This window comes from Bacillus sp. XT-4, from assembly GCF_050864245.1.
Taxonomy (GTDB): Bacteria; Bacillota; Bacilli; order Bacillales; family Bacillaceae; genus Bacillus; species Bacillus altitudinis.
In genome coordinates, this window is the sequence record NZ_JBPAFI010000002.1 from 573,925 (window position 1) to 629,539 (window position 55,615).

Annotated in this window: 68 protein-coding genes, 1 tRNA gene and 2 riboswitches (1 of these 71 cut by a window edge); of the genes, 23 read left to right on the forward strand and 46 right to left on the reverse strand. The window is 39.0% G+C overall.

Annotated features, from left to right (window positions below):
- The 7 genes from ACRRMM_RS08185 to ACRRMM_RS08215 form a co-directional block, all read right to left on the reverse strand.
- On the reverse strand, positions 1-543 hold a 543-nt coding region (locus ACRRMM_RS08185), incomplete at its 3' end, for a CatA-like O-acetyltransferase (RefSeq protein WP_432450822.1).
- 303 nt (positions 544-846) lie between these two features.
- Positions 847-1,449 (reverse strand): YczE/YyaS/YitT family protein, encoded by a 603-nt coding sequence (locus tag ACRRMM_RS08190; protein ID WP_057079668.1) that lies wholly within the window; start codon positions 1,447-1,449, stop codon positions 847-849.
- Positions 1,442-1,894 carry a GNAT family N-acetyltransferase gene (locus ACRRMM_RS08195; RefSeq protein WP_113747587.1) on the reverse strand — a complete coding sequence of 151 codons (453 nt, stop codon included), beginning with the start codon at positions 1,892-1,894 and terminating at the stop codon, positions 1,442-1,444. The genes ACRRMM_RS08190 and ACRRMM_RS08195 overlap by 8 nt, the downstream gene beginning before the upstream one ends.
- Before the next feature lie 469 nt (positions 1,895-2,363).
- A complete protein-coding gene (locus ACRRMM_RS08200) occupies positions 2,364-2,564 on the reverse strand; it encodes a RapH phosphatase inhibitor (RefSeq protein ID WP_428828897.1) in 201 nt (66 codons plus the stop codon).
- Complete coding sequence (locus ACRRMM_RS08205; RefSeq protein ID WP_008348370.1) at positions 2,554-3,672, reverse strand: tetratricopeptide repeat protein; 1,119 nt, start codon at positions 3,670-3,672, stop codon at positions 2,554-2,556. The genes ACRRMM_RS08200 and ACRRMM_RS08205 overlap by 11 nt, the downstream gene beginning before the upstream one ends.
- Positions 3,673-4,163: 491 nt before the next feature.
- Positions 4,164-4,994 carry a sialate O-acetylesterase gene (locus tag ACRRMM_RS08210; RefSeq protein ID WP_035392377.1) on the reverse strand — a complete coding sequence of 277 codons (831 nt, stop codon included), beginning with the start codon at positions 4,992-4,994 and terminating at the stop codon, positions 4,164-4,166.
- Between the two features lie 115 nt (positions 4,995-5,109).
- Complete coding sequence (locus tag ACRRMM_RS08215; protein ID WP_428828896.1) at positions 5,110-6,024, reverse strand: LysR family transcriptional regulator; 915 nt, start codon at positions 6,022-6,024, stop codon at positions 5,110-5,112.
- A 288-nt stretch (positions 6,025-6,312) separates the two neighbouring features.
- Between ACRRMM_RS08215 and ACRRMM_RS08220 the strand changes: the two genes are divergently transcribed.
- The 5 genes from ACRRMM_RS08220 (at position 6,313) to ACRRMM_RS08240 (ending at position 11,355) form a co-directional block, all read left to right on the forward strand.
- The gene (locus ACRRMM_RS08220) at positions 6,313-7,110 is read left to right on the forward strand and encodes a dihydrodipicolinate synthase family protein (RefSeq protein WP_017359637.1); all 798 of its coding nucleotides are present in this window, start codon (positions 6,313-6,315) and stop codon (positions 7,108-7,110) included.
- A gap of 87 nt (positions 7,111-7,197) precedes the next feature.
- Positions 7,198-8,421, forward strand: a complete 1,224-nt coding sequence (locus ACRRMM_RS08225) for a CynX/NimT family MFS transporter (RefSeq protein ID WP_125589029.1) — start codon at positions 7,198-7,200, stop codon at positions 8,419-8,421.
- Between the two features lie 523 nt (positions 8,422-8,944).
- Complete coding sequence (locus ACRRMM_RS08230; RefSeq protein ID WP_148780223.1) at positions 8,945-9,151, forward strand: hypothetical protein; 207 nt, start codon at positions 8,945-8,947, stop codon at positions 9,149-9,151.
- Positions 9,152-9,931: 780 nt separating this feature from the next.
- A complete protein-coding gene (locus tag ACRRMM_RS08235) occupies positions 9,932-10,378 on the forward strand; it encodes a MarR family winged helix-turn-helix transcriptional regulator (RefSeq protein ID WP_008348375.1) in 447 nt (148 codons plus the stop codon).
- A gap of 32 nt (positions 10,379-10,410) precedes the next feature.
- The gene (locus ACRRMM_RS08240) at positions 10,411-11,355 is read left to right on the forward strand and encodes an acetyl-CoA carboxylase carboxyltransferase subunit alpha (RefSeq protein WP_428828895.1); all 945 of its coding nucleotides are present in this window, start codon (positions 10,411-10,413) and stop codon (positions 11,353-11,355) included.
- A 107-nt stretch (positions 11,356-11,462) separates the two neighbouring features.
- On the opposite strand, the gene hemB is transcribed toward ACRRMM_RS08240, so the two are convergent.
- The 4 genes from hemB to ACRRMM_RS08260 all read right to left on the reverse strand — a co-directional run bounded on the left by hemB (position 11,463) and on the right by ACRRMM_RS08260 (position 14,307).
- A complete protein-coding gene (gene hemB / locus ACRRMM_RS08245; RefSeq protein WP_017359643.1) occupies positions 11,463-12,458 on the reverse strand; it encodes a porphobilinogen synthase in 996 nt (331 codons plus the stop codon).
- A 512-nt stretch (positions 12,459-12,970) separates the two neighbouring features.
- Entirely contained in the window at positions 12,971-13,195 is a 225-nt protein-coding gene (locus tag ACRRMM_RS08250; protein WP_428828894.1) for a hypothetical protein, read from the reverse strand.
- Positions 13,196-13,320: 125 nt separating this feature from the next.
- Positions 13,321-13,542, reverse strand: coding sequence for a hypothetical protein (locus ACRRMM_RS08255; RefSeq protein WP_428828893.1), 222 nt, complete (start codon positions 13,540-13,542; stop codon positions 13,321-13,323).
- A gap of 240 nt (positions 13,543-13,782) precedes the next feature.
- Positions 13,783-14,307 carry a hypothetical protein gene (locus ACRRMM_RS08260; RefSeq protein ID WP_428828892.1) on the reverse strand — a complete coding sequence of 175 codons (525 nt, stop codon included), beginning with the start codon at positions 14,305-14,307 and terminating at the stop codon, positions 13,783-13,785.
- A gap of 253 nt (positions 14,308-14,560) precedes the next feature.
- Here ACRRMM_RS08260 and ACRRMM_RS08265 point away from each other — a divergent pair, with 253 nt between their 5' ends.
- Both ACRRMM_RS08265 and ACRRMM_RS08270 read left to right on the forward strand, forming a co-directional pair.
- Complete coding sequence (locus ACRRMM_RS08265) at positions 14,561-14,827, forward strand: hypothetical protein (RefSeq protein WP_428828891.1); 267 nt, start codon at positions 14,561-14,563, stop codon at positions 14,825-14,827.
- Between the two features lie 146 nt (positions 14,828-14,973).
- Entirely contained in the window at positions 14,974-15,135 is a 162-nt protein-coding gene (locus ACRRMM_RS08270) for a hypothetical protein (RefSeq protein WP_428828890.1), read from the forward strand.
- A 42-nt stretch (positions 15,136-15,177) separates the two neighbouring features.
- On the opposite strand, the gene ACRRMM_RS08275 is transcribed toward ACRRMM_RS08270, so the two are convergent.
- The 7 genes from ACRRMM_RS08275 to ACRRMM_RS08305 form a co-directional block, all read right to left on the reverse strand.
- On the reverse strand, positions 15,178-15,510 hold the full coding sequence (locus ACRRMM_RS08275; protein ID WP_428828889.1) for a hypothetical protein: 333 nt from the start codon (positions 15,508-15,510) through the stop codon (positions 15,178-15,180).
- A 178-nt stretch (positions 15,511-15,688) separates the two neighbouring features.
- Entirely contained in the window at positions 15,689-16,051 is a 363-nt protein-coding gene (locus ACRRMM_RS08280) for a hypothetical protein (protein WP_428828888.1), read from the reverse strand.
- 674 nt (positions 16,052-16,725) lie between these two features.
- Positions 16,726-16,956 (reverse strand): hypothetical protein, encoded by a 231-nt coding sequence (locus ACRRMM_RS08285; protein WP_428828887.1) that lies wholly within the window; start codon positions 16,954-16,956, stop codon positions 16,726-16,728.
- A 32-nt stretch (positions 16,957-16,988) separates the two neighbouring features.
- On the reverse strand, positions 16,989-17,576 hold the full coding sequence (locus ACRRMM_RS08290; protein WP_428828886.1) for a hypothetical protein: 588 nt from the start codon (positions 17,574-17,576) through the stop codon (positions 16,989-16,991).
- Between the two features lie 525 nt (positions 17,577-18,101).
- Positions 18,102-18,174, reverse strand: a tRNA-Val gene (locus ACRRMM_RS08295).
- A 128-nt stretch (positions 18,175-18,302) separates the two neighbouring features.
- A complete protein-coding gene (metC, locus tag ACRRMM_RS08300; protein ID WP_428828885.1) occupies positions 18,303-19,481 on the reverse strand; it encodes a cystathionine beta-lyase in 1,179 nt (392 codons plus the stop codon).
- The gene (locus ACRRMM_RS08305; protein ID WP_428828884.1) at positions 19,478-20,596 is read right to left on the reverse strand and encodes a methionine biosynthesis PLP-dependent protein; all 1,119 of its coding nucleotides are present in this window, start codon (positions 20,594-20,596) and stop codon (positions 19,478-19,480) included. The genes metC and ACRRMM_RS08305 overlap by 4 nt, the downstream gene beginning before the upstream one ends.
- Before the next feature lie 79 nt (positions 20,597-20,675).
- A riboswitch (SAM riboswitch) is annotated at positions 20,676-20,797 on the reverse strand.
- A gap of 220 nt (positions 20,798-21,017) precedes the next feature.
- On the opposite strand from ACRRMM_RS08305, the gene ACRRMM_RS08310 reads away from it, so the two are divergent.
- Genes ACRRMM_RS08310 through ACRRMM_RS08320 form a run of 3 tightly spaced genes read left to right on the forward strand, consistent with a single transcriptional unit; the run spans position 21,018 to position 22,767 of the window.
- A complete protein-coding gene (locus ACRRMM_RS08310) occupies positions 21,018-21,758 on the forward strand; it encodes an esterase family protein (protein WP_035700344.1) in 741 nt (246 codons plus the stop codon).
- A gap of 52 nt (positions 21,759-21,810) precedes the next feature.
- Complete coding sequence (locus tag ACRRMM_RS08315; protein ID WP_024720139.1) at positions 21,811-22,326, forward strand: YjcG family protein; 516 nt, start codon at positions 21,811-21,813, stop codon at positions 22,324-22,326.
- Positions 22,327-22,332: 6 nt separating this feature from the next.
- Positions 22,333-22,767, forward strand: a complete 435-nt coding sequence (locus ACRRMM_RS08320) for a GNAT family N-acetyltransferase (RefSeq protein WP_047945552.1) — start codon at positions 22,333-22,335, stop codon at positions 22,765-22,767.
- A gap of 83 nt (positions 22,768-22,850) precedes the next feature.
- On the opposite strand, the gene ACRRMM_RS08325 is transcribed toward ACRRMM_RS08320, so the two are convergent.
- Positions 22,851-23,108, reverse strand: coding sequence for a hypothetical protein (locus tag ACRRMM_RS08325; protein WP_008348414.1), 258 nt, complete (start codon positions 23,106-23,108; stop codon positions 22,851-22,853).
- A gap of 126 nt (positions 23,109-23,234) precedes the next feature.
- On the opposite strand from ACRRMM_RS08325, the gene ACRRMM_RS08330 reads away from it, so the two are divergent.
- Positions 23,235-25,544 (forward strand): ATP-dependent helicase, encoded by a 2,310-nt coding sequence (locus ACRRMM_RS08330; protein WP_428828883.1) that lies wholly within the window; start codon positions 23,235-23,237, stop codon positions 25,542-25,544.
- Between the two features lie 16 nt (positions 25,545-25,560).
- Here the strand turns inward: ACRRMM_RS08330 and ACRRMM_RS08335 are convergent, their stop codons facing one another.
- The 5 genes from ACRRMM_RS08335 to ACRRMM_RS08355 all read right to left on the reverse strand — a co-directional run bounded on the left by ACRRMM_RS08335 (position 25,561) and on the right by ACRRMM_RS08355 (position 27,021).
- Complete coding sequence (locus tag ACRRMM_RS08335) at positions 25,561-25,818, reverse strand: stage VI sporulation protein F (protein WP_008348417.1); 258 nt, start codon at positions 25,816-25,818, stop codon at positions 25,561-25,563.
- A gap of 136 nt (positions 25,819-25,954) precedes the next feature.
- The gene (locus ACRRMM_RS08340) at positions 25,955-26,080 is read right to left on the reverse strand and encodes a YjcZ family sporulation protein (RefSeq protein WP_047945550.1); all 126 of its coding nucleotides are present in this window, start codon (positions 26,078-26,080) and stop codon (positions 25,955-25,957) included.
- Positions 26,081-26,164: 84 nt separating this feature from the next.
- Positions 26,165-26,386, reverse strand: a complete 222-nt coding sequence (locus ACRRMM_RS08345) for a hypothetical protein (RefSeq protein WP_008348420.1) — start codon at positions 26,384-26,386, stop codon at positions 26,165-26,167.
- 84 nt (positions 26,387-26,470) lie between these two features.
- Positions 26,471-26,599, reverse strand: a complete 129-nt coding sequence (locus ACRRMM_RS08350; protein WP_008348422.1) for a hypothetical protein — start codon at positions 26,597-26,599, stop codon at positions 26,471-26,473.
- 71 nt (positions 26,600-26,670) lie between these two features.
- On the reverse strand, positions 26,671-27,021 hold the full coding sequence (locus ACRRMM_RS08355; RefSeq protein WP_045035236.1) for a DUF1360 domain-containing protein: 351 nt from the start codon (positions 27,019-27,021) through the stop codon (positions 26,671-26,673).
- A gap of 177 nt (positions 27,022-27,198) precedes the next feature.
- On the opposite strand from ACRRMM_RS08355, the gene ACRRMM_RS08360 reads away from it, so the two are divergent.
- The 5 genes from ACRRMM_RS08360 to ACRRMM_RS08380 all read left to right on the forward strand — a co-directional run bounded on the left by ACRRMM_RS08360 (position 27,199) and on the right by ACRRMM_RS08380 (position 29,834).
- The gene (locus tag ACRRMM_RS08360) at positions 27,199-27,585 is read left to right on the forward strand and encodes a spore coat protein (RefSeq protein WP_007498962.1); all 387 of its coding nucleotides are present in this window, start codon (positions 27,199-27,201) and stop codon (positions 27,583-27,585) included.
- Positions 27,586-27,629: 44 nt separating this feature from the next.
- Entirely contained in the window at positions 27,630-27,965 is a 336-nt protein-coding gene (locus ACRRMM_RS08365) for a hypothetical protein (protein ID WP_008355377.1), read from the forward strand.
- Between the two features lie 88 nt (positions 27,966-28,053).
- Positions 28,054-28,539, forward strand: coding sequence for a spore coat protein (locus ACRRMM_RS08370; protein ID WP_008348431.1), 486 nt, complete (start codon positions 28,054-28,056; stop codon positions 28,537-28,539).
- Positions 28,540-28,686: 147 nt separating this feature from the next.
- Complete coding sequence (locus ACRRMM_RS08375; RefSeq protein WP_008348432.1) at positions 28,687-29,178, forward strand: CotY/CotZ family spore coat protein; 492 nt, start codon at positions 28,687-28,689, stop codon at positions 29,176-29,178.
- Positions 29,179-29,390: 212 nt separating this feature from the next.
- Complete coding sequence (locus ACRRMM_RS08380) at positions 29,391-29,834, forward strand: CotY/CotZ family spore coat protein (RefSeq protein WP_008348434.1); 444 nt, start codon at positions 29,391-29,393, stop codon at positions 29,832-29,834.
- Between the two features lie 37 nt (positions 29,835-29,871).
- Here ACRRMM_RS08380 and ACRRMM_RS08385 read toward each other — a convergent pair whose 3' ends face one another.
- The 10 genes from ACRRMM_RS08385 to ACRRMM_RS08430 all read right to left on the reverse strand — a co-directional run bounded on the left by ACRRMM_RS08385 (position 29,872) and on the right by ACRRMM_RS08430 (position 38,780).
- A complete protein-coding gene (locus ACRRMM_RS08385; RefSeq protein ID WP_368774990.1) occupies positions 29,872-30,447 on the reverse strand; it encodes a CotO family spore coat protein in 576 nt (191 codons plus the stop codon).
- Positions 30,448-30,560: 113 nt separating this feature from the next.
- On the reverse strand, positions 30,561-31,337 hold the full coding sequence (fabI, locus tag ACRRMM_RS08390) for an enoyl-ACP reductase FabI (RefSeq protein WP_003211867.1): 777 nt from the start codon (positions 31,335-31,337) through the stop codon (positions 30,561-30,563).
- Positions 31,338-31,486: 149 nt separating this feature from the next.
- Entirely contained in the window at positions 31,487-32,293 is an 807-nt protein-coding gene (gene thiD / locus ACRRMM_RS08395; RefSeq protein ID WP_025207163.1) for a bifunctional hydroxymethylpyrimidine kinase/phosphomethylpyrimidine kinase, read from the reverse strand.
- 17 nt (positions 32,294-32,310) lie between these two features.
- Positions 32,311-33,324 carry a thiazole biosynthesis adenylyltransferase ThiF gene (locus ACRRMM_RS08400; RefSeq protein ID WP_428828882.1) on the reverse strand — a complete coding sequence of 338 codons (1,014 nt, stop codon included), beginning with the start codon at positions 33,322-33,324 and terminating at the stop codon, positions 32,311-32,313.
- The gene (locus tag ACRRMM_RS08405) at positions 33,321-34,088 is read right to left on the reverse strand and encodes a thiazole synthase (protein ID WP_428828881.1); all 768 of its coding nucleotides are present in this window, start codon (positions 34,086-34,088) and stop codon (positions 33,321-33,323) included. The genes ACRRMM_RS08400 and ACRRMM_RS08405 overlap by 4 nt, the downstream gene beginning before the upstream one ends.
- 4 nt (positions 34,089-34,092) lie before the next feature.
- Positions 34,093-34,296: a sulfur carrier protein ThiS gene (gene thiS / locus ACRRMM_RS08410; RefSeq protein ID WP_024720130.1), complete on the reverse strand. Its 204-nt coding sequence runs from the start codon at positions 34,294-34,296 to the stop codon at positions 34,093-34,095.
- A complete protein-coding gene (gene thiO, locus ACRRMM_RS08415; RefSeq protein ID WP_428828880.1) occupies positions 34,293-35,405 on the reverse strand; it encodes a glycine oxidase ThiO in 1,113 nt (370 codons plus the stop codon). The genes thiS and thiO overlap by 4 nt, the downstream gene beginning before the upstream one ends.
- Positions 35,389-36,006 (reverse strand): thiazole tautomerase TenI, encoded by a 618-nt coding sequence (tenI, locus tag ACRRMM_RS08420; protein ID WP_428828879.1) that lies wholly within the window; start codon positions 36,004-36,006, stop codon positions 35,389-35,391. Before tenI ends, thiO begins: the two co-directional genes overlap by 17 nt.
- The gene (tenA, locus tag ACRRMM_RS08425; RefSeq protein WP_035392416.1) at positions 35,981-36,691 is read right to left on the reverse strand and encodes a thiaminase II; all 711 of its coding nucleotides are present in this window, start codon (positions 36,689-36,691) and stop codon (positions 35,981-35,983) included. The genes tenI and tenA overlap by 26 nt, the downstream gene beginning before the upstream one ends.
- Before the next feature lie 78 nt (positions 36,692-36,769).
- Positions 36,770-36,879, reverse strand: a riboswitch (TPP riboswitch).
- Between the two features lie 53 nt (positions 36,880-36,932).
- Positions 36,933-38,780 (reverse strand): monovalent cation:proton antiporter family protein, encoded by a 1,848-nt coding sequence (locus tag ACRRMM_RS08430; protein WP_046527497.1) that lies wholly within the window; start codon positions 38,778-38,780, stop codon positions 36,933-36,935.
- A gap of 160 nt (positions 38,781-38,940) precedes the next feature.
- Here ACRRMM_RS08430 and prpE point away from each other — a divergent pair, with 160 nt between their 5' ends.
- Positions 38,941-39,684: a bis(5'-nucleosyl)-tetraphosphatase PrpE gene (gene prpE, locus ACRRMM_RS08435; RefSeq protein WP_428828878.1), complete on the forward strand. Its 744-nt coding sequence runs from the start codon at positions 38,941-38,943 to the stop codon at positions 39,682-39,684.
- A 40-nt stretch (positions 39,685-39,724) separates the two neighbouring features.
- Here prpE and ACRRMM_RS08440 read toward each other — a convergent pair whose 3' ends face one another.
- From ACRRMM_RS08440 to ACRRMM_RS08455, 4 genes are all read right to left on the reverse strand, one after another.
- On the reverse strand, positions 39,725-40,618 hold the full coding sequence (locus ACRRMM_RS08440; RefSeq protein ID WP_428828971.1) for an RluA family pseudouridine synthase: 894 nt from the start codon (positions 40,616-40,618) through the stop codon (positions 39,725-39,727).
- 17 nt (positions 40,619-40,635) lie between these two features.
- Positions 40,636-41,436, reverse strand: a complete 801-nt coding sequence (locus ACRRMM_RS08445; RefSeq protein WP_008355343.1) for an NAD kinase — start codon at positions 41,434-41,436, stop codon at positions 40,636-40,638.
- A 65-nt stretch (positions 41,437-41,501) separates the two neighbouring features.
- Positions 41,502-42,131: a GTP pyrophosphokinase gene (locus ACRRMM_RS08450; protein WP_008348457.1), complete on the reverse strand. Its 630-nt coding sequence runs from the start codon at positions 42,129-42,131 to the stop codon at positions 41,502-41,504.
- A gap of 33 nt (positions 42,132-42,164) precedes the next feature.
- Complete coding sequence (locus tag ACRRMM_RS08455) at positions 42,165-42,530, reverse strand: hypothetical protein (protein ID WP_008348459.1); 366 nt, start codon at positions 42,528-42,530, stop codon at positions 42,165-42,167.
- 217 nt (positions 42,531-42,747) lie between these two features.
- On the opposite strand from ACRRMM_RS08455, the gene ACRRMM_RS08460 reads away from it, so the two are divergent.
- From ACRRMM_RS08460 to ACRRMM_RS08480, 5 genes are all read left to right on the forward strand, one after another.
- Positions 42,748-43,323, forward strand: a complete 576-nt coding sequence (locus ACRRMM_RS08460) for a CYTH domain-containing protein (protein ID WP_050827158.1) — start codon at positions 42,748-42,750, stop codon at positions 43,321-43,323.
- A 25-nt stretch (positions 43,324-43,348) separates the two neighbouring features.
- Positions 43,349-44,113, forward strand: coding sequence for a lytic transglycosylase domain-containing protein (locus ACRRMM_RS08465; protein WP_008348461.1), 765 nt, complete (start codon positions 43,349-43,351; stop codon positions 44,111-44,113).
- A 277-nt stretch (positions 44,114-44,390) separates the two neighbouring features.
- Positions 44,391-44,789 carry a thiol management oxidoreductase gene (locus tag ACRRMM_RS08470; protein WP_007499001.1) on the forward strand — a complete coding sequence of 133 codons (399 nt, stop codon included), beginning with the start codon at positions 44,391-44,393 and terminating at the stop codon, positions 44,787-44,789.
- The gene (locus ACRRMM_RS08475) at positions 44,786-45,697 is read left to right on the forward strand and encodes a ClpXP adapter SpxH family protein (RefSeq protein ID WP_007499002.1); all 912 of its coding nucleotides are present in this window, start codon (positions 44,786-44,788) and stop codon (positions 45,695-45,697) included. Before ACRRMM_RS08470 ends, ACRRMM_RS08475 begins: the two co-directional genes overlap by 4 nt.
- 297 nt (positions 45,698-45,994) lie before the next feature.
- Complete coding sequence (locus tag ACRRMM_RS08480; protein ID WP_035392421.1) at positions 45,995-46,168, forward strand: hypothetical protein; 174 nt, start codon at positions 45,995-45,997, stop codon at positions 46,166-46,168.
- A 231-nt stretch (positions 46,169-46,399) separates the two neighbouring features.
- On the opposite strand, the gene pepF is transcribed toward ACRRMM_RS08480, so the two are convergent.
- The 4 genes from pepF to mecA all read right to left on the reverse strand — a co-directional run bounded on the left by pepF (position 46,400) and on the right by mecA (position 52,036).
- Positions 46,400-48,226: an oligoendopeptidase F gene (gene pepF / locus ACRRMM_RS08485; protein WP_282706805.1), complete on the reverse strand. Its 1,827-nt coding sequence runs from the start codon at positions 48,224-48,226 to the stop codon at positions 46,400-46,402.
- A gap of 214 nt (positions 48,227-48,440) precedes the next feature.
- Complete coding sequence (locus tag ACRRMM_RS08490) at positions 48,441-49,601, reverse strand: competence protein CoiA (RefSeq protein WP_428828876.1); 1,161 nt, start codon at positions 49,599-49,601, stop codon at positions 48,441-48,443.
- Positions 49,602-49,764: 163 nt separating this feature from the next.
- Positions 49,765-51,285, reverse strand: coding sequence for a cardiolipin synthase (gene cls / locus ACRRMM_RS08495; protein ID WP_008348473.1), 1,521 nt, complete (start codon positions 51,283-51,285; stop codon positions 49,765-49,767).
- Positions 51,286-51,370: 85 nt separating this feature from the next.
- Complete coding sequence (gene mecA / locus ACRRMM_RS08500; RefSeq protein ID WP_008348474.1) at positions 51,371-52,036, reverse strand: adaptor protein MecA; 666 nt, start codon at positions 52,034-52,036, stop codon at positions 51,371-51,373.
- A 264-nt stretch (positions 52,037-52,300) separates the two neighbouring features.
- Here mecA and ACRRMM_RS08505 point away from each other — a divergent pair, with 264 nt between their 5' ends.
- Entirely contained in the window at positions 52,301-52,966 is a 666-nt protein-coding gene (locus tag ACRRMM_RS08505) for a TerC family protein (RefSeq protein WP_007499010.1), read from the forward strand.
- Between the two features lie 40 nt (positions 52,967-53,006).
- Here the strand turns inward: ACRRMM_RS08505 and spxA are convergent, their stop codons facing one another.
- From spxA to ACRRMM_RS08525, 4 genes are all read right to left on the reverse strand, one after another.
- Entirely contained in the window at positions 53,007-53,402 is a 396-nt protein-coding gene (spxA, locus tag ACRRMM_RS08510) for a transcriptional regulator SpxA (RefSeq protein ID WP_003211421.1), read from the reverse strand.
- Positions 53,403-53,595: 193 nt separating this feature from the next.
- Entirely contained in the window at positions 53,596-54,174 is a 579-nt protein-coding gene (locus tag ACRRMM_RS08515) for a GNAT family N-acetyltransferase (RefSeq protein ID WP_249670282.1), read from the reverse strand.
- Positions 54,175-54,312: 138 nt separating this feature from the next.
- The gene (locus ACRRMM_RS08520; RefSeq protein WP_057079700.1) at positions 54,313-54,600 is read right to left on the reverse strand and encodes a hypothetical protein; all 288 of its coding nucleotides are present in this window, start codon (positions 54,598-54,600) and stop codon (positions 54,313-54,315) included.
- Positions 54,601-54,705: 105 nt separating this feature from the next.
- Positions 54,706-55,615 carry the 3' portion of an ABC transporter ATP-binding protein gene (locus ACRRMM_RS08525; RefSeq protein WP_007499016.1) on the reverse strand. Its footprint extends 8 nt past the window's final position, so the window shows 910 of its 918 coding nt (coding positions 9-918); the start codon falls outside the window, past its right edge — the gene reads right to left on this strand; the stop codon is at positions 54,706-54,708.

Consider the following 55,615-nt stretch of genomic DNA (forward strand, 5'->3'; position numbering starts at 1 on the left):
AACTGGCAAGATGATTTTTCCTTCTTCCACCTTAAACTTGCCTATCGTAAATATTGGCAGTAAATAAGTTATATCTGTAGATACATTAAGGTTAAAAGAAGTAAAATCAATCCACGGCAGACTTGAAATATTGAACATGTTTTCTGGCATATGAGGTTTCGGAAATAGGCTGCTGCTTTTGCTATATGTTTCAATGTCGGCTACACAGCTTTTATAAAACTGAGCAAAGTTTTCATCATAAGGCGTCCAAATACTTGAAAACGCCTTTGTTTCTTTATTTAAAATCGTATAACTAGGATGGAGAATCTCCCAGTAACCAAGTTCATCGTTCACTTGATCCATCCGAAATTCCGGTATTTTTTGCACAGCTCTTGCTAACAAATAAATTTGCACAGGATATACTTTTAGCCTTTTTTCTTTTAATATTGCATACAATTTTGTGATGTCTAGATCGATCACCAGACTATATGTGCATCGGGTTACCGTCATATAATGATGAAAGTGCTCTTTTCTCGGATAATTTTCTTCTATTTGTTTAAACATTTTTTATCTCCTCCTGAATGTAATTGCTTGTATTCAGGAGGAAGCTTTATCTGTTTTTACCACCACAATCATCCTTTCAAGAGTTATGTCATGCTTCTGTCCATTCAAAATCTACCATGAGCTTTGTTTATGATAAAGCCTCCAGCAACTCTTCGTAAGTAATCTTCCCTAACGTGAACTGTTCTAGATATATATATTTCTCCCCTGCCAATATAGAATTTGTAATTATCAGCGCTATCCTCTATTCACTTCTACCTTTACTATAGAAGCTTTTTAATTGATTTATCGTACCCAGCCAAATCATCAATTTGATAATAACCGACGGTTAACAATAGGCATGAAAAAGTGAAGAATGATGCCTCCGAAACAAATAGTTAATATGGTTCCAACACCGATAGGTCCTTTACATATAAAAGCTAATATGAAGAAAAATGCATATAATATTGTTCTCGAAAATGCGATGGTTCTTTTTGAAATATCTCGAAGAATGAGTGTTAAATGATCAATTGGTGTTGATGCGAATTTTGTTTGAAGATATACGGCTGTTCCAAGACCAATGAATATCAAACCAGCTCCAAAGCAAGTCAGTTTGCTAAACCACGTGCTTGTATCAATGACATATTTGATGAGGAGTAACCACAGATCAATACCGATTCCAGTCACGAACGCTGTAATCAAACCTAAAAAAACAGGTTTTTTTCTCACTAATATAGAATTGCAAATTAAGATGATGATAGAAATCAAGACCTCCCAGCTCCCTACGGTAAGACCAAATTCTTTGGAAAGGCCAACTAAAAGGGCATCAAATGGGGAAGCACCTAGTCCTGATTGTATTGTTAATGAAATTCCTAAACTTAATACGAGTACACCTAAACCGTAATAAACATACTTTTTTTTATTAGACATGATCTCTACTTAAAGATAATTCTTTTATCATTAAAACGTGCAGAATCCCGTCTTCCATAAATTCATCTGAAGCAGTTTGAAAACCAAGTTTTTTATAAAAACCTTCTGCTTGTGTTTGTCCATGCAGCTTTATCTTTGTAATTCCTTTTTCTTGCATGATTTTTTCCAGTTCTCTGATAATCACTTTGCCTAAACCGTACTGACGATAAGGTTTTAGGATGCAAATTCGTTCCAATTTACCTGTACCATCCACAATACGCACCCGACCTGTGCCGACAGGTTCATTCTCATGGCATACTAAGACATGCTGACATTGATCCTGAAGAGTGTCAAATTGATCAAATTCTTCAGACTCAGGTACTTGCTGTTCATCAATAAAGACTGACTTTCTAATATTAAGAGCAACTTGTAAGTCATTTTCAGTTGTTATTTTTTTTATATGCATTGTTTATCAATCCTTTTCTGATATTAGTCTGAACCAGGTGAAGCATTTATATGGTCTTATACTAGTAAGAATAAAATATTTTTATTGCAATTACAACAAAAATACAAGTTTTTTAAGATAGTGGGCATTTTGCAAGAGAAAGAAATTGAGAAAGCTGGTTTTAGTAGTGAATGTCAAGGCGGAATTAATGCGGACTATTGCGCCACTTATCAGTTTGGTATCTCTTGGCGTTATACTTCTCACTTTTGGTGCCTTTGTTTTTTAGTGATTAACATTTGAAGAAAGTTCTCAGAAAAAATCCCCTAGCCATAAAAGTCAGGGGTTTTACTTTGTTCTTCCCTGAAAAAGACTGATTTAATAAGGTTCTATGATGAGCCTTTCTGATAAAAAATGTGTGTTTACTGAAAAGGTTCGTCCCCAATCTGTCCCCATAAAAAAACAGACCCTGTATGGTCTGTTTTAATTTTGCCTATACGTTTTGAGAAATTGTATTTCGATTGATCATTGTCGTGTTTCGATCGATTTTTTGTGGAATGAAAGTTGTATTTCTATTCGACTCCTCCATTGTTGTATTCCGATTTGATGTTGGTTTAATCAAGCTAGATGCTTCATATACACCTGCACCTAGAAGGATAATAGAGCTTATAACAATCATTTTTTTAACACTCATAAAGACACTCTCCTTTTTGAATATTATGTTGGGCTTGAAATGCCTTCCTGTAATATTCTGTTGCTTTCTCAAACTTTCCTCTTTTTTCATGAATCACTGCAAGGTTTTTAGTGAATTCTTCTACGAAAACAAACAACTGCTTTTCTTCAAATGCCTGTAGCATAGCTTGAATCTCTTCCTCATCATTACTTTCATATGTTGTTCTTATAGAACGTATTAATAAAATTTCGTGCGGGTTCTCTTTATGAGAGACAAGTTCCAAAGCTTTATCCACTAATTTGGATGCTTCATCATTTTCTCCTGTCTTATATAGTGCCCAACAGAGATTAACATATATGACCGATTTTACATCGTCCACACCATCTTCTGATATTTCAAGAGACTCTTGATAATATTGGATAGCCTTTGCATAATCTTGTTTTTTTTCATAATTGTTTCCTATATTTAAAAGTGCCTTGGCAATCAACCTTTTATCCGCTATTTCTTCAGCGATGGAATAGGCTTTATTCAGATGTATTAATGATTTTTCATACTGCTTAAAATCATCATAATTTCCTGCTATTACAAATAAGCATTGAACTTTTCTAATCTTGTATAACTCATACTGATCGTATATTTCAAGCGCCTTTATGATGTGATGCATAGAAACATGAGTTTGTTTCATAATATAGTAGGCTTCAGCCACCTTGAAGTGAAACTCCGCTTGCTCAATATCATCGACAACCAGTGCGAGCTGCCGCTCAGCGATCTTGTAATATTGAATGGCCTGTACATATTCTTTTATACTGAACTCATACATTCCACGAAAAAACGCGTTGTAATACTGCAGCATGCCGGACAATTTATGGTTGGAGTTTTCTATTTTATCTACTAAGTCTGCTATGGATAAAGAGCGCTGCTCTGAGGGTTTAATATAATCAAGCATAAGCTGATGACGAAAGCACATCAATTGATAGTAAATCAGTAAATCCTGGTCTTCTTCCATTCGTTCAATTTCTTGTTCTACCTCAGCTTTCAAAATCTCTGCATCTGGAACACTAAATTGACGAATCATTTTATACCATTCATTTATTTTCACACCAACATGTGAAGAAAGAACTTTCTCCATCCCCTTACTCCCCTTCTACAATATTTCCTTATATTACATTTATTATGACATACAGAAATTTACAAGGCACCGAAAAGAAACCGCAAAAAGAACCATTGTACATCAATAAACCTTTGGCACATGTCTTTATCCTCACAAAACAAAAAGGCAAACTCATTTCAGTCTGCCTTCATCTTCTAGATTTCCATGAGAATACCTTTTGTCTTCAGGTAATTTGCATTGAATCTAGCCTTTTTTCTTTTAATATTGCATACAATTTCGTGATGTCTAGATCGATCACCTAGCTATATGAGCATCAGGCTACCGTCATATAATGATGAAAGTACTCTTTTCATGGATAACTTTCGACTATTTGTTTAAACATTTTATATCTCCTCCTGAATGTGATTTACTGTATTCAGGAGGAAGCTTTATCTGTTTTTACCACCACAATCATCTTTTCAAAAGATATATCATGTTTCTGTTTATTCAAAGACTACCATGACCTTTACCTAAGTTAAAGCCTGCAGCAACTCTTCGTAAGTTATCTTGCCCAACGTGAATTTTTCTAGTGCTATATATGTATTCTCCGCTGAGGTTTTCATTCTATTATGACAGTCATTCACTAGCTCATGTTCATTTGGTAATGGTTCATGTATATGTTCTGTTTTTCGACATGCTTCATAGTATCTTATCCCAAATATTCTTTGGGACATCGCATTGATGTGAATTCCGTCCGGATTAGATATAAGGCCTTTCGCAGTAACATAATAACAATTTTCATGATGATGTGCATATTTTTGTAGTACCTCATTGATCAGTTGATATTCCACACATCCTGCGCCAAATGCTGTCTTTCCTAAGAAATCGCCCAAACCACCTATCACAAGCGGAATGTTAGGTACAGATAATTCAGTTCTCAGCTCATGAAATAATCTTCGTATTTTTTCATTGTATTCTTTGTATTTTCCATCTTGGCTGTCACTTTCTCCTTGATGCCATAATATCCCGGCCAATTCGCTATCTTCCTTTGCAAATGTAGCTTCATTTATTGCATGACGAAATAATACCCCATCTCGTGACCACTCATCAATGGAACTGCCACCTTCAGCACATGGAATAAGACCAATTTTTTCTCCCTCATGATCCTTACACCAAGTCTCCGCGAAGGAAGCCGCCAGTCCTACACCAGCTACCGGCCTATCAAAATGAATAGGTTCAGTCATCATTTGCCATCTTCCATTTCGCAGCATCATGATTCTTTCATTATAAATTGGTGGCACTTCATGCTTGAAGCCTCGCCCCGCCATATTTGATTGTCCAATTAGTAAAAATGACTTCATATCTTTCCCCCTCTAAATATTTTATCAAAAATGTATTTACCTGAACGTTATCAGTTTACCCTTGCGCTGTGATTTCTAGAATTTCAATCATCTCTTGAAATTCCCTTAAAAACGATTACTTCTTTCTCGACTCATAAACATAATTCAAACCAAAAGCAATCTCTTTTAATATATCAATGAAAATGTGAATAGCCGCTCCTAGGTGTTTGTCTTTCCTATAAACGACCCCTACACTTCTAATAAGATTAGCATTGTTTATAGGAATAATCTTTAATCGAGGTTCGTTTAGATATTCAAGATAAGGAGTTGGTAAGACCGTTATCCCTATGCCATCTACCACCATATTAATTAATGACTGCATAGTTGTTACTTCAAAAATAGGATTGGGTAGAAAACCAATATCTTTACAACTTTTGTTGATAAACTGTCTGATGTAAAATTGCTCAGGAAACAAAATTGAAGCAGTTTCTTCTAATACTTCTAACCCCAACTTTTCACTTTGTGCCAGGGGGTGTTTAACAGGTACTGCAAAAGCCATATCTTCCGTGTATAAAGAGATTGTTTCAAATTCATCCCCTTTCATTGGTAAAAACACAATCCCTAAGTCCACTCTATTTTCTATTAAGTGTTTTTGAATATCCCCAGTACGGAGACCTAGTACAGAAATTTTAACAGCTGGATATTGCTGATGAAATTTAAATAATGCCGGTGGAATAAGGTAGTTCTCTACTGTTAGCAATGTCCCAATTGAGATTGATCCTCTTTGAAGCCCATTTAATTCATTAATCGATATTTTTGCTTGTTCAATTTCGTGAAAAATATTGCGAGTATATTTTAATAGGAGTTTTCCTGATTCAGTAAGAGTCGTTTTCTTACCAATACGATCAAACAAAGTTGTTCCAATTTCATGTTCTAAAAGTTTGATTTGCTGGCTTAAAGATGGTTGAGATATTCCAACCTTTTCAGCAGCTTTTGTAAAATGCAGTTCTTGACACATTGTATAAAAATACTCTAATTGCTTTAATTCCATTCTTCCGACTCCTAAATAGAAATTTTCACAAGTACAAACTTTATGATTTTTAAATATTAACATCTAATATACATTATTATACAAATAAAACCATAGGTACAAACTATAGTTATTATATAAATAATTGAATTGTTCTATAAAAATAAGTGTCTTAGACTATTACATGAAGGCTAGACTTACATGCACAAATAATTTCTTCAAACCATGTAAAGGAGGTCAGTCGATATAACAAGAACAAGTAACATTTTTTAGAAAGTATAAAAATTTTAATGTAGGAGGTTAAAACAAGTGAAGAATTTAAATGTCGCGATTCCAACCCCCTTTCATGAAGATGAAAGTCTGTACTTGGATGGATTTAAACCAATCGTTGAGTATTTAGCTGAAAATGGTATTGATTCACTACTCGTATCTGCAACTACAGGTGAACAAAATTCAATGAGTATTGAAGAAAGGATACAAATTATTGATTTTTTTAATCAGCAGGACTTTAAACATGTTGAACTAATGTTTGGTGTATCAGCTACAACGACAAAAAATGCAATAAAATTGATTGAACATCTTGAGGATTCAGTTTTCGACTCGATTCTCATTCAATTTCCTCCTTATATCCTACCAACTCAGGAACAAGCGATGTCTTACATGAATGAATTGTTAGAGCAAACCACAAAACATGTTGTTCTTTATAATAATCCTTTGCGCACGGGGTTTGAATTAAGTGCTGACTCATTTCACACTCTTATGAATCAAAAACACTCTCATTTGGTTGGGATGAAAGAAGAGAGTGATGTTAGACGCCTAAAAAATACAACTTTACCAGATGACTTTATCATGTTCGCTGGAGGGGACGTAAACCTCACTGAAAAAATATTAAACGGATGTAACGGGCTTTCTAGTATGGTAGGAAATGTTTATCCAAAAGAGATTCAAACATTTTTTAGTGACTTAGTTGCAAATAAGCCTGTGAATCTTCAAAAAATAAATCAACTAATCGATGAGGTGACACGTGGACATGCGATTGTCAATATTAAAAACCATTACAATGCTTTAGGCATAAAGGTAGGTAGGTGTCGTTCTCCCATTCGATAATTATTAATTCATTGCAAGCAGGTTCGAATCGTTTCATCCAGCTTGCCCCAATTCGTTATAAAAGATTTGGAGGGGTCTATAGCTGCCATGAGTATTCCACAAACGGAGCAAAAGAAAAGATCGAGTATGCAGACAAATAAAAAGATATTAACTGTTGTTGGTGTTATTCTAATTGCAGCAAATCTTAGGGCCCCAATTACATCAGTCGGTCCAGTATTGTCTTCCATTCGTGATCATCTTGGTATCTCTAACACATTAGCTGGTACAATTCCTACAGCCATTTTATTCACATTCGCATTGTTTTCTCCTTTTGCCCCCAAGATCACTCGCCGTTTGAGTATGGAATTAACACTGTTTATGTCGATAGCATTATTATTAGTTGGAATTGGAATACGTTCTTTTGGTAGAGTGGACACGTTATTTTTAGGAACCGTCATAATCGGTTCTTCAATTGCGATTTGTAATGTTTTATTACCTAGCTTCATTAAACATCATTTTGCAAACAAATTAGGTTTGATGACAGGCCTATATGCTGTTTCTATGAATTTATTTGGCGCTATTGGTTCAGGGATTAGCGCCCCCATTTCTTCATCATTAGGTTTCGGATGGTCAGGTTCCCTGGGTTGCTGGGGAATCTTAACTCTTCTTACCATGATATTTTGGGTACCAAAACTAAGGAACAACCAAGAATCTTTGGATTTTTTTCGAAAAGAGAATAAGAAAAGACCTATCAGCCTTTGGCGTTCTAAGCTAGCGTGGAATGTTACATTGTTTATGGGGTCTCAGTCCTTTGTATTTTTCACAGTCATATCATGGATTCCTGAAATTCTTGAAACTAAAGGGCTAAATGCTAATGAAGGTGGATGGATGCTATCATTGATGCAACTTTCAATGCTTCCTGCTACATTTATTGTACCTATTTTAGCTGGACGTTTTAGCAAACAACAGATATTAGTATGGATTTCATTTCTCTTGCTTGTTGTTGGCTTAATGGGCATTTTATATGGCGTGTCATTCCTTATACCTCTGTGGATGATAATGATTGGGATTGGCATTGGAATGGCCTTTAGCTTAGCCATGATGTTTTTTAGTTTACGCACAAAAAATACACAAGAAGCAGCAGAATTATCTGGTATGGCACAGTCTTTAGGCTATCTATTAGCAGCGATAGGACCTATTTTATTCGGCTGGTTACATGACATTACTTATCATTGGACTGTTCCTCTGTTCATGCTAATCTTCATTTCAGTCATAATTTTAATTACTGGTGTAAATTCTGGTAAGAACGTATATGTTACTTCTGCTAAATAAATAGCAACATTCATTAAGAATTTTTATGACACATGCATCGTAAAGGTTTTGAGTTAGTAACTTCTTCCCCAATTCGTCCCTTTTCAAAAAAATAAAACAAATATCTGTTGTCAAAAAACCCTTGCTTAGCAAGGGTTTTAATGATGATTCCGGCTAAACTCGATCCTGCAACCTCTCCCCTGTCAAGGACCGTTCAACCCCTATAACAAATAACCTATTTACTTCATTTATTTACAAATGATAACATTCATTAGAGATGGAGAACCAATATGCATACATATTCATTATGAAAAAAACTTTCAAAAGGTTTAATAATATCCACGGTTTCAGGAACTTTTTTTATTCACACCTTCTGCAGAAGCAAAATTCGAAACCATTCTAATCACTCTTGAACACTATACAGGCGCTCTTAAAGTGAATGGAAGTGAAAATGTAGCATGGTGGGTTGCTAGAACCATCATGTTGTTCTTTTTTTAAAATGAACTAAAACACAATGCTGAAACAATAAGGAGGTACTTGATTAGTGACACAGGAAAATAAGGCATCAAAAAGTTTGTTAATTACTTTACCCGCCGCTATTATCGCTATTGTATTGATTTTAGGAAAAATTGATACACCTGTAACAAACATTTTATCTTATGTAGTAGCTTTTGTTGTAATTGGTTTAACTGTTTCAAGCTTAATAAAAGACTACAAAAAAAGAAAGATTGATGACTCTTCGAAGGTGTAGCTATGAAAAACACGATAATGAGCCCTTCAATAGTAGAGATAAGGTTACCAAAATACGGTTTTATGATCTTAATCACACTATGAAACTATTGTATTGTTAAATGGCTCACCTGTCGTATCTTAAATTGACCACACTGAAAAATACAGTGTGGTTTTTCATTTCACTAATGTTTTTTTGTTTTAGAAATACAAAAGCCACTCTCGACTATCTCAAGAATGGCTCTGTATCAACATCTTTTCATATGAATCCGACTGGGTTCGAACCAGCGATCTCTCCCCGTCAAGGTGAATGACCTTATCCGAAACTTCCAGATGTTCTCTTAAAAAGACTGTTTTAATAAGATTCTATGCTAAGCCTTTCTAATAAAAAAAGTGCACTCCTGAAGAAAACTGAAAGGGTTCGCACCCAATCCGTCCCCATAAAAAAACAGACCCTGCATGGTCTGTTTTCATTTTGCCTATACGTTTTGAGATGTGTTTCTAATACCTTTTGATCAGCAGCCGTAGCTTCTTCAAATCGACCTTGTTTCCCATGCTCATCTGCATATACTATATAGCATGCTTCTGCATAAGCGAAACACTGTTTCTGCTCTACATACTGAAAGACCTTGGGCAACTACTTCTCATTTATATTAATAAAATAAATTGGTTTATACCATTTTAACAAGTAGAAATATCTCATTCTTATTTTAATATTGACTTACGTTAAACTTGTGAAAAAAACACATTCATGTATAATACAATTGATGTATCATACATGAATTTTAGGAGGGTGACCTTTTTGAAAAGAGAAGATGCCTTAAAACTAAGATCAGATATTAAGAAAATGATTATAATAACTGGGGTTTTTGAATCTCAAAATTTGCCCAATGGACCATTTGAAAAACCTCTACCAACTTCTCAAATGATGGCGTTAGAGGAAATAGAGATGGAAAAATTAACTGTTTGGCAACTATCCAATAAACTTAGATTAGAGACTTCAACTGTAAGTAGATTGGTAGATAAGTTAGTAAAAAAGGGACTTGTTTATCGTGAAGTAAATGAAAAAAACAGAAGAGAACTTTTTCTGCACCTCACAGAAAAAGGTCACATTACTGTTAATCGCTTAAGAGAACAATCCCTTACATTTTATCAACGTATCCTCAATAATTTATCAGAATCAGAACAAAAAATAGTTGTGGATGGTTTTGAATTATTTATTGATTCTATTTCTAAGTCTTTTGATTAGAGTGAGGTAAATCATACCCTTTGGAGGATAAAATGAGTTTGGATTTTGAACGTCCTATTATTGAACTAAAAGAGAAATTTGATGAATTAAAGAAAATGATGAAAGAACATAATGTAGATTTATCATCAGAAATTCAAGAATTAGAAAAACGTTTAAATAAAATGCAAGATGAAATTTATTCTAATCTTACACCTTTTCAACGAGTTCAAATTGCAAGGCTACGTAACCGGCCCACGACATTGGATTATATACCTTTATTGTTTACAAACTTTTTCGAACTTCATGGTGATCGATTATATGGTGATGATCAAGCAATGATAGGTGGTATTGCAAAATTTAAAGGGATGCCCGTTACGGTTATTGGTCATCAAAGAGGGAGAAGTACAAAGGAAAATATAGAAAGAAATTTTGGAATGTCACATCCAGAAGGATATAGAAAAGCGCTAAGACTGATGAAACAAGCTGATAAATTTAATCGCCCTATTATTACATTTATTGATACAATTGGCGCCTATCCAGGCAAAGGGTCTGAAGAACGTGGAATTTCTGAAGCGATAGCTCGAAATCTATTGGAAATGGCTACACTTAAAGTGCCAATTGTTTGTATTGTAATTGGAGAGGCATCAAGTGGTGGAGCTCTTGGCATTAGTGTCGGTAACCATATCCATATGTTAGAGTATTCATGGTACTCGGTCATTTCGCCAGAAGGAGCAGCATCTATCCTATGGAAGGATGCTAAGTATGCTCCAGAAGCTGCTAAACATATGAAAATTTCAGCAAAAGATTTAAAGCATTTAGGAATTATTGATGAAATCATTCCTGAAATTAAGGGTGGAGCACAAAATGATATAAAATCACAGGCAAAATTGATTGAATCTGTGATTGAATCATCTCTAAAAAAATTGATACCATTATCCTCGGAAGTGCTTATACAACAGCGATATGAAAAGTATAGACAAATAGAGAATAATAAATGAAAATATTTAAAATCCGTATCGGATTATCTTCCATCAATACTTTTTCTTAAGGTCCTCAAATCCTCCTCATAAAAAAACAGACCACGCAGGGTCTGTTTTCATTTTGTCTATATGTTTTGAGATTCTCCATCTCTCAATCGCTGCGCCATATCTAAAGCAAAATAAGTCAAAATGCCATCGCATCCGGCGCGTTTGAACGCCATTAATGATTCTTCAATTACAACATTTGCATCAAGCCAGCCATTCTGAATAGCTGCCATCAACATTGAATATTCTCCACTAACCTGGTAGGCAAAAGTAGGAACTTTAAATTCCGATTTCACCCGATGTATGACATCTAAATAAGGCAGCCCTGGTTTTACCATGACCATGTCCGCACCTTCATTCAAATCAAGCGCTACTTCTCTAAGGGCTTCATCACTATTGGCAGAATCCATTTGATAGCTTTTTTTATCCCCAGACAGTACATTCCCCAGAGCTTGACGGAAAGGACCATAGAAGCCAGATGCATATTTTACCGCATACGATAAAATTCTTGTATTGACCAGTTCCTTTTCTTCTAAAGCACTCCGTATAGCACCTATACGCCCATCCATCATGTCGGATGGAGCTACAACATCAAACCCAGCTTCCGCAAGGATGATGGCTTGTTCGGATAATCTACTTACACTTTCATCGTTTACGACATAGCCATTACGTAGAATTCCGTCTTGCCCATGAGTGGTATAAGGATCTAATGCAACATCACCGATTAATCCCAGTTCCGGGAATGCCCTCTTAAGCTCGCGGGCTGCCCGACAGATCAAATTATCCGGATTTGTCGCCTCACTCCCATCTGCATCTTTTTTTTCTGGATCAATAACAGGAAATAGCGCAACTGCTGGAATTCCCAATTCTACTGCCTGTCCCACGTGCTCAATAAGACGATCTAGTCCGACTCGCAACTGCCCTGGCAGCGAAACAATTTCTTCCTCTCCCGGTTGTTCCCGAACAAAAACTGGCCAAATGAAGTCATCAGCCGACAACCGATTTTCGGCAACCAATCTGCGGCTCCAGTCATTGTTTCGATTTCTTCTCATCCGAGTGGACGGATAACTCTCCATTAATATCATCTCCTACTGTTTTTTACCTAGTGGTTTTATTATTGCTCAATTATATACCGACTTTAAACAAAAATCCCGATTTTCGGCTGGAATTAACTTTTTCCTGTCTATATAGTACCTTAGATTGCTGACTTAAACCTTAACAGACTTAACGATCCACTTTGCAGAACACTTTCATCGTTTTGGTCCTAAGAATACTTAGAAACAACCTGATGGATAAAAACTGAACAAATATTCATTACCCACAAAACAAAAAAACCCTTGCTAGGCAAGGGTTTCACGATGATTCCGACTGGGCTCGAACCAGCGACCTCTACCCTGTCAAGGTAGATATATAGAATCCTGTGATGATCAGCGATATCCTCTATTCACTCACAAACCTTGATACATAAGCTTTCTTTATCCTTCTGTCCCCTCTTGTGTTCCTTCGTATTTTTTAAAAACTAAAAATTTTGTTACCTTTTTTGTTACCTTTTTATGCGCCTGTTTTAAACCTACGCCTGCCTATAAATTTAAGCTTTATCACCATTAATATATTTCACTAACATAGCTGCTGCGTACATAAAGAATGCAGCGATTAAACCATTCACCATACTCCCAAAAATGACAATCAACATCTGTCCTGCATAATCTGCCCATGTCTTATCTGGAAATACAGCAATGTTCCATATACTCACCAGCATATAGAATCCAGTCACAATGATAAACGTCCAAAGAACTAACTTTGATTTGAGCATTTACTGACACCCCCCATTATCCATTTTCTTCTATGATAACATGGGTTAATAATTAATCCTCAATCAATTCATAGTCTTAGTTTCGTCTAACTCACGTTTTAAGCGCTTCTTATCTTGTTATCCTTTCAAAACGTGTATGAGCAATACACAGAATTGGTTTCTTCGTATGTTGAAAAATATTCTTGTTCCAGGTAACCTTCAAAGCCCAAAGCAGCTTTAACTATATTTTTACTCTTATTTAGCATATCTCTTTGAACATCATCATCTCTCATGGTTGAAATATCATCCATAAACATCGCATATAATTTAAATCTATTTTTCTCATATTCAAATCTAAGAACCTTCACTTTTACCCCCCCTAAATTCATTTCCTTAATTATACAGGGAATTTAGATTGAATGGAAAGAATACCGTAGTTTTAAACGACAGTATTAGGAAAAAGTGGACTTTACCCCTATAGGTTTAATCGATAGTGAATTCATATACTCCCTAAGTTCATTTTAGGCAACTTAATATCCTCATTTGACTATATTCACCCATAATTCACGGTGAGTAACTGGATATAAGTTATCTAGCTCAGAGAGAAGCTAAACAATTTCAATATCGTTCTTTCTCTCATCTCTTGCAAGGATAAGCAAGTCTTTAAAATAATTAACTGTTGCTTTGCTGAAACTGTCCATTATCACCGCCAAAGAAATCATTAGATAAATAAATACAGGAACATTGCATATCATTACAATAGTTGCAACAATGCCTAAATTAGATGTGCCAGGATCAAACTCTATTTTTCTAAGAATAACAGTTGTTGCAGCCACGATAATTGTGGATATTATTCCAATAAAGAACAACAATCTTTTTTGATCATTAACATGATTAATCCTATCCATACGAGCAATTGCGCATGATATATCTTCCGTATCTAATGATTTTAGAATCATCATCTTCTTTTTATGTTCGGGATAATCTTGACCATCTCTAGGGAAGTTTTCTGTTAAGTAAACAAGGAGTCCACGTGAACTCAACTCCACCAAATTATGCTTTAAATTTTGCTTAGTAAACTTCTGCTTTCTAAATTCCTTAATTTCTCTATTTTCCTTCAGTGTGCTTCTCATTTATAGTCACCTCATGGATAATATCGGAAACTGCGCTTATGATTGAAGTTGTTTTGAGGCTTTTTTAAAAGTCAACAAGACTTTTCCTCTAACATATAATCATCTTATTGTAGAGGATGTCGTTATTAGTAATAAATAGAAAATATTTCAATTAAATTGCACCATTCGACAAATTATGTGTAAATTAAATGTTAATATTAGGATGTCTATTGGCGGTTCAATAGATACATAAATTTGAGAGGGAGTGTCATTTATGAATTTGAAAAAAGTTATCGGGGCTATGTTTGTTGCAGGGGCTTTATTTGTTTCTGGAATTCCAGTCAATGCAGAACCAGTAAAACCAGGGGATTTAACACCTATCAGAAATAAACATAAAACAGGAGAAGAATTTAAATGGATGGGCTATGAAAATGGGGTAGGAAAAGTTCGTATTTACTTTAGAGATGACAATGGAGATTCTTATTATGATGATTTCTATTGTGTCAAAGTTATCGAGGGCACGTGTTACGTCTACAAATGAGTCTAAGCCTGCTTCTAACTAGTGGAAGCAGGTTTTTTATCGGATTTTCTCATTTGGCTGCGGACGTATCAACCATTAAACAAGATGTGAAAGAAATTAAAGCCACAGTTACCAAGTTGGAAGAAAAAGCTCAGAGGTGAAGCTATATGGCTGAAGCCGAAAAAATTCTAAAAGCTATTCATGAACTTTCAGCACAATTAAAAGAAATTGAATGCAATATTGTTGAATTCAGTGATGAAGTAAAAGATGAATTCAATCAGATAAATGAAAAATTAGATAGACAAATGACCACCTACATTCATGTGTAGGTGGTTTTTTTCACAAAAAAAGAGCCGCATAAGCAGCTCAATTTATTTCAATATGTTTTTTGTTTCTGATGCACCAACAATCCTAATATTTTTATACGCTTGGAACAATGCTTTAATTTCATCATTAGTCGGCTCTATCGTTCTAATTTCTTTAATTTTTTCTTTAGCTTCTTTAAGTGTAGGTGATGCTTTTTCCATCTTCAGTCTAGCAATATAGTCACTGAATCCATCTATCTCATCATTTCTCCAGCCTTGTCTAAGATAGACAATATCAGTATTAATCTCTTCTGGTGCAAGTTTATCGTATAGTTTAACGACTGCACTCGTCAATAAAGCTTGTTGTGTAATAATGTCATGAATATCATTTCCAGCCATTATTTATCTCTCCTTTTATGCGATCCATTTTAGTGCTTGAACTACCCAAAAAGAAATACTCTCAGATGTTGTCTCGGACAGTTTTCCAGCCCTTAACGCTCTGTAAACAGCATCTTTAACAGACTTCCAAACGAGTTTATCCCATTTTAAAAGCTCCTTCAATTCTGGTTCAACATATTTATTCCATCTGATTTCTACGGATCGAGCTGATTTCTACGGATCGAGCTGTTTTCTTATTGCTGAAGAACTCAATACCTTTAAATAGTTTTTGCTTATTGTTTAATGCTAATTTAATTGCTTCTTTTATTGCTTTTGTTTGGCCAGCCTTTGTTTGAATATCACCGTCAATCTTCTGATTTATTCCTTGGAACTCAGGCATTGTGACTAGAAGTGCTAATTCAAGATCCTGTAAATCCTGTTTTGTTTGCCCTGGATAATATTCGTTGCTAGACGATTCTTCTGCAAAAGCATTAGCCGGTAAAACACTAACTATTAAAGCTAATACTAATAATCTAATTAACCATCTTATACCAAATTTCATCACTCATCCTCCTATGTAAACACTTCACTATAAAGTATATATGGTTATTTTTTACACAGTAAACAGGAAAAAGTTATTGTTTTATGCAGGGGTACTAAGTAGTGAGTTACCATCATTTACATATAGACCCCCTCCTCTATTCTCCTTATTATTAATTTAAGAAATAGTTTTATTGTGGTCAAAACTAATAGAGGGAATTGGAAAGAAATCTTTGAGCACGCAAAGAAAAACAAAACAAAGACATTAACTTTCCCAGGAAAGCCTTACTCAATAGCGATCTTTCCTCAAGTATATGGTGATGTCGTTACAGAAGAGCAATTCTATCAAGAATTAGCAAATATAATCATAAAAGAAGCCCGTATGGAATCTAAATTTACCGAGGTTAATTAACATGAGCGAACACCACGAAAACAAGCCAAAGAAGAGAAAAGAAACAATCGAGAACTATAGGATTACTACACAGGTAACACCAGAAGTAGAAAATTCTTTAAAGAAGTTATGGCTTCAAAAGAGTTTTATGATTTCGCCTCACACCTAATGTACAAATATAAAAAATTTTAAAAATGAAAAAGAACCCCAAAATTATAGGGTTCTTTTTCTCACATTCCTGGTCTAACATCATTTAAAGATACTTTCATATTAATCCCTCCCCTACTTTCTTCAAAATACTTCTTTTATTCAGTCCAAAATGCAGACGGAGTGTTCCAAACCTGATATTGCTGATCAATATAACCAAACTGTTTCTTCCACTCGCTCTTTTCCCATGCCTTTTGATTAGTGTAAGATTTATCTTTCGGTTTTGGAAATTCTCCATCTACATGTCCATTTTCAATATGATTAAAAACAGCAACTTTGTTCCCTTTATCAGTGTATTTGTACCATAAAGTGATCATTTTCACAGGCATGCGACTCCCCCTCATTATCACACAGGTTTACCTTATATCTCGCTTGTTTCCTTCTCAGTATCTATAAATTCAAATTGTCTTACTTGATGCTCCAGTATATAGCATTCTGAAAGCCATTCAGGTACGTACCCCAAATATCGTTCACCTAATTTTATTCTCTGTAAAGCTAAGTCAATTTTCATTTTCACCCAATAATAATGTGCAAAATGTCCAATATAATCAAATTGTTCGTATGACTCTCCTTCGTGTTCTAAATATGTTATGTATTCACTTACATAACTATATCCTTTCCCAATATGAGCATTATTTCTAACCCATATTGTTTGACCCTCATTTTTTAGATAAGCAATGTTCTTTTTATCAAATCTCTTCATAGCAAGAGCACCGTCTTTTAACAATAGCTTTTTGTCATATTTCTCTAAAAAAACAAAACATCCATTCCATCCATAATTATTTTCAGGTCTTATAAAGTCAGTTTTTTTTACATAAACATCAGTTGCTTCAAGATTGGTTACCTCGTAATTTATAAATTTCAACGAATGGTAATAAACCGGTGAGTTATAAGGCTTACAATAAAATCCCTCATTGTCGAATCTAATAATTTTTACATATTCTTTCAATTTTCACTCTCCTTAAAAGAATGATTTTATAAAATTCCTATATCTTCATTAACTCTCGATGAAAACAAAAACTTTCAATTTCAATTATCTCTCAAAATCTTGGAAAAAACAAACAAAAAACAGGTATATAGAATACAGTCTATACACCTATTAGACCTTACCTTTCATTTGCTTTAATCCCTGGCAAATTGCTTGCAGTGCATTATTAGCCCCCTTTTTCATTAGCAACCATTTTATCAACGTTCATATTCACTGAATAATTGTTGGTAAAATTCTAGTCACTGACACTTCGAATACTTAAAACGATCGATTTTTTGTCCGGTAGTATTACCCTTAACGACAACACCAAGAGCATTTGAAGCCTCTTTCCAACAGAGTGCCGATCAAATTGATCACATATTAAATTGACCACACTGAAAAATACAGTGTGGCTTTTAATTTGTTAATGTTACCTTTTTGTTTTTAGAAATACAAAAGCCACTCTCGATTATCTCGAGAATGGCTCTGTATCAACGTCTTTTTATATGATTCCGACTGGGCTCGAACCAGCGACCTCTACCCTGTCAAGGTAGCGCTCTCCCAGCTGAGCTACGGAATCGAATTATGTATCAGTTCTGGGCTTTCTGTTACTGACAGTCTCTATTATATAACCATCATCGTCAGTCGTCAATGGTTTTGTTCAAAAAAGGCACAAAGCCGGTATCCATACCGGCTTTTTACTGACTTTTATGATTGATTCACAAGGACGGGCTTTAGTTGATCTAGTGCTTGTTTGAAGTCCCTTTTGAGGTCTTCTCCGTTTTCTACGCCCACACTTAATCGAAGTAAACCATCCGTGATGCCTCTTTTTTCTCTTTCTTCTTTTGGCATAGCGGCATGGGACATTTTAGCCGGATAGGAAAGAATGGATTCGACTGCTCCGAGGCTGACGGCGAATACAGGTAATGTGACGCCATCGACCAATTCTTTGACAGCCGCTTGGTTTTCTAGTTCAAATGAAAGAACAGCACCTGCACCGCTCGCCTGCTTCCGCTGAATGTCTGCCCCTGGGTGATCATCTAATCCTGGGTAATATACTTTTTTGACCGCAGGATGTTCTTTGAGGAATGAAGCTAGTTCTAATGCGGTTTGACTGGCTTTTTCTAATCTGACTTGAAGGGTCTTTAATCCTCTAAGCACAAGCCAGCAATCCTGTACGCCAAGTACCGCACCGAAGGAGTTTTGCAACGAATAAAGTTCTTCTCCTAGCTTCTCATCTTTCACCACGGCTAAGCCTGACAGTACATCACTGTGGCCGCTTAAAAATTTCGTTGCGCTGTGCAGCACAACGTCTACACCAAGGTCCAGCGGACGCTGAAGCGCAGGCGTTAAAAACGTATTATCTAAGAAAGTCAGACAGTCATGTTCTTTCGCAATCTGTACGACACCTTCAATATCCGTAATACCGAGTGTAGGATTTGACGGTGTTTCCATGTAAATGACTTTTGTATTTGATTGAATGCCTTGTTTCACTTCATTCAATTTGGTCATGTCCACAAAGGTATGCTCAATCCCAAATCTTGAAAGAACTTGGGTGATCATTCGGAAAGTCCCGCCGTACACATCTCTTGTAACAAGAACGTGATCTCCTTTTGACAATAGAAGAAAAGCGGTTGAAATGGCTGCCATACCTGACGCAAAGGCAAGCCCTCTCGTTCCTCCTTCTAGCGCTGCAATGGTATCCTCTAATGCCTGACGTGTAGGGGTGCCTGATCGGGAGTAGTCATATTGACCAAAGTCATCGAAGCTGCTTTGGTGAAACGTCGATGCATGTTGAATCGGCACACTGACTGCACCTGTTGAACGGTCTGTTTTAAACGCATTATGAACGAGTTGTGTTTCGAGTGTCCAATCGTGTGTGGTCATTTCGTGTGTACCCCCTCTTTCACATTTGATAGTGCCTGTTTCAGGTCTGCTTTTAGGTCCTCCACATGCTCAATCCCGACTGAGAAACGGAGCAATTTGTTACACACACCGTTTGCGATGCGAATCTCTTCTGGGATGTCCATATGGGTTTGCGTTGCAGGATACGTAATGAAGCTTTCGACTCCGCCAAGGCTTTCAGCAAAACAAATCGTTTTCAGCTGCCTCAAAAATGGATTGACCCAGTCCTCTTTGGCTACTCGGAATGACAGCATGCCTCCCTTTCCTGGGTAAAGCACATCTTGAATTTCCGGCTGCTGCTTTAGAAAATCAGCTAATTCCTTCGCATTTGCTTCGTGCTGACGCATTCTCAGCGCCAATGTTTTCATTCCTCTCATTAAAAGCCATGAGTCAAATGGAGATAAAACCGCCCCAATGGCGTTTTGATGCTGGAACATGTCTTCCGATAGCTTCTCTCCTTTTGTGACGACAAGTCCGGCAAGAACATCGTTATGTCCGCCTAAATATTTGGTGGCACTATGAATGACAATGTCCGCTCCGAGTGTAATCGGTTTTTGCAAGACGGGCGTATAAAAGGTGTTATCCACAATGACCAATGCACCGTGTTCTTTTGCGATTTTCGCAACCTTTTGAATATCCGCTTCCTGCATGAGTGGGTTTGTTGGCGTTTCAATAAAGACGGCTTTTGTATTTGGCGTCATTTTAGAGCGTAAACAGTCTTCATCTGAAAAATCATCATAAACAAAGCGCAGTCCGTACTTTTTCCATTCGTTTTCAAATAGACGGTATGTACCGCCATATAAATCTGATGAAACAATGAGTTCATCCCCGCTCTCAAACAGCGCCATGATCGTTTGGATGGCAGCCATTCCCGAACTGAAGGCAAAACCGGCCGTTCCTTCTTCGAGTGAAGCAATCGCATCTTCTACAAGCTGTCTTGTTGGGTTTTTCGTCCGAATATAATCAAATCCTGTTGATTCCCCAATGCCTCTATGTCTGTAAGCTGTTGAAAGATAAACGGGAGGACTGACAGTACCAGTCACCTCTTCGCTGCGGTTTCCAATTTGCGCTAACTTCGTTTCCACATGTTCTGTCATTTGACACCATCCTAAGTAAAAATCTAATTTCAAAACAGAAAAACCCCTTCTTCATAAGAAGAAGGGGTTTAATCGCTTCCTCTTATCTTCCAAGCAAAAAAGCTGCTTGCTGGATTTAGCACCTTGGTACATCACATGAAGTGATGCATACCGGTTGCTGAGGTTTCAAAGGGCCAGTCCCTCCACCTCTCACGATAAGAATGTGTTGTCTGTCTGTTCTAATTCTTAATACTGTAACGCATTAAACCTCATTTTTCAAGGGGAAATGTAACGATTAATTAAAATTTTCTGTATTTTGCAGCAGATTGGATGTCAGCCAATTTGATTGCATGTTAGCATATAGGAACAACGCTGTTTTTCGTGTTACAATGAATGGAAACGTTTCACTTATGATGAATTTGGTTAGCTGGAGGAATGGATTATGGTGAAGAAAACAGGCATCATTCAAGAAGAAACCTTACAGTCAAAAGAACTTGGGGCAGATATGACCATTTTGATTTATTTGCCAGTCAATTACTCCCCCCTTTATACATATCATGTCATCATTGCACAAGATGGTCATGATTATTTCCGTCTAGGTAAAATAGGCAGACAGGCGGAAGAATTAATGCAAAACAAAGAAATGGAACGCTCGATTATCATTGGTGTCCCATATGAAAATGTGACTGAAAGGCGAAATACGTATCATCCAGACGGACCAAAGTTCGAGGCGTATAAACGCTTTTTGGCAAATGAACTAGTTCCGTATATTGATGAACACTACCCAACGTATCAAGTTGGATCAGGTCGTACATTTATTGGTGATTCATTAGGTGCTACGATCTCACTTATGACAGCCATTGATTATCCTTCGTTATTTGGCGGACTGATTTTGCAGTCTCCTTACGTGGATGAGTCGGTTCTGCAAGCAGTCAAACAGTCATCATCCCTTGCTCACTATGCCATTATCCATCAAATCGGGTTAGAAGAAACAGCTGTGAAAACGACAGATGGGCAAGTGCTTGACTTTATTCAGCCGAACGAAGAATTAAAGATCCTTTTGGAGAAGTCAGGTGCGGATTATTTATTTGAGACATTCGAAGGCGATCATAAATGGACGTTTTGGCAGCCGCTCATTTCACCTTCGTTAAAAAGAATGCTCCCATATTCGTTAATCAACTGAATTTTGTTATAATAAAAAATAATAAATACTTTCTTAATCAGGAGGGAACATGATGAAATACGGAGTTGTTTTATTTCCATCAAAAAAATTGCAAGACATTGCGAACTCTTATCGGAAACGTTATGATCCGAACTATGCACTCATACCACCTCATTTAACATTAAGAACACCTTTTGAATTAACGGATCTAGAAGCAGCTGAGGTCGTCTCCACCTTGCGAGAGTACGCAAAAAATGCTTCTCCTATTACGTTACGTATTAAAAAATTCAGTTCATTCGCTCCTGTAAACAACGTGATTTATATGAAAGTAGAACCGAACGAAGAATTAATGACTCTCAATGAGAAGTTGTACACTGATCCGCTTGCTGGTACACCTGAATATGCATTTGTTCCGCATGTGACAGTGGCTCAAAAGTTATCAGACGATGAGCATTCAGACGTTCTAGGCACATTGAAGCTGAGAAAAATTGACCACGAGGAAACGGTTGACCGCTTCCATCTTTTATATCAATTAGAGAACGGTTCTTGGACCGTTTATGAAACATTTATCTTAGGAGAAGAGGGTTAAAGACATTTGAATACAGTCATCGTAAAAGAACAAACACAACGAGAAGATGCTTATTATGTTCGAAAAGAAGTTTTCGTAAAAGAACAAGAAGTCCCGTTAGAGATCGAAATTGATGAACTTGAGGACGAAGCCATTCACTTTGTCATTTATAATGATGACAACAAACCACAAGCTGCTGCTAGACTGCGCATAATTGAAGGTCATAAGGCAAAGCTTGAACGAATTTGTGTATTAAAAGAGGCGCGCTCTTTCGGCCTTGGCCACCAGCTTTTAGAAGCACTTGAGTCTGAAGCGATGGCAAACGGAGCGAAAGAGGCTGTCATGCATGCACAAGTCCAAGCTCTTCCTTTCTACGAAAAGAAAGGCTACAAAGCCATTTCAGAACCGTTTGAAGAAGCAGGGATTACACATGTCAAAATGACAAAAACACTATCCGTTTAACGAAAATAAAAAGCCAGGGCATCATGGATGCTCTGGCTTTTTATTGATTCCACCTCGTTCGCTCAGGAAGAAAGCGCAGTCATTTAGACGTAAGTATTGATATGAACGCCCTTACCTTCTTCCATAAACATATCTCGTACAAAGCGTTCCCGCTTTTTTTGCTGTACTTTCGTTTCCGCTTCTGTCACTAAGTCCTCTTTTTTCTCCAGCTCTCTGTATACCTTGTCATGAAAGGTGCGAGTGACCTTCGTCACTTTCGCATAGTCTTCTTTATCCTGAGGAGCAGGACGATTGATATATTGAAAATACAGATCCGGCTGAATCGGGGCTATATATCCCATCAAGAACGCCTCCTTTGCTTCTCTTCTACTCTACTATTCCCTAATTATGACTGTTTGAAACACGCCTCATTTGATATGATTAGATGTGTTTCTTTTTAACATTGATTGACTATTGGAGGACTAGCTTTGAAATGCGCACGACGACATGATCGAACGATCTCATTACATACATATTCGAGAGAACACTATCAATTCCTCCATGATGAGGGGAAAAAAGGGCATTTATCTTGCCCATATTGCGGACAACCCGTCTTTTTTAGATTAAATATACATGAAGAACCTGCCTTTATCCATAAGCAAATATCTCAGCAAGAGATTTGCGAAAAAAGAGAACAACAAGAGGAAAAGAAACCGGCTGAACGAGAGGAAGAGGCATCCTACAAAGAACTTGGCGGCTTTCGCTTTCCAACCGGCAAACAGATCATCTCACAAACAGAAGAATCGGATGACTGGCAGGAACCACGATCCATTCAATTTGGCGAAACCTTTCATTTAGAAAAGAATGAAGAAGTGCATACCATTGACCTCTTTCCACACATCACCTTTAGCGCACCGCAGCTTCAAGCAGTCACACACAAAGACGGTCCGATGCTTGTGCTAGCTGGCGCCGGCAGCGGGAAAACAAGGGTACTGACAGCAAGAGCTGCTTATCTGATGTCGCACCATCAAATCCCTGCTCACCATATCCTGCTCGTGACCTTCACCACAAAAGCAAGCAGTGAAATGAAAGAAAGACTGCGTATGCAGTACCAGCTTCATCCTTCACAGGCGAGCCAAGTTGTGACAGGCACATTCCACAGTCTATTTTATAAAATGTTGCTTCACGATGATCGGGGCAAATGGAACGGACAGCATTTGATTAAATTCGACTGGCAAAAAGAGCAGTATATTCGCAAAGCGATCATGCATGAAGGACTTGATGAAAAAGACTATCCAACCGATCAAGTGCTGCAATCAATCGGCTATTGGAAAAATGCTTTTTTACCAAACGAACTTCCTGAGCTGAAAGATGAAAAGGAAAAGCAAATGTGGACAATCTATCAGTCATACGAACAGCAAAAGCGTGAAAATCAACAATTTGACTTTGATGACATGGCGATTGCCTGTTTACACATGCTGAATAAGCAGCCTGAATTGCTCAAACAATATCAAGAACGATTCAAGTATATTTTAGTAGATGAATTTCAAGATATTAATCCCGTACAATATCAATTAATCCAGCTTTTAGCTGGAGAATCCGAGCAGCTATTTTGTGTAGGCGATGATGATCAAGCTATCTATGCATTTAGAGGAAGCAATCCTGCTTTTATTCTTGACTTCAAACAGGACTATCCTTCGGCCGAGATCGTCCATTTACATGCAAATTACCGCTCTCATCATACGATTGTCGCAAGTGCAGACGCCATTATTAAGAAGAACCAGCATCGTTACGAGAAAACGTTAAAAGCCGTACGCGTGGAGAAAATTCCGCCGACTCTTTTTTATCCATATGACGAGGAAGAGGAAGCGACCATAATCGTAGCAGATATTCAGGAGAAAATTAAAAACGGTGCAAAACCGAATGACTTTTGCGTGCTGTTTAGAACGAATACAGGAGGCCGTGCGATTTATGAACGTCTTCATCAATCGGCGATTCCGTATCAAACCGATGCTGGCGTAAAAGCCTTTTATAGCAGAAGAATTGTTCGGGTGCTGCTCGCTTTTCTTTCGCTAAGTCAGGATGCAGATGATGTCGCCGCAATGAAGCTGCTGCTGCCCGTTTTCTTTTTAAAGCAGCAAACACTGAATACCATGAAGGCACTGACCATTACGGAAGATTGTTCTATGGTAGAGGCACTTGGAAAGCTAACAGACATTCAGCCGTTTCAGCGCAAAAAACTGCAATCGATCGTTCCCCTGTTTCGAACGTTAAAATCGTTAAAGCCATCTGAAGCTGTAGCGTTTATTGAACAAAGGATGGGACTTGGTGATTATTTAAAAAAACGTGTGAATGATACGAATGTGCTTGAAAAAGGAACAGATGACGTACGAGATGTGAAAACAGTGGCGAAACGTTTTGAAACAATTGAAGCCTTCCTCGCTCATGCCGAACATATGAAATCTGCTGAAAAGGAAAAATCAGATGAACCAGGCGTTCAGCTCATGACGATCCACCGTGCGAAGGGACTAGAATTCCAAACAGTGTACATCACGAGCGTGGTTGATGGGGCGCTCCCTCATGACTTTGCACTTGATGAGCTGAGAAACGGTGATGAAGAAGCCATTGAAGAGGAGCGGCGCTTATTATACGTTGCCATGACGAGAGCAGAACTATCCCTTTATCTATCCGTTCCATCATATAGAAGAGGAAAAATGGCTCACCGCTCCCGCTTTTTGTACCCTCTTTTAAAGAAAAATCGTGAATTATTCACACAAAAACAACAGGCCCCCCTTTAAATGGAGAGCCTGTTGTTTATTTTTTGTTGTTCATCATTTTAGCGATTGTATTAAAATCAAGCTTTTCTTTTCCACTTGTGATCGATTGAACGATTTTGTCTTCCATTTCTTTAGGTACACGTTTGTTTGCAAGCTGCGCCACTTTTTTAATGACACCTCGAACGGTATTCTCATCTTTAAAGTTCGCGTTTTGCAAAGAACCTGCAAGCTTAAAGACATCATTCATATTTACACCAGTTTTATTTTCCACGCTTTTAAAGAATTTATTATCCATTCCTTTGCCTCCTCTTTGTGGAGTAATCACCTTACTATATGAAAATAGGCGAGATATGTGCCTATCCTGCTGCCTTGTTAGCAAAGAGAAAGGAAAGCAAAAGGCTTCCCTATTGCTTCCCTCACCTTCTTACTGTTTAGTTAAAGAAAGAAGCACCAACGATGATTAGAAGAATGAAAAGCACGACGACAAGAACAAAAGTTGAACCATAACCGCCGCCGTAGCCTCCGCAATAACCGCCACCGTAACCGTAACAACTCATATTTAAGCACCTCCTCTTCTCCCTTACAAAATATGAAAAATACATGAAATGGTTTGGACGATCACATAAAAAAGTGCGGAATTTTTATTTCTGCTGTTTAAAGACGTAATCTGCCTCTCCATGACGGATCATGAATGCTTCTGTTTCTTTCGCAAAAGTATCCATTTTCTCGCCAAATGCTTTTAAGTGCTCTTCAAGATCCTTCGCTTTATTCGCTAGATCCATTTCAGCTTTTTCGTGCGCTTGCTCTTTCCCATCATGGGGTTTAGTGAACAAGGAACCGATTAATTGTTCGAATGCATCCATTCTGGTCACCCCTTCTCTCTTACATATGCATCACCCAAAAAAAGGGCAACAAAAAAACCGGATAAATCCGGCTTTTGTTTTTCCCTATTGAGGTTTCTTTTTCTTCCCGCAGCCGCAGCCCGTCTTCTTGATTTTCTTCGTATATACAGATTGTTGATTTGACTGCGCTGGATACCCTTGAAGCATATGTGACGGTGTTTCAGTTGGTTTCATCGCAACCCTTCCTTTCCTATTCCATGTTAGTATATGCATTTTCTTTAAGCGTGTCTGATCAGAATGCCTGTTTATTTCACAAGCTTCGACACGACTGCTTCAATCAAGCCTGCTGCTGCGGCAATCGCTAATAGTAAATTAAGCCACATGCTGATGACAGGAAAAAATATGTATATCAGTAGTAAAGCAGCAGTGCACCATATACCCGTACACCAATAACAGCTTAACAGCTCTCCTATCCAAGATCGCAGTCCCTTCCCCTTAATGACGATATAGGTCTCGACTTCGCCTTGTTCGTTTACCTCTTCTTGCTCTTCATGAAATAGACGGCGAAAGGGGGCTGTAATCGTATCAAACACGATCAATCTCGTCAGCCTAAAGGATGCGAGGGCAAATATAGCAAATGACAAAGCGCCGCTCATGGAACCTCCACCTCCTTCATTCTTCTTTTTCCGTCCTTTCTTTATATATGCAAAAAGAAAGACCGCCATGATGAATCGGGTGTAAATAAAATTGGGTTGTACTTTTTCATGCTTTCCGATTCCACCTTGAGCCTCTGCTGCATTAAATAATGTATAGATAAGAAAGGAGTGAAAGTATTGTCTATTGAAGAAAGTGCTGATTTATTATACACACAACTGTTAAACGAATTAATCAGCAATTATGATGATTTCATCGAGATCAAGGATTCCGAAAATGTCACGATTCATAAAACAGATGTAACAGCCGCACTCTCCCTTCAAGCGACCGTAACGACAATCATTACTCTTTTAATTCAAATTCTTGTACCAGATGATGAATTGGCTGCAGACATCACAGAACAGCTTTTAGCTGCACAACAAGTGACAGTTCAAAAGAAAACAGTGATTCAAATCATCAATTGTTATAACGTCACGATTACATTATCTGATGCATCCATTATGAACTCCGTACAAATTCTCACTCAAACACTGAATGTACTTTTAGTTGAAGCCGGCATTCTTTGACCCTTTCTTTTTCTAACATCATGTATGAAAGAGGTGAAATAATCGTGGCTGAAGAGAACGAAAAAAAGGAGTTTCAAATCAACACTGATGTTGATCCATTAACAAGCCTTCTTGTGAGTGATATTTTAAACAAAAATAATGTCACAGATGATCAGAAAGCAAACCTTTCAGAAGATCAAAGAAGGATGATTTTGAAGCTGGTTCAGGATTTACAAAAGAAAGCAGATGATTTCGTACAGCAGCAGCAAGAGAAAAAGCGTCAGGCAGAGGCAGCAAAACATGCAGAAGAGGTCGAGCCTGAACCACAAGTGCGTCCTAAACGAAATTCACTTCGAGATCGTATCCAGCAGCGCCGTCAAGCGCAGCAAAATAACGATTAAATAAAAATGGGTTGCCTGCTAGGATAAATGCCCGAGACAAAACCAATCATTCCAGCATTTAATAAAGTAAACGGAAGGAGGAAAAGAAATGGATTCTAAACCATACTCTTGGGTCGCTCTAGATCGTAACTGTACACACCACGGCGATTACCATCATAACTACGAAAGAAAAGCAGTTTGTGACGGCCACTATTATGATGATGAAGATGTTTTACAAGACTTTGATCAAGTGAGTGTCACAAAGCAAACATCTGAGGAAGTCATTATCGTTAGAGACTCTTGTGACATTAACGTTTCTTCTGTTGATGCACAGGTTGCAGCATCTATCCAAGCAGCTGTTCAAACAGCGATCATCACCATTACAAACATCTCAATCGCTGATGGTGACCTAGCTGACCGCGTCACGCAAGATCTCTTACAAGCAGCTAGCCACAAACAAACAAATCGCCAGAAACTTGTCATCGAAAACTCTAGAAACGTTACAGTCTCTACAATCGATGCGGACATCTCTATTGCCATCCAAACGCTTACACAGACACTTGTTGCGACGATCGTTGCAATTGGTATCCTCTAATGTACAAAAGCAGAGCGAAAAGCTCTGCTTTTCCTTTTTCTAAAAATACAACAAAGATAAATAGTCATTTACCCACACCAACTAGAGGGCGCATACATATGTTGTTAAGGACTAAAGTCAAATACCTTGTTAAAGGAGCTGAAATCCATGAGCTGCGGAAAACACCATGGCCGACATGATGAAAACTGTGTATGCGATGCGGTTGATAAGATTTTAGCAGAGCAGGAAGCTGTAGAAGATAAATGTCCTACGAGCTGCTACAGTAATTTATTAAGCCCGACAGTTTCTGGAAAAGATACGATTCCGTTTTTACTTTTTGATAAAAAGGGCGGATTGTTCTCTACTTTCGGAAACATTGGAGGATTTGTTGACGATTGCCAATGCTTCGAATCCATTTTCTTCCGGGTTGAAAAATTGCATGACTGCTGTGCCACATTATCTGTGTTAAGACCTGTTGATGTACACGGACATACGCTAAGCGTTTGTCACCCTTGCGATCCTGACTTCTTTGGTTTAGAAAAAGCGGACTTTTGTATCGAAGTTGATTTGAACTGTTTCTGCGCGATCCAATGTTTAAATCCAGAACTTGTCGACAGAGTCATGCCAACAAAAGATAAAAAGCATCATCACCACGGCTAAACCAATCGCCCGCTCATCTATCTTGTCATAAGTCAAAGCATCCCCTTCCTCACGAATGACAACCAATCATGCGGAGCAGTCAGCAAAAGGCGGCCGCTTCCGCATTGATTGACATTAGATGCATCAACCGGCGAGACACGTAATAAAGCTTATAGATGATGATGACAGTGCTCAAACACTCAAACAAATTTCCTTGTATAGGAGGGTTGAATATGAGCCGCAAACATTCATGGAACTGTGTAGCAGAGGCTGTTGAAAACATAAACGACTTACAAAATGCCGTCGAAGAGGATTGCCCAACCAGCTGTTACAGCAATCTCCTTTCTCCATCACATTCATTAGGTGACACTGTCCCGTTTGTTCTATTTACCTCAAAATCAAAACCATTCGTCGCATTCGGAAACGTCGGAGAAGTAGATGCTGGCCCTTGCTTCAGCACTGCATTTTTCAGAGTCGAACACATCTCTGATCACTGCGCAACACTCAGCTTGCTTATTGCATTTGACAAAGATCGTCATATTTTAGATTTTACAGATAAAGATTCCGTATGTGATGTGTTCCGTTTAGAAAAATCAAAATATTGCATTGAAGTAGACCTTGACTGCTTCTGCGCAATCGAGTGCTTAAATCCAAGACTCATCAACCGTAGCTGCTAACAAAAAAAGTCCCGTTATGGGACTTTTTTTATGTTCATTAAAAACCAAGTGGATGAATAGAAGAAATATCATCAATCGCTAATTCCACTGGATTACCGCCGCCTGCTGTGCGGATGACGACCATATTGTCTTTTCTCTCCATGATGATTCCTCTGTATGTTTTTCCATCGGCTTCGATGAGGCAAAGCGCTCTCGGCATATTATGCGGCAGACTTGTAAGAAAATCGACTTTCTCCTCGATATTCATTTGGCTTAACGGCTTCTTCACTCGTTTTCTTCTTGGTTCTTCTTTTATTTCATGAAATACGCCTTCTGGCTGTTGTTCTTGTTCTTGTACTGGCTCTCGATTTTGTGAATTATCTTTTTCTTGATTGATCTCCCGCTCTTGCTGTAGCGCAGGCGGCTCTTCTTTTTTCTGCTTTACTTCCTGTGATACAGGTTCTTGCACGCTCTCGTCGATTGCATCCTCTTTGGCGCTTTTATTGGTTTCTGAAGGTTTTTCTGACTTCTTTCGCTTTCTCACAATATTTTGCATGGCCGGCGCTGATTCATCATAGCTCGGCTGAACAATATACATAAGCGGCTTTTGATTCTCATCACCTTTATTTGACATACTGATCCCTCCCGAATGATTCATTCCTTATATATATGAGAGGACACCCCAAATCAGAAGAAAAATAAAAAACAGCATACCAGTGATTGGTATGCTGCAAATCAATTATTCGTTTAGCGGGCAATGATATGGAAGCCAGAATCAACATGAAGATTCTCACCTGTCATGCCGCGGGATAAATCACTGAATAAGAATAGTGCTGTATCGCCAACTTCTTCAGGAGTCGTTGTACGGCGAAGCGGTGCACGCTCTTCAATATCCTTCAGGATCGTATTAAAGCCGCTGATTCCTTTTGCAGATAACGTACGAATTGGACCAGCAGAAATGCTGTTCACACGGATGCCTTCCGCTCCAAGATCAGCTGCTAAGTATTTCACACTTGCTTCAAGGGCTGCTTTTGCTACACCCATGACATTGTAGTTAGAGACAACGCGCTCTCCGCCTAGGTAAGTAAGTGTGACAATGCTTCCGCCTTCTGTCATGAGCGGACGTGCTGCTTTTGCTACAGCTGTTAGTGAATAGGCACTAATGTTGTGCGCTAAAAGGAAACCTTCACGGTTCGTGTTCAAATATTCACCGACAAGCTCTTCTTTGTTCGCAAATGCAATCGCATGTGCAACACCATGGATGACTTGTACTTTTTCTTTAATCGTTGCAAAACATTTTTCGATTTCTTCATCACTTGTCACATCACAAGGAAGAATAATGGAATCATCACGCTCTAGCGTGCTTGCTAGCTCTTTCACTGATTCTGCCAGACGATCTCCAACATAAGTAAAAATCAAACGAGCTCCTGCTTCGTGAAGTGAACGAGCAATTCCCCAAGCGATGCTTCGTTTATTGGCAACACCCATCACCACAATATTACGGCCTTCTAAAGAAAAGTTCATATGTATTAAAGCCTCCTATTTTTTCAAGACATAGTATTAGTACCTGATCATAATCTTATCACAAATCATGAGATATTGACAATTTCCGTTGAAAGAAAGTTTTTATTTCAGAAAAAAGACCGTCCTCACAAGTGAAGACAGTCTTCTTTTTATGCTTTGACTCTGTTTTGCTGATAAGCAAAGTGGTTAGTCGGTCCGTGCCCAGCGCCAATATTCAGAGGAAATTTGATCGCCTCATGGACAAAGGTTTCTGCCGTTTCAAAGGCTTCCTTCATGGAACGACCTTTTGCTATTTCTGCCGTTAATGCCGCTGCAAATGTACAGCCTGTTCCGTGTGTATGTGGTGTATCAATATGTTCATTACTGAGTTCAAAAAAGCTTTTTCCATCGTACAAAAGGTCTGTAATGAGGCCGCCTGAAGGACTATGACCTCCTTTGATCACAACATAGCACGTGCCAAGCTCATAAAGTCGTTCTGCTGCTCTATGGCGATCTTCTTTTGTCTGAATGCGCATGCCTGTCAGCACTTCTGCCTCAGGGAGATTCGGTGTGACTGCATAACTGACAGGCAGTAACTGTGTTTTCATAGCAGAGACCGCATCTTCATTTAATAAAGAGGCGCCCCCTTTGGCAATCATGACTGGATCGACAATTAGTTTCAAGTCATATTGCTTCGTCTTTTCAGCAACGACACTGATCATTTCAGCACTCCACAGCATCCCTGTTTTAGCGGCATCTGGCAACAAGTCTTCTGCTACTGCATCAATTTGACTTTCGAGCGCCTCAATAGACAGTGGATAAATACCGTGAACACCAAGTGTGTTTTGAGCGGTAATGGCCGTAATGGCGGACATTCCGTACACACCAAGCTCCTGAAAAGTTTTCAAGTCTGCTTGAATACCAGCTCCACCACCAGAATCAGTACCTGCAATGGTTAATGCTTTTTTAATCGTCATGTCATCTCACCCTCTCATTAGCCAATCCATTGATGATAAATCGTTCTCGCTTTCGCAATATCATTTGTCCCATGTACAAGCGCTCTGCCATCTTTGAATAAAACAAGCTTGTACTCATCCTTCTGACACGAAAGCAAATAAGGATTTTCCAGCACATCCATTCCTGCTTTCTTTAGCTGACGGGCTACTTCATGCAGCGCCGGGGGTGCCCCTAGTGCACTGCGAATTTGTACGGTATTTCGTCCACATAATACATCTGCTTTTGCTCTTTGATCATATGAGAGAAATGGATATGTCTTAAGACCGCAGCTTGGACATTTTTTCTTTTTTAAAGACGTAACGGATCGAATATCAGATCGCTCGTTTGTCCATAAATCAAACGATCTTAATACCGGTGTGATGTGGTGTCCTGTTAAAAGCTTCAGTGCATCCGCCACTTGATAGGCCGCAACCTGCTGCACTACTGGACTAATAATTCCTGCTGTATCACATGTCATGCCTTGTGCAGGTAAATGCTCAAGCAGGCAGTGTAAACATGGTGTTTCACCAGGAATCACTGTGAATTGAATACCATAGCTTGCTACACAGGCCCCGTAAAGGAACGGAATTTGATGTTTGACGGCTGCATCGTTCGCAATCATTCTCACCTCAAAATTATCCGCTGCATCCACGATGATGGATGCCCCGCTGACGTACTCATCAATATTTTGAGCGGTCACGTCAAGGACGATGCCTCTCACGTGAACGTCACTGTTCACCTGCTTGAGTCTTTTCTCAGCAGCCACAGCCTTTGGCAGCCGATCAAGAACATCTTGCTCTGTGTATAGCTGCTGACGCTGCAGGTTGCTCCATTCAATATAATCTCTATCCAAAATGGTGACAGATCCTACGCCGGCACGGACGAGCATTTCAGCACTCGCTGTTCCAAGTGCCCCAGCCCCAATAATGACGGCCTTTGAGGCATGTAGCCGTTTTTGTCCTTCTGTTCCAATCGGCCTAAAAAGCTCTTGGCGTGAATAACGTGTGCTCAAAATGCTGGAATTCCTTCCTGCGGACTGCTGGCTGTTCCATAGTTTTTGAGTGGAATACGGCCTGCCTCGAAACCGAGTCTTCCAGATTCAATCGCCAGCTTCATCGCTTTGGCCATTTTCACAGGGTCCTTTGCGCCAGACACGGCTGTATTCAGTAATACAGCATCAGCACCCAATTCCATCGCATAAGCAGCATCCTTCGGCGAACCTACACCCGCATCAATAATAACTGGCACTTTTGCCTGTTCGATAATAAACGATAGATTCAGAGGGTTTAAAAGCCCTTGACCTGAACCGATTGGAGAAGCACCTGGCATAATGGCATGGACACCAAGTTCTTCTAATTTTCTTGCCAGCACCACATCATCTGACGTATATGGCAGCACGATAAAACCTTCTTCTAATAGCATTTCAGATGCTTTTAACGTTTCGACTGGATCTGGCAGAAGAGACCTTGAGCAGCCAATGACTTCTACTTTGATCATGTCACACAGTCCAGAAGCTTTCGCTAAACGAGCAATCCGCACCGCTTCTTCCGCTGTACTTGCCCCTGCAGTATTTGGTAGCAATGTATAGGCTGATAAATCGAGCTGCTCTAAAAAATTGGGCTGTGATGGTTCAAATATGTTCATTCTTCGCACAGCAAAGGTCAAAATTTCAGCTTCTGATACGTTGACCGCCTCTTTTTGAACTTCAAATGATGGATATTTTCCTGTCCCTAGTAATAGTCTTGATGTAAATGTTTTTCCGCCAATGCGCAGCATGGTGTCATCCTCCTCCTACAAAGTGAACGATTTCAATCGTGTCATTTGGTTGAATTTTTACCTGTTGAAAGGCTTCTTTATCTATAATTTCTTGATTTTTTTCAACGATCACCACTCGGTTTTCAAGTTGATAGGCTGATAGCAGATCAAAAACCGTGCCATTTTCCTTATCGAAATCAACCATTCTTCCATTCAATTGAATTTTCATACGAACAATGCCTCCTTTCGCCCAATCCGAAACGCATGAAGCCATTCCTTGTGAACAGACTCGCCTACTATCAAGCGGCGAATGATTTCCCCCGTAATTGGCGCAAGTAAAATGCCATTTCGGTAATGTCCCGTTGCAAAAAGAATACGCTCGTCTTCTGGATGTTTTCCGATATAGGGGTGCCGGTCGCTTGTCGCTGGCCGAAGACCTGCCCAGCATTGATCAATCGGCATCTCTCGAATAGAAGGCATGAGCTGAGATGCTTTGTGAATAACTGCTTCAATACCGCCAAGTGTCGGAACGGCCTGCCAGTCATTCGGTTTCATCGTTGCACCAATCACTAGCTTACCGCTATCCCTTTGAACGATATAACAATGATCATGATAGATGGTGTGTGCAAGCGCTGGACCGTTATTCCAAACAGACACGCATTCTCCTTTTACTGGATAGAGAGAATGTGATAACCCCAGTTCTTCTAAAAAACGGCCTGACCATACACCACTTGCTACAGTCAGATGATCACATGTGAAGATGCCTTTAGCTGTACTGACTGTCAATGTTTCTTTTCCCCTCTTTACATCGATAACGGGGGTAAACTCCTTCACATCCGCTCCTTGCCGAACAGCCGCCTGCCAAAAAGCCCTGCATACCGCATATGGCTCGACATGTACATCATCTGCTATCAAGCCTGCTCCTACAATGTCATCTGCTATTTGAGGCATACGTTCTTTTACGCTGCTTGCTTCAAGCCATTCAAATGTGGGCAAATGCTGCATCCGGCAAAGCGCACGCTTTTCTTGTTCTGTAAAAGCCACCTTCATAATCCCGCCCACTGATGTCCGAATATCAATGCCCGATTCATGCTGAAGGTCGACCGTTAATTTTTCATATAAAGCCTGACTTTGTCTGCCTACTTGAAAGAAAATATCTTCATCACCTTCTCCTTCAGCATGTGCACCCAGCATGCCAGCAGCCGCACTTGTCGTTTGCTTCCCGATCTCATTTGCCTCAAATAAGACAATCTGCTTTCCTGCTTTTGCAAGGTGATAAGCGATCGACATCCCTATGATTCCACCACCAATGATTGCAACATCATAATGCTTGTTCATAAGGATTCTCCTTTCGCTTTTCAGAAAACGTTTGCGCCATTTTGCGCGGCTGAGGATGAGCAAAAATCCCCGACATGACGGCTATTCCCTTTAAATCAACATGCATCAATTCTGGCAGTCGTTCTGGTGTGATTCCACCAATGACAACGACTGGAATGGACAGCGTAGAAGTCATTTCCTCCACAACCTTTATGCCTCTCGCCTGTAATCCGGGTTTGCATGCGGTATCATACACATGCCCAAACATGACATACTCTGCCCCGTTCTTCTCTGCTGCTTTGGCTTCTTCTATCGAATGAACCGATACCCCCGCATGGAGGTGAGGAAATTTTTGTCTTAATTCCTTTGGCGAAAAGCTGTGTCCAGGAAGATGAACCCGGTGAATATTGGTCAGCAGCGCAACATCAACTCGGTCATTGATAATCAGCTTTTCTTTCGGAACACCTTCTGCTAGGAGTTGTTTCACGAAGTGAACCAGCTCACCTGCTGCCTTCGATCGTTCACGAATATGAATAAAGTCTACTTCAGACGCAATGTCTTTTACTTGCTTGATGAGCTCCCTGATAGGAAGCGTATCATTTGTCACTGCGTGGAGTTCCATTTGCACCAACCCCATCTAAGCATGCTGTCTGCCACATTTCTTTTTCATACGCCATCTCCCAGAAATGGTATTCGTAATAGCTTGAAATCACGAAATTTTCTTTCATATTAGCCCGCACATGTTCTGGCGCTTTTTCTGCAAGTTCATCAAAACGGTTCACCTGTTCAAAAACAAGCTCTTTAAACCAATCCCCGCCATATGTCAAAATCCATTCTTGATAAATCGGATGGTCAGGTGTTGTTTGTTTCAGTTTTTCTCCTACCTCATAATAAAGCCAGTAGCACGGCAATAATGCGGCTAAAATTTCTTCAAAACGACCGCTTTTCACAGATCGGTACATATGCGAGGTATATGCATACGCAGTTGGAGAAGGTTTAAAGTTTGCCAGCGCTTCATCAGAGATCTGGAGCAGTTCTGTGAACTTTCTATGCAGTGATAGCTCTGCTTCATACGTACCCTGCGCATGATATGCCATTCTGCCTGTCGTATGTAAGTCCTCACTAATGGCAGCTCCATACGACTGTACTTTTGCAAAATGAGTTAAATAGTACGAATCCTGCATCACATAATAAGTGAAACGATCGAGTGAAAGTGTGCCATCACCAATCCCTTTCACAAAAGGGTGTGTAAAGCTCCCATTCCACCATCTAGCTGCTGCTTCTTTACATTCGTTCGAAAATGTCATGTTCCTCTCCTCCTGTTTTTCCATATAAAAAAACCACTTTCCGCGTGGAAAGTGGTTTGGAATTTGTAAAAAGCATAGTCAAACACCGCACCACTTCCCTACGCAGGTATGAACCTGTTCAGGTAATGAGGGTCTAAAAGTCTACACTTTTATCTCAGCCCTTTTAAAGGACTCCCCTAGTGGATCAAACATATATTGTTGTACCTCTATCTTAATCAGGATTTGTTCATCGGTCAAGGGTTCATTGCAACTCTAATTGGGCTCTAAGTCCTGCCACATACTCCCGGGAGCCAGACACAAGCACGCGGTCACCGCTTCTAAGCGTCGTATCCCCATGCGGTACTAAGCTGTCAATTCCTCTAAAAATACGGACAAACACCAAATCGCCGGTAAAAGGAAATTCCCTCAGCATGACATTATGATACCGATGATTGTTCATTTGAATTTGATACAAAGAAGAATCCTCATTTGTTAACAAGCGAATCGCATCAGGTGCTTCAATCAATGCCCTCAGCACCGTTTTAGATGATAAGAAGTTAGAAAAGGTATCGATCCCTGCTTCCTTTAAAGTCAGCTCGGCTTCCGCTTTGTTAACACTTGCAATGACTTGTTTAGACCCTTCTTCTTTTGCAAATAAAGCAATTTCCTTATTTTTCGTTTCACTGCCTGTAGCCACAACGAGCACATCCTCTTGCCCAATGCCAGCCTGCCTTAGCGTATCATCGTCATATTGTTCAATCGCTTCAACTTCAAAGATGGAGTCAGCAAGCAAGGCTTCTTTATTTTCCTGAAAGACGTGTAAAATACGGATGTCATATTCATCCTGATGTAAATCAAGCGTCACAGGTAACGTCAGCTGATTCGCTCCAATAAACGTCACACGCTTTTTATGATTGGTTTCACGTTCTTGTTTAAATAACGCCTTAAACCAAACAGGCGTTAAAATACTCGTGAGCACAGCGACTAGAATGAGGGCTCCTGACATTTTATGATCAATGACACCAAGCCGCTCACCAATCGTTGCAGCCGCAATAACTAGGGATAACGTCGAGGTTAATAAAAAACCCGAACCAATGACCTTTTTCATGTCATACCATTTTTTTAAATAAAGAATCGGAACGAGTTTACTAAGCAATAATGCAATAAACAGTAGCGGAATCATGATCATGATGGTTGGATCTTTAAAGAGTGACCATATATTCAGGTCCACACCAACCATCACAAAAAAGATCGGAATTAAAAATCCATAGCCAAATGAGTCCAGCTGCTGTACGAGTTCTTTATTAGGCGAAAGAAGAGACACAAGCACACCTGCTAAAAAAGCCCCCAGAATATTTTCAGCACCGAGTGATTCAGATAAGGCAACTAAGACTATAATGAGAGTAAAGATGGCTCTTGTCCCAATTTGCACCGTTCCTTTTGACATGGACTGAAAAATGGACTTTGTCTTAAATACCCGGCCAAATAAATAAAGAAGAATACCTGCCGCAAATAATAATAAGAGCAACCACATGTTCCCTGTTCCATCGCCATAAATGGAGGAAAACACAGCAAGTAAAATCATTGTCACCAAATCAGCAATAACGGCTACAAGCAAAATGATTTGACCAATATTCGTTTGCATCAACTTTTCCTCTTTTAAGGTAGGAACTACCACACCCAATGAGATGGTGGAAATAATAAGCGTCATTAAAAAGGCATTTTGAATAAATCCTGCAAGGACAAACGCATAAGACAGGATAAAGGACATACAAAATACGCCAACAAAAATAATGGTCGCTGTTTTAAATGTATTCGGTTCTTTTAAACCATTTGGTAGTTCTCGCGCTTTCTTCTTTGATTCAAAAGAAGAAAAATCTATTTCAAGTCCACTTAAAAACATAAGAAAAATAAAACCTAGCATGGATAACGTATCTAGCCATGCGTCGTGTTCAACAACTAGTTGAAGACCGCTTTTTCCAATGATGAGCCCCATGATGATTTCAGCGACAACGACCGGGATGGTCAGCTTAAATCGGTGCAATAAAATGGGGGTGAAAAAGGCTACAATAATAACGACAACGAGTGATGAAACAGATGTATGCTCCATTGGCTAAAGCCTCCTAACATTCATGTTTAATTTTTAAGTTTTACGTTAAAGCATTGATTCTAACAATTGCCCAAATGAAATGAAAGCCATTCGTTATATTTTCTAAAATTCAAACTTCTTTATATCCGATAAATGGAGGAAAAAATCAGGAGGAACCTTTATGAAATTCGATATCATCGGCGATATCCACGGCTGCTACGAAGAGCTGCTTACCCTCATACACAAACTAGGATACGAACTCAAACACGGACTACCTGTCCACCCTGATAAGAGAACACTGGCCCTTGTTGGTGATTTAACAGATCGCGGCCCTCGATCAGTTGCCGTGATGCAATTTGTCATACACGCCTATTCTAAGGGCGCCATCCGCTATGTGCCTGGCAACCATTGTTTTAAGTTGTATCGCTATTTGAAAGGAAATCCCGTAAAATTACTGCACGGCATTGAAACAACGGTAAACGAAATCAAAAAACTGCCGCATGATGAACAAACCATTTTATCACGTGAATTTAAACATTTATTTGAAAAGGCACCGCTTTATGATGTACTGATTCCGAATGAACTGATCATTGCACACGCAGCAATGAAGGAAAAGGATATTGGCAAAAAACCGAACAAACAGATGAGGTCTTATCTATTATTTGGAGCAGTCACCGGAGAAACATGGCCAGACGGTCGACCTGTCAGGAAGGACTGGGCAAAGGAATATCACGGAAAACCATGGATTGTGTACGGGCATACACCCGTAAAAGAACCAAGATTTATCGGTAAAACGGTTAACATTGATACAGGCTGCGTCTTTGGCCACAAGCTCTCTGCCCTTAGATATCCAGAGCTTGAGACAGTATCTGTTCCTTCATCTATGCCATATGATGATTCAAGATTTCAGCATTTCACGCAATAAAAAACCCGGTCCACCATGACAGGTGACCGGGTTTACTTGTTTACTGAAGCAATAATGTCATATCATCCGGCAAAGGAGCCGAAAAGGTCATGGACTCCCCTGTTATCGGATGCGGAAAAACAAGGGTTTCACTATGAAGTGCCTGCCTGCCTATTCTCTCGCTTGTTCCACCATATAGCGTATCTCCAACAAGCGGATGACCAAGGAATTGCATGTGAACACGAATTTGATGAGTTCTTCCCGTTTCAAGGATAAGGGACACATCAGACATATCTAAATGAGTATGTACCGCCCGCACCGTATAATGTGTTACGGCTTCCTGACCAGATTCATCTACCATTCGTTCAATAATGCTGTCCCCTTTTCGAGCAATTTTTGCTCTAATTGTTCCTTCCTTTTGCGTGATCATGCCATGTGTCATGGCTCTATACGTTCGCTTGACTTCCCCTTTTTTCTGCGCCTTTGATAAAAGGCTGTGTGCAAAGCGATGTTTAGCGACTAACATGACACCAGAAGTATCACGATCAAGACGGTTCACCAAGTGGACAGTCAGTCGAACGGACTGCTTAGCATAATGGTGAAGCAACCCATTTGCAATACTATGCTCAGGGTGCTCTCGAGAAGGAATCGATGGGATATATGGCTTTTTATTCAGCACAAGCACGTGCTCGTCCTCAAATAAAATATCAAGCGGAATGGCCGCAGGTTTTAGCCCATCACTCACTTTTTCCTCGGGAAATAAAATGGTGAGCCTGTCTCCCTCGCGCAGCTCATATCTCACGGTCACATGCTCTCCATTAATCAGAAGGTCACCGCCATCAAATTTAATATCTGTCAGCATTCGTTTTGAAATGCCAAGATCGATTAAGTAGTCCTTCAGCAGCCTGCCTTCTTCTTTGGCTGATATGGTTTTGTTTATCTTAAAGTATTCCAGCGAGAACAACCTCTTTCTTATTCTCCTTTGCCGATAAAGGAATCTTGCACCCTTTTCCAAAACGGAAATGGTCTAAATCGGGCAAACCGGACATTCTCGTCTGCCACTCGGCATTGAATGGATTTCACATCTTTATGCAGCAGCGACAAATGATCTATCGTCACCTGAAAATCCACATCATTAATCGGTTTGATCACACACGTATGGTGGTCCGGCAAAATGAGCGGCGAACCGACCGTTCTAAACACTCTGTTGTTGATTGAAGCCATTTCTGCCAGCTGGATCGCCCTAATGGATGGGTGAATAATAGCCCCGCCAAGTGCCTTATTATAGGCTGTACTGCCAGATGGTGTAGACAAACAAAGACCATCTCCTCTGAATGTTTCAAAAAGCTGACCCCTAATCTCAACATCTGCCACAAGTGTACCTTCCATACTTTTAATCGTACATTCATTCATTGCTAAATATTTTTCTTCCCGGCCGCCATCGTTGTACCTGACGATGACTTCAAGAATCGGATATTCCACAATATGATAAGGCGTTTTGGCAATGGCTAACACAAGCTTTTCAATTTCACTCGGGACCCAGTCCGCATAAAAACCAAGATGGCCTGTATGTACGCCGACAAAAGCGGTTTCGTTCAGACGGTTGCTATACCGGTGAAAAGCGTATAAAAGGGTTCCGTCTCCGCCAACTGTAATGACGAGATCGGGTTCCTCTTCATTTAATTCCATTCCAAAATCCAATAAGTAGGTCTGTATTTTATTTTTGAGTGTGTCAGATACAGAATTCCCTTTCGAAGAAACTGCAAATTTCATGAATTCTTCTCCTTTTCCACCTTGCTGCTATGAGAGGGCAGCATCATATTTGATCAAGCTTAGGCTCAGCTATCGTTTTTCTTTTTCCGGGAAAATGCCACTTGCGCTTCTTGAATTTCCCCTCTGATTTCAGACATCTCATCATCAAGAAGAGATGCTGCCTCAGAAGCTCTTTGAAGGCGCTGCTTGACCTTCTCCGGGATATTCCCGCTATATTTATAATTCAGAGAATGCTCGATGGTCGCCCAAAAGTTCATGGCTAATGTACGGATTTGGATTTCGACGAGGAGCTGCTTCTCTCCATTGATCGTTTGCAGCGGATATAACACAACAAGGTGGTACGAGCGGTATCCGCTTTCTTTATGTTCTGCAATATAGTCGCGTTTATCTACAACCACGAAATCTTTTCGTGACTGAAGCATTTTCTTGACGACTTGTATATCTTCTACAAATTGGCACATAATGCGAAGCCCTGCAATATCCTGCATCGTTTCAATCTCATGCATCGGGATGTTTTTACGCTTTGCCTTTTCCAATATGCTGGCAACGGGTTTCACTCGGCCAGTGACAAATTCTACTGGTGAATGGTCATCCTCAAATTCATACAGTTTTCGGATGCCTTTTAGTTTCACTTTTAATTCTTCGACTGCTTGCTTATATGGTGCGAGGAATTGATCCCATTGTTTTTTGTCCATGAAACTTCCCCCAATTCCAAATACCTAATTATTTCAGAGGAATGTGCTCTTCACTTTCTCTTCCATATCTCCGTAATTGGCATTGTCTTTAATATTGTCGATTAAATAGTTTAATTCCTGATGAAGTTGAATGAGTTCTAGCGTTTGCTCTTCCGCCGCCAAATAGACAGGGATTTCACGATTCATTGCTTCTTTTAATGGAGCCCATGTATGTTCTCCTAAAATAAGATACGTAAAAGACTCCTCAGTCTCAAGTATGTAAACGAACGCAAAGTGATCAGAATCAACAAGCATTTGTCCTGATGCTTTTGCTTTTTGAATTTGCTCATCTGACTGGACCGTCAAGATCAGCCTGTCTTCTTTTAAAGTTGCTTCTGTGATTTCAATTCTGTTTTGCATCATGATCTCCTTTACAACAAAGTACAGCTTTATTTTATCATATCAAGTTCAATATTGATAAACCGAACTTTTTGAGAAAATTTGATTTCTCCATTTCGTTGTTCATTTTGCCTCATTTAGCATCTATATACGTCTCTTTTTAAGGAATAAATAAGAAAAAAAGAAGCTTTTCATGTACAATAATCATATTTCCTCTAAATGAAAGGTTGATGTCAAAATGGCACAGGAAATTGAGATAGAACTAAAACAATTATTAATGAAAGAAGAATTTGAACAGCTAAAAGAATATTTTCAATTAAAGGACGAGGACTTCCTCACTCAAACCAACTATTATTTTGATACACCTCAATTTGATATAAAATCCAAATTCGCTGCATTACGAATGAGAGAAAAAGGTGGGCAGTGGGTCCTCACATTAAAGGAACCGCATGAGATCGGCCTTTTGGAAACCCACCAAACGATCGATCCTCCCGCTAGTCTTGAACATTTCCAACTGCCAGAAGGTGAAGTGGCAGACAGGTTAGTACACCTTCACATTCAAAAGGATCAAATCGTGTATTTTGGTTCACTGGAAACGTCAAGAGCAGAAAAAATGATCAAAGAAGGCTTAATTGTTTTGGATCACAGCCGATATTTAACAGTAGAGGACTATGAACTTGAATTTGAAGTGAGTGATTTAGACATTGGACAAGCTGCTTTCACAGCATTGCTTCAGCAATTTCAGATCCCACCAAGACACACGAAAAACAAAGTCGTACGTTTTTATGAAGAAAAAATGAAAACAAAAGAATAGATGAATTCCTTGAAGGAGGAACATGATGAACGTCAATCAACTTCAATCCTTTATGCAGCTTCAAGCACTCAAAACGTTACAATCTGATAATGGACAAACACAACTCACAGCTGGACAAGAATCAAGCGCTGAGACTTCATTCCAGTCGCTGTTGCAAGATTTTTTAGGCGGATCAGAATTATCTCGTCTCCCGCTTTCCATTTCTGCTTTCATGGGATCGGACCCATCAACGTCTCCGAACACGCAATATGCACGAATGAATCCATATTTATCTGCGATAGCGGGCAGTGAACAGCTTCAATCTCAGTCTCTTTATGCAAATGACAGCCAATTGAATACCGCAAATGGTATTGGAAACGTCTTAAATAACAGCTACACACCGCCTCTTCAAAAAGCTGTTTCAGGCTCTTCATCAAAAGAGATTAATCAAATCGTCTCACAAATGGCTCAAAAGCACGGAGTTCCAGAAAAGCTGATCCACGCAGTGATCAAGCAAGAATCCGGTTATCGCACGAATGCTGTCAGCCATGCTGGTGCACTTGGACTGATGCAGCTTATGCCGTCTACGGCTAAATCACTTGGCGTGAACAATGCCTTTGATGCAGCCCAAAACATTGAAGGCGGAACGAAGTATTTAAAACAAATGCTGCAAAAATATAATGGAAATGTCTCACTTGCCTTAGCCGCTTATAACGCAGGCTCAGGGAATGTAGATAAGTACGGAGGCATTCCTCCATTTAAAGAAACACAAAATTATGTAAAGAAAATCACAGCTCAATATTTCGCCTAAACCGAAGAGAATAACCTCTTCGGTTTTTTGTATGTCGCTTTTCACCCTTTTTTGACTGAATGTGTTATGATATGGTCAATTGAACACGGAACCTGTCTCCCTCACTTTTCCCAAAGGGCCAAAGCGGTTTGTTTGTGGAATTGAGTAGAGGTTGTTAAAATAAGTATACAATAATAGAAACAACAAAATAGAACAAACTGAATATCACTTTTGAAATACATGAAATTCGCAATAGGGTGAGCCATCCTATTAGCTACGAGTTAAAGGAGTAGTCAACATGGTACAATCGTTTAACGCACCTTACGAAGCGGTTGGAGAGGAACTTCTATCGCAACTTGTTGATACTTTTTATGAAAATGTAAAGTGTCATCCTTTGCTTCATCCTATTTTCCCGGATGACTTAAAAGAAACAGCAAGAAAACAAAAACAGTTCTTAACTCAATATTTAGGCGGACCGCCGCTTTATACTGAGGAGCATGGTCACCCAATGCTACGGGCGAGACATCTCCCTTTTCCGATTACTGAGGAGCGAGCGGACGCATGGCTTGAATGCATGGAGGATGCAATGGATCAAGTAGGACTAACCGGCGATATTCGTGACTTTTTATTTGAGCGACTGTCTTTGACGGCTCGTCACATGGTCAACCAAATACCTGAAAAGGACGGACGATCTTGAGCTGCAATCCGCATGAGCAATATTTCTCACATTGTCACGGACATCCTCAAAAGCCGATTGAAATCTATGTATTCATTGATCCTCTCAGCCCGGACTGCTGGTTATTAGAGCCATCAATTAAAAAGTTGAAAATGAAATATGGCCGTTTCTTCACTTTACGAACGGTTACAAGTTCTAGTATTAATGCTTTGAACCGGAAACGAAAAAAACATTTACTAACCGAAGCGTGGGGGAAATTTGCCACGAAAACTCAGACCAAAAAAGAACAAATGTTGTCTGAACAAATTGTGACATCACCTTATCTCGCCTCTCTCGCATTAAAAGCAGCTGAACTTCAGGGCAGAAAATGCGGAATGAAATTTTTACGACTCATTCAAGAATCGCTTTTTTGCCATCAGCAGGACGTCACCAGTGAACAAGTCTTGCTAGAAAATGCAAAAACGGCTGGACTGGACATTGAAGAGTTCCAGCGAGATATCCATTCTCAAAGTGCTGTCAAAGCGCTCCAATGTGATATGAAAATCGCAGCTGAAATGGATGTATCTGAGCTTCCCACTTTCGCCTTTTTTAATACGATAAATGGTGAAGAAGGATTAAAGATTTCAGGTGCATATTCTTATGATATTTACGAGGAAATTCTCTTTGAAATGATTGGCGAAAAACCAACACCTTCAGAACGACCGCCAATTGAATGGTTTATCGCTTACTTTCAATTTGCATCAGCAAAAGAAATTGCCGTTGTATATGACCTGACACTTGAAGAAGTTGAACGCGAGATGAAAAAGCTCGCATTCGCTAAAAAGGTAGAACGTGTACAAGTACATCAAGAAATGTTTTGGCGTTATACAGAAGGAGACAATCATTCAGATCTTGACGTTTACCGCTGTGAGAATGAACATGGGTGCTGACCCATGTTTTTTCTTTACCCCCAAAAAAGAACGCTTGTTCTATTTATAAGTACGAAGAAACCGCGCCGGGATAAGCGCGGTTTCACTATGTCTTAACGACAACAAAGGGGATGGGAGAAATTTTTCACGGTCAAACAAAGGGGTAATGTTTGTATGTGATTAATTTCACATCTGTAGTATATCAAATTTTGTCGACTTATGACAACCGATATACTATATGTTCATATTTTTGTCACAAAACATAAGAGGACTGTCACTTTCATATAGTGAAAGTAACAAAAAAATGGGGGGATCTGCATGCGCAGCACAACCATTGGACTTGTTGCCATTGGCTTATGTTTCTGTTTAAATATATTAGGCTTAATGAAGATGCTGCCTCTTTACCTGACATCTCCACTCCTATTCGCTTCCATTCTCTTTACACTCTATCGAATGAATTACCGAAAAACCTTCAAAGGTTTTAAATCGTAATCATTGAATGTACAAACCTCGTTCATATAGACGAGGTCTAGCGTGTAGGCAAACCCTCGCATTCGGTGTCAGTCCTGCGTGCAAAGGTTTTTTATCACGCTAAAAAGAAGTCAAAGGGCTAAAATCAAGTTCATTTTAGCCCTTTGTCAACAATCTGGTCTTTTTTATTTCAAGAAAAAACTCCTGCCAAAAGGTGAGTTTGCACTCACACATCTGACAGAAGTCTTCTCGTTACTCACCAGTCTTTGAGATGAGCTCTTCCATTTCCTTTAATTTTTCTTCAAACAATTGACATGCTGCCTCAATTGGTTCTTTTGATGCCATATCTACACCAGCTTTTTTCAGCACGTTAATTGGATAGTCAGAGCTTCCTGCTTTAAGGAAGTCTGTATAGCGCTCCACTGCAGGTTTCCCTTCTTCTAAAATTTGTTTACTTAATGCCTGAGCCGCACTATAGCCTGTCGCATATTGATACACATAATAGTTGTAATAGAAATGCGGAATTCGGGTCCATTCTAATCCAATTTCCTTATCCACAACCATACCGTCGCCAAAATACTTCTTATTCAGGTCGTAATACAGGTTCGTCATAAACTCTGGCGTTAATGCCTCCCCTTCTTGCGCTTTCACATGAATCAGGTGCTCGAACTCTGCAAACATCGTTTGTCTGAATACCGTCCCTCTAAATCCTTCTAACAAGTGATTGAGCACATACAAGCGCTGCTTTTTGTCCTCTAAATGATTGAGTAAGTATTCACCTAGTAATGCTTCATTTGTTGTAGAAGCTACTTCCGCTACGAAAATGCTGTAGTTTCCGTACGGATATGGCTGATGCTTTCTTGTATAGTAGCTATGAACAGAGTGACCAAATTCATGAGCCAGCGTAAATAAATTATCAATATTATTTTGCCAGTTCATTAAGATATAAGGATTCGTACCATAGCTTCCAGAAGAATACGCGCCGCTTCGTTTCCCTTTATTCTCATAAACGTCTACCCAGCGATTTTCGAGTCCCTCTTTTAATACCGAAACATATTCTTCTCCTAATGGCGCTAACCCTTTCAACATATAATCCTTTGCTTCATCATAGGTCAGCTTCATGCCAGCATCTTTTACTAATGGTGTATACAAGTCATAATTGTGCACCTCATCAAGCTTTAATACCTTTTTACGCAATTCAATGTAGCGGTGTAATAACGGTAAATATTGATGAACTGTATCAATTAGATTGTCATACACTTCTTCAGGAATACTGTTGCGTGATAACGCTGCTTCTCTTGCAGATTTGTAATGACGTACTTTCGCATAAAAATTATCCTTTTTAATCGAGCCGCTGAGTGTAGACGCCAAAGTATTCTTATATTGATCATACGTTTTATAAACGGCTTTAAAAGCATTCTTTCTCACTTCACGATCATCACTGTTTAAAAAAGTAATGAAGTTGCCATGAGTAATTTTCTTTTCTTCTCCATTTTCATCCTTAACAGAAGGGAACGAAATATCTGCATTATTAAACATACTAAACGTAGTGGATGATGTTGATAAAGGTTCAGAGGCTTCAGCTAATAAAGCTTCTTGCTCCTCACTTAAAATATGCGGACGCTCTTTGTTAATTTCTTCGAGAGCGTGAGAATAAAGTTTTAATTCTTCTTTTTCCAAAATAAATTGCTGCAGCTTATCTTCTTGAATAGATAAAATTTCCGGAACAATATAGGCAGATGTACTAGACAACTGTGTAAATAAATTGGATGCTTTATCATTTAAAGCCTGAAATGATGAATTTGTTGTATCTTCATCATATTTCATGTGCGCATATGTATAAAGCTTGCCAAGCTTTTCAGAAAGTTGATCCTGAAATGTTAGGGCTTCATACAAGACATCAGCAGAATGGGCCAGCTTGCCTTTAAATTGGGCGAGCTTCGGAATTTCTTTTTTTACAGCTTCGAATTCCTTATTCCAAGAATCGACACTTTCAAAAATATCTTCAAGGCGCCATTTGTTTTCTTCTTTTACTTCGCTTCTGTCTGGTAAATGATTGTTGTTATTTTGTGAAGTCATATGAATCCCCCTTGCATGAGTTGTGTTGAACCAACCTTTCGGAAAGTGAAAGAAATTGGTGTTGTATTTATCTTCTTTGTTTTGAACTATGTTTGTCAAATCATATGCAGAAATAAATACCAAACAAACTAAAAAAATGAGAAAAAAGCGTTTCTTTCTATTCAATAGCAGCACCACCTTTTTCTTATCATGATCAAAGTGGGCATGAAACATGCTAATGAAATAAGAAAGTATCTCGTTTTATCGCTTCATCTGCTGTTCGTATAGGCTTTTGATTCGACGTTACTTGATAATTACCCTCTTTCGTCATGTATAAAAACCCTAGTTTCACAAGCGCCCGTACATATGAAATGATCACCTCTTTGATTTCTTCTATTGTGACATTGGCATATCGGAGCTTCACTTCTTTATGCTGGACACATCGCTCAATTTCTTTTAAAAGAAGATGAATGGTCACTTGTTCTTTTTCCTTTCTAACCATCCAATCATAAAGACATCCTTGCCACACATAAACAGGGCTTGAAAAGATATATGCTTCTGTCAGGGGGATAAATAATTCTGTCGGTAGAAATGGCCATGCTGTTTGATGATGCTCATAAAAAATGGTTCTTAAACGCTTGCTTTCATTTGCTAAAATGCGGGGTGGCCGCTCCCTAAATTGCCGAATACACTTGAGCCACTCTTTATACAATTGATGATTGCTCGAGGAAACAGATAAGAGTGCTGGTAGTTGGCGATAAGCTGAAGGCGGTCTAACGGTCATTGAGGCACATATTTTCGTTGGCTGAAACACGAGAAGTTGATCCAGGTGGATGAATCTATTTTGGATCGGACAATAAAAAATGAGTCTCCTATTCTTTGACTGCCTTAAAATTCCCCAATGAATGGAGGAGAATGAAAAGAGCTGGCCACCCATTCGCTTTAAACGATTCGCCCCTATGATCCATATAGGATAGAGCCCCGCAGCACGGAGACCTTCCGTTCGTTTATGTAGCTCTTTCCACGAAATATTTGCACATTGAAATTCGATGGCATAGCTTTTATTTTCTATAGCAACGGTCACATCAGGGCGCTGCTGAATGTTTGAAACATACTTCTCTAGTAACGGCTCATATCCAAGCTGCGTGAGCCAATCCTTAAGAGCCATTTTCCCTGCCTGATGATAAGCTGTTTCACCGGTGGACGCTAATGGACATGCCGAGAGCTGTTTATGTGCAAAATGATGGACACGATGCTCACCTAGCTTTAATAGAACCTCCTGCCTACATTCAGGACAGTAAAATTTGCACGTAGCTCTTACATGCTCTAGCCGCCTTTTAGTCAGATGTTGTGTGATGCGAATCAGTTTGCCATTCTCCATGATCGCTGCATTCATATATTTCGCCCCTTGCTCTTTGATGACCGTATTATAGCTTTTTCTCTCACAAGAAAGCGAATATCGAAAATGAACTTTTATCGTATCAAAACACGATTTCAACCTACTTTCCCTTAGTAAAATAAAAAATCCCCCTTTTAGAAAAGGGGGGAAAATACAATTTTTATAAAAGTGGTGATAACAATCTTGCTGTTGATTCAAACAGCCTCACCCTCAAAGGTCTCTTCGCAAATTCTTCTGGAACAATTTCATGCGACTGCTCTAAATCACCTAAGAAGTCGTTGACCAGCTTCTCTGTACTTTTTGTTTTATAGAGGAAAGCATTCACTTCAAAGTTCAGATGAAAACTTCTCATATCCATATTTGCTGTACCAATTGATGCTAGCTCACTATCCACAATGATAAACTTACTATGCATAAAGCCTTGATCATATTCATATACCTTCGCACCTGCTTCTAAAAGTTCGGGGAAGTATGAACGGGACGCATGAAATACGATGCGTTTATCTGGATTTTTCGGCGCAATGATTCGCACATCGACTCCGCTCAAAGCTGCAATTTTCAGTGCGGACAAAATATCATCATCAGGTACAAAATAAGGTGAAGCAATCCAAATTGATTTTTTGGCGGAGATAATCATTGAGAAAAAGAGATTTTTAATGACTTCCCACTGTTTATCAGGACCACCAGCAATCATTTGTACGCCTTCTGCTCGACTCTCCATATGACTGAAATCTTTAAAATAATCCACACCCGAGCATCTTTCATTGGTCATGTAATACCAATCCTGCATAAAAATCTGCTGCAAATCACGAACGGCCTCACCTTTAATCATCAGGTGCGTATCACGCCAAAATCCATATTGTCTGCTTCTACCCATATATTCGTCCCCAATGTTTAGCCCGCCGACAAATCCTACTTCTCCATCAATCACCACGATTTTCCGGTGATTTCGGAAATTGATTTTATTATTTAATAAGGGCAGTCTCACTGGTAAAAACGGAACGATCTGCACGCCAGCCTTTTCTAAGTCAGCAATATATTGACGGGAGAGTTTTAGGCTGCCTACATCATCATATAAAAAGCGGACAATCACACCACTTTTTGCTTTCTCGATTAAAATGTCCTTTAATTCTTGTCCCAGATCATCATGACGGAGAATATAATATTCTAGATGAATGTGATGTGTTGCTTTTTTGATCTCTTCAAAAATATGAGAGAACGTTTCTTCTCCATTGGTCAGAACTTTAGAGGATGTGCGATACGTAATAGGGGTATGTCCAAGTCTGTGGGCCAGTTTAAATAAGAGCTGCTGATGGTCACCCATATGAGTCATTTTTTCAATCGCTTCTCTGTGGATACGTTCATCTTCCTGGACAAGCTGTTCGTCTAGTACCGCTTTCTTTTCAAAAAGTCTGCGCTTTTTAATATTGCGTCCAAAGAAAATATAAAACAAAAACCCGAAAAGCGGAAAGCTCCCAAGCAGCACAAGCCACGTAATCGTTTGAGAGGGGTTTCTGTTTTCTAAGAAAATGACAAACCCGATGAAGATAATCGATAAAGTGAATAGAACACTGACGGAACTTAATACACTTACCGCTAGATCACCGGCAAAAATTTGGATAATCAAATAAGCACCTATCGTAATGATAAGAAAAAATAGAACTTTGACTACATTTCTCATTTCATTTTCTCCTTGCCGATCACTTTATTTACTTTTTCATTCAGATAAAAAAGTCGATTCCTCTATAGAAATCGACTTTTGGTTGTTACGAGAAGTGCTGTTGAATCGTTTCAAGCGCATTCTCTTTGACAATCAGCTGACCGTATTCTTGCAGTCTGTAGATGCTGACCACTGATTCATGAGCATATTCAAGCAGAATACTAAGCTTATTCTCCACCTGCTCATCTGACAAATCCTCGTGGAAGTCAACATATAGATAATAACGGTTTTCAAACGAATATAAACTTGTCGTAAAATCCTGCATATTTAATTGAGAAAGTGCAATCAAATCTTCAAAGTCATCCATTTTTAATACGAACTGAAGTTGAAGTTTTTTGTCCTTCTCATTATGATCTTCTTGATCTTGCTCTTCTTTATGAAAATCATCAAGCAGAGCATCTAAACTTTCTTCATCTGTTTGATCTTTTTTATCTTCTGGAATCGGCAATTCGAGCTTTTGTCCATCTTTAGAAAGTTGGGCTTTTGTCACGACAATTTCAAGACCTTTATCAAGTGCCTGTACTTGAATCCAAAGTGGTCCCTCTACTGCAAATTCTTCTTCTTCGTGCACTTCGTCCATCACTTCCCAGAACAGCTCTTCACTGCGCTCACGATTATACCAAATCTCTTCACGGTCAAAACCGCGATCTTCAATATCACCGTAGGAAATATAAAATTTGACTGTATGTTCATTTATTCTTTCGATTTCCATTTTGCCAACCTTCCCTTCTATATAAGATGTTGAAGGGACATACAAGCTCCCAATTAATAGTACTTTACTACACTTTACCCGTTCCGTCTACATGTTAACCATTTAAAGAAATGAGGTATTGCTGTGTACTGTCTATTTTATGATAAAACATGAATAAAAGAAATAAAAACGCATTTTTTGCAGAGAAAACTTGCAGAAACATATATTTGAATTGTCTTCATATATTGGTTGTACGAGCTATTTTAGTGAAATGAGGTGAACTGGATGGAAACAGAGTGGATCGTATCCTTACTGATGATTATTGGCATAGACCTCATATTAGGCGGAGATAATGCATTAATCATTGCGATGGCCAGTCGAAGCTTATCAAATGAAAAACGAAACAAAGCCATATGGATCGGCACACTTTTGGCAGTGCTGATGAGAATCACCATGACTGGTGCTGCCGTTTATTTATTGACCATCCCCTATTTGCAATTTATCGGCGGTCTCTTTCTCCTTTATATAGGATACAATTTGTTAATTGAACAAAAGAAAGAATCCATTCGGATTAAAAGCAGCGGCTCCCTTTGGCGTGCTGTTCAGACCATCGTGATTGCAGATCTTTTTATGTCACTTGATAATGTGATCGCTGTTGCAGGGGCAGCTAAAGGGAACATGGTGCTCACTGCCTTTGGCTTAATGATTTCAGTCCCGATTATTATTTGGGGGAGTAAGCTGATTCATGCAGCACTAACCAAGTTTCCGATTCTTTTATACGGAGGGAGTGCCCTTTTAGCTTTTACTGGCGGAGAAATGATTGTCCGTGATGTAAAACTGAATGAATTTATGGCGCAGCATACAACACTTGAATTGTTGCTTCCCTTTTTAACCGTCGCAACCGTTATTTTAGCCAGTCTCTTTTACGAACAAACGGCTGAAAATAAATAAAAAAAGCTGCCAAATGATCGGCAGCTTTTCGTGTTCTCTATTAGTTAGCAAGTCGCTGAGCTTCTCGAAGTTGGAATGTACGAACCGTTCTAGGAAGGAAACGTCTAATTTCATCTTCGTTGTACCCAACTTGCAGTCTTTTTTCATCCAAAATAATTGGACGTCTTAGAAGACCAGGGTGCTCATTGATTAGTTTATACAATTGTTGAAGCGGCATTGTCTCAACATTTACATTTAGTTTTTGGAATACTTTAGAACGTGTTGAGATAATTTCATCTGTACCATCTTCCGTCATACGAAGAATCTCTTTGATTTCATCGATTGAAAGAGGCTCTGAAAAGATATTTCTCTCTTGGTATGGAATATTGTGCTCTTCTAACCACGCTCTTGCTTTTCTACATGATGTACAGCTTGGTGATGTGTATAATGTTACCATAAATCTTCACTCCTCAATTTGTAGAATGAATATTGATCTGTATTCTTAAATTAAAATTGTTCTAAATAAGTAATCTTTATAGTGATTATACTATAAAAAAGTAAGTGTGAACAGATTTTCTTGCAATTTTTGTGACAAAAACTAGACAATTTCATTCTTTTTGTGCTGATGTTTGAAGTCTGAACATTCTCATTTAGTCGAGATGATCGAAAATATTTTTTTGTTTTCTATTTTTAACGAGCTTCAGCACATCATCAACATCCTCATACGATTGTCCATACCATTCTTCGTCTTTATACGTATGGATTCTTTCGTACGTCTTTCTCATGGCCTCCATCATTTCTTCCTCATTATCTGTACGAGGCGACCAATAAAGAATTTCCATGCGGTTCACTTCATTCGTTGCAAGTGACCTGCGTTTATAACCAATTGATTCAGCATGCTTGAAGTGCTCTCTCTGATAAAACTTTAGGCGTTTTGCAGTATCTGCATCATCTTCATCTACAGGCTCGACCTCAAGCAAGATCGGTTTTCTTTTTTCCTTCAGCTTATGAATGAGCTTTGAGCCGAGGCCTTCACCTCTTGCATCCTTGGAAACAAATAAATAATCAATAAAGATGAAAGAATCAAATTCAGCGTACATCATCACATGATGAGGCCCTTCTTCTTTATGATAAATATCACTTCTTTCCTTTAATAAAGCTTCCATATGCTCTTTTGACTTCATTTCTTCTATCGGGAAGTATTCACTGAGCTTTTCATACCAATTCATGGATCCGCTCCTTATGATGTAGTTAAGAACCACTTCCTTATCTATTCCCGATTTCTTGCTATTTAAACGCCTGTACTAGTAAGACGCAGCAAAGCCATTGGTGGTTTCACTTTTTTTCAAGAGAAAGCAAAAAAAGTTTTATATCGAACGATTCATGAGCATTTGAAAGCAAGCAAACAAAAGAAGTGTCATTGCGACCTGAAACATGATGAAATAAAGGTACTTCATACGCCGGACTTCTTCCTTCTGTTTATTCGTGCGCCGATACACAGCAAATTCAACCGAAAACGAAATGATGCAAATGAACACTAAAAATGCGATCATCCACTTTCCTCCGTTTGGTTCCGTTAAAAAAGATATTGAAAAAAGCATCGTGACGATAAAAAAGTGAAGACATGAATAGCGAAACATCTTCCATAACAACATTTGATTTCCTCCTAGCTTACTCATTTTACATAAAAATTACCATCAACTTGTTTTTTTGTAAAATAAAAAAAGAAGCACTGATATCGCAGTGCTTCTTCTCTGTTCTTATTGTTTTGCTTTGATCTCTTTGAATTCTTCCTCAGTACAGCTGACAAAGTGACCTGGCTTAACTTCACGAAATTCCGTATTTGTTCCTTTATGAACAGATGGATCGTATTTAATCCGTTTGCGGTTACGCTCATAATCAGGATCTGGAAGCGGAATCGCAGATAGTAATGATTTTGTATATGGATGAAGCGGGTTTTCATATAATTCATTCGCTGGTGCCAGCTCAACCAATTTCCCAAAATACATCACACCGATACGATCGCTGATATATTTCACCATGGAAAGGTCATGGGCAATGAATAAATACGTTAAGCCCTTTTCTTCTTGCAGTTCTTTCATTAAGTTGACGACCTGCGCTTGGATCGACACATCTAGTGCAGAGATTGGCTCATCGGCAATGATGAAATCCGGCTCAACAGCTAACGCACGAGCAATCCCAATACGCTGCCTTTGACCGCCTGAAAATTCATGCGGGTATCTATTCGCATGCTCTTTATTCAAACCAACCGTTTCAAGCAATTGATACACACGCTCTTTACGTGCTTGCTTTGTTTTCGCAAGACCATGAATGTCAATACCTTCTGCAATGATATCAAGAACTGTCATTCTAGGGTTAAGTGAAGCATATGGGTCTTGGAAAATCATCTGCATTTGACGGTTAAATTCAAGCATTTTTTGTCTTGATTTCTTTCCGTGTACGCTTTCTCCTTTATAGAGAACTTCGCCATCTGTCGCATCATAAAGTCTAATGATCGAACGGCCGGTTGTCGACTTTCCACATCCAGATTCACCTACAAGTCCAAGTGTTTCACCTTTATAAATATCAAATGAGACACCATCAACTGCTTTTACAGTCCCTCTTGCTGTATGGAAATGCTGCTTTAAATTTTTAATTTCTAACAGTTTT

Coding starts and splice junctions, on each gene's coding strand:
- ACRRMM_RS08190 (WP_057079668.1), bottom strand. CDS start 1,449: ATGTCTAATAAAAAAAAGTATGTTTATTACGGTTTAGGTGTACTCGTA.
- ACRRMM_RS08195 (WP_113747587.1), bottom strand. CDS start 1,894: ATGCATATAAAAAAAATAACAACTGAAAATGACTTACAAGTTGCTCTT.
- ACRRMM_RS08200 (WP_428828897.1), bottom strand. CDS start 2,564: ATGAGTGTTAAAAAAATGATTGTTATAAGCTCTATTATCCTTCTAGGT.
- ACRRMM_RS08205 (WP_008348370.1), bottom strand. CDS start 3,672: ATGGAGAAAGTTCTTTCTTCACATGTTGGTGTGAAAATAAATGAATGG.
- ACRRMM_RS08210 (WP_035392377.1), bottom strand. CDS start 4,994: ATGAAGTCATTTTTACTAATTGGACAATCAAATATGGCGGGGCGAGGC.
- ACRRMM_RS08215 (WP_428828896.1), bottom strand. CDS start 6,024: ATGGAATTAAAGCAATTAGAGTATTTTTATACAATGTGTCAAGAACTG.
- ACRRMM_RS08225 (WP_125589029.1), top strand. CDS start 7,198: ATGAGTATTCCACAAACGGAGCAAAAGAAAAGATCGAGTATGCAGACA.
- ACRRMM_RS08240 (WP_428828895.1), top strand. CDS start 10,411: ATGAGTTTGGATTTTGAACGTCCTATTATTGAACTAAAAGAGAAATTT.
- hemB (WP_017359643.1), bottom strand. CDS start 12,458: ATGGAGAGTTATCCGTCCACTCGGATGAGAAGAAATCGAAACAATGAC.
- ACRRMM_RS08250 (WP_428828894.1), bottom strand. CDS start 13,195: ATGCTCAAATCAAAGTTAGTTCTTTGGACGTTTATCATTGTGACTGGA.
- ACRRMM_RS08260 (WP_428828892.1), bottom strand. CDS start 14,307: ATGAGAAGCACACTGAAGGAAAATAGAGAAATTAAGGAATTTAGAAAG.
- ACRRMM_RS08265 (WP_428828891.1), top strand. CDS start 14,561: ATGAATTTGAAAAAAGTTATCGGGGCTATGTTTGTTGCAGGGGCTTTA.
- ACRRMM_RS08270 (WP_428828890.1), top strand. CDS start 14,974: ATGGCTGAAGCCGAAAAAATTCTAAAAGCTATTCATGAACTTTCAGCA.
- ACRRMM_RS08275 (WP_428828889.1), bottom strand. CDS start 15,510: ATGGCTGGAAATGATATTCATGACATTATTACACAACAAGCTTTATTG.
- ACRRMM_RS08280 (WP_428828888.1), bottom strand. CDS start 16,051: ATGAAATTTGGTATAAGATGGTTAATTAGATTATTAGTATTAGCTTTA.
- ACRRMM_RS08285 (WP_428828887.1), bottom strand. CDS start 16,956: ATGCCTGTGAAAATGATCACTTTATGGTACAAATACACTGATAAAGGG.
- metC (WP_428828885.1), bottom strand. CDS start 19,481: ATGACCACACACGATTGGACACTCGAAACACAACTCGTTCATAATGCG.
- ACRRMM_RS08305 (WP_428828884.1), bottom strand. CDS start 20,596: ATGACAGAACATGTGGAAACGAAGTTAGCGCAAATTGGAAACCGCAGC.
- ACRRMM_RS08310 (WP_035700344.1), top strand. CDS start 21,018: ATGGTGAAGAAAACAGGCATCATTCAAGAAGAAACCTTACAGTCAAAA.
- ACRRMM_RS08315 (WP_024720139.1), top strand. CDS start 21,811: ATGAAATACGGAGTTGTTTTATTTCCATCAAAAAAATTGCAAGACATT.
- ACRRMM_RS08325 (WP_008348414.1), bottom strand. CDS start 23,108: ATGGGATATATAGCCCCGATTCAGCCGGATCTGTATTTTCAATATATC.
- ACRRMM_RS08335 (WP_008348417.1), bottom strand. CDS start 25,818: ATGGATAATAAATTCTTTAAAAGCGTGGAAAATAAAACTGGTGTAAAT.
- ACRRMM_RS08340 (WP_047945550.1), bottom strand. CDS start 26,080: ATGAGTTGTTACGGTTACGGTGGCGGTTATTGCGGAGGCTACGGCGGC.
- ACRRMM_RS08345 (WP_008348420.1), bottom strand. CDS start 26,386: ATGGATGCATTCGAACAATTAATCGGTTCCTTGTTCACTAAACCCCAT.
- ACRRMM_RS08350 (WP_008348422.1), bottom strand. CDS start 26,599: ATGAAACCAACTGAAACACCGTCACATATGCTTCAAGGGTATCCAGCG.
- ACRRMM_RS08355 (WP_045035236.1), bottom strand. CDS start 27,021: ATGAGCGGCGCTTTGTCATTTGCTATATTTGCCCTCGCATCCTTTAGG.
- ACRRMM_RS08370 (WP_008348431.1), top strand. CDS start 28,054: ATGGATTCTAAACCATACTCTTGGGTCGCTCTAGATCGTAACTGTACA.
- ACRRMM_RS08375 (WP_008348432.1), top strand. CDS start 28,687: ATGAGCTGCGGAAAACACCATGGCCGACATGATGAAAACTGTGTATGC.
- ACRRMM_RS08380 (WP_008348434.1), top strand. CDS start 29,391: ATGAGCCGCAAACATTCATGGAACTGTGTAGCAGAGGCTGTTGAAAAC.
- ACRRMM_RS08385 (WP_368774990.1), bottom strand. CDS start 30,447: ATGTCAAATAAAGGTGATGAGAATCAAAAGCCGCTTATGTATATTGTT.
- fabI (WP_003211867.1), bottom strand. CDS start 31,337: ATGAACTTTTCTTTAGAAGGCCGTAATATTGTGGTGATGGGTGTTGCC.
- thiD (WP_025207163.1), bottom strand. CDS start 32,293: ATGACGATTAAAAAAGCATTAACCATTGCAGGTACTGATTCTGGTGGT.
- ACRRMM_RS08405 (WP_428828881.1), bottom strand. CDS start 34,088: ATGCTGCGCATTGGCGGAAAAACATTTACATCAAGACTATTACTAGGG.
- thiS (WP_024720130.1), bottom strand. CDS start 34,296: ATGAAAATTCAATTGAATGGAAGAATGGTTGATTTCGATAAGGAAAAT.
- thiO (WP_428828880.1), bottom strand. CDS start 35,405: ATGAACAAGCATTATGATGTTGCAATCATTGGTGGTGGAATCATAGGG.
- tenI (WP_428828879.1), bottom strand. CDS start 36,006: ATGGAACTCCACGCAGTGACAAATGATACGCTTCCTATCAGGGAGCTC.
- tenA (WP_035392416.1), bottom strand. CDS start 36,691: ATGACATTTTCGAACGAATGTAAAGAAGCAGCAGCTAGATGGTGGAAT.
- ACRRMM_RS08430 (WP_046527497.1), bottom strand. CDS start 38,780: ATGGAGCATACATCTGTTTCATCACTCGTTGTCGTTATTATTGTAGCC.
- prpE (WP_428828878.1), top strand. CDS start 38,941: ATGAAATTCGATATCATCGGCGATATCCACGGCTGCTACGAAGAGCTG.
- ACRRMM_RS08445 (WP_008355343.1), bottom strand. CDS start 41,436: ATGAAATTTGCAGTTTCTTCGAAAGGGAATTCTGTATCTGACACACTC.
- ACRRMM_RS08450 (WP_008348457.1), bottom strand. CDS start 42,131: ATGGACAAAAAACAATGGGATCAATTCCTCGCACCATATAAGCAAGCA.
- ACRRMM_RS08455 (WP_008348459.1), bottom strand. CDS start 42,530: ATGCAAAACAGAATTGAAATCACAGAAGCAACTTTAAAAGAAGACAGG.
- ACRRMM_RS08460 (WP_050827158.1), top strand. CDS start 42,748: ATGGCACAGGAAATTGAGATAGAACTAAAACAATTATTAATGAAAGAA.
- ACRRMM_RS08465 (WP_008348461.1), top strand. CDS start 43,349: ATGAACGTCAATCAACTTCAATCCTTTATGCAGCTTCAAGCACTCAAA.
- ACRRMM_RS08470 (WP_007499001.1), top strand. CDS start 44,391: ATGGTACAATCGTTTAACGCACCTTACGAAGCGGTTGGAGAGGAACTT.
- ACRRMM_RS08480 (WP_035392421.1), top strand. CDS start 45,995: ATGCGCAGCACAACCATTGGACTTGTTGCCATTGGCTTATGTTTCTGT.
- pepF (WP_282706805.1), bottom strand. CDS start 48,226: ATGACTTCACAAAATAACAACAATCATTTACCAGACAGAAGCGAAGTA.
- ACRRMM_RS08490 (WP_428828876.1), bottom strand. CDS start 49,601: ATGAATGCAGCGATCATGGAGAATGGCAAACTGATTCGCATCACACAA.
- cls (WP_008348473.1), bottom strand. CDS start 51,285: ATGAGAAATGTAGTCAAAGTTCTATTTTTTCTTATCATTACGATAGGT.
- mecA (WP_008348474.1), bottom strand. CDS start 52,036: ATGGAAATCGAAAGAATAAATGAACATACAGTCAAATTTTATATTTCC.
- ACRRMM_RS08505 (WP_007499010.1), top strand. CDS start 52,301: ATGGAAACAGAGTGGATCGTATCCTTACTGATGATTATTGGCATAGAC.
- spxA (WP_003211421.1), bottom strand. CDS start 53,402: ATGGTAACATTATACACATCACCAAGCTGTACATCATGTAGAAAAGCA.
- ACRRMM_RS08515 (WP_249670282.1), bottom strand. CDS start 54,174: ATGAATTGGTATGAAAAGCTCAGTGAATACTTCCCGATAGAAGAAATG.
- ACRRMM_RS08520 (WP_057079700.1), bottom strand. CDS start 54,600: ATGTTGTTATGGAAGATGTTTCGCTATTCATGTCTTCACTTTTTTATC.